This window comes from Rhodococcus sp. 1168, from assembly GCF_002091955.1.
In the GTDB taxonomy this organism is placed as follows: Bacteria; Actinomycetota; Actinomycetes; order Mycobacteriales; family Mycobacteriaceae; genus Rhodococcoides.
Genome location: NZ_MKKY01000090.1, coordinates 5,001 through 62,671 on the forward strand (window position 1 = coordinate 5,001; position 57,671 = coordinate 62,671).

The following is a 57,671-nucleotide window of genomic DNA, read 5'->3' on the forward strand; positions in this document are numbered from 1 at the left end:
GCCTTGGTAGGCCATTACCCCACCAACAAGCTGATAGGCCGCGGGCCCATCCTGCACCGATAAATCTTTCCACCCACCCCCATGCGAGAGCAGGTCATATCCGGTATTAGACCCAGTTTCCCAGGCTTATCCCAGAGTGCAGGGCAGATCACCCACGTGTTACTCACCCGTTCGCCGCTCGTGTACCCCGAAGGGCCTTACCGCTCGACTTGCATGTGTTAAGCACGCCGCCAGCGTTCGTCCTGAGCCAGGATCAAACTCTCCGTAAAAGACTCTAGATATCACAGCCGAAGCTGCTAATCAGTCAAAGACATAAGAGCCAAATCACTAGCAAAAAAACTCAACTAGCTATAAAACAACACCCAACCATAACCACCACAAGCGGATGATCATCGACATCGGATGCTTTCACCAAATATAAAATTCGGCACTGACATTCATCGACACACTGTTAAGTTCTCAAAGAACACGCACACACCACACACCACACGAAAACAATGTTCTCGCAGCGCCTGGGGCAACCGTTCCAGCCTATCCCAGCTTGGTCTCGGATGCAAAGATCCGACTCTTGGGGGATATTCTGTTTACTACAAGCCATTGAGACGAACTTTGTACAACCTCGTTTTCCCTGTCCGTGAAGACCGGGTCGGTGTCCGTGTCGCTCTGACTCGACAAAAGTTACGCGAGAGTGGACCCCTAAGCAAATCGCCTGCTCACGGGTGCTTGGCCTCGCATCGGCCCAGCTCAGAGGTCGGTAGAAACTGCCGCGCCCCCCAATTGAGCGACCTTCGCCGATTGTGACGCCCGACATAGTGTGCATCTGCGCCGTCGAGACGGATTGCGGACGTCCCTGGGCGCCTGGAATCAGGCATCGCGACAGCGGGTGAACTACTACTCCTGCATACGTACCCATCGGCACCTGAACTGCTTCGGCGACCATCTCGCCGTCGCTCGCTCTTCGGACCGCCGGCCGTAGTCACTCGCTAGCGGAGCACACACCTCTGCACCATCGCGTCTGTGACTGATGCACGTAAGGACCCACCCGCGGCCGATGATCAGCACAAAGCCCACTCGCTTCCTACGGTTCGATACCGAAGACAAGGTGGCGGGATGTCGGAACCATGAGCGAGCACCCCTTCAAGCGAGGAGTGCTGTAGTCGGCCCCTCGTCGAGCAAGGCTTGAAAACTCACAGTGGAGACAGTGGAATTTCCCAGCCCGGCGAAGAAGATATCTCCTGTACCGGATCCGCGCGCGGTCACCGGCCACACACCGCGGCCGCCCACTCCCGAACTGCTACAGCGCCTGGTGCGTGGACGTCGCCGCTCTTGTCGATCACACCAGGCGGACACCCCATGCAACTTCGAGCGAGGAGGGGCGCATCGCACAGTGCCAGAGTGCCCGAAACATCCTCTGGCACTGCCGAATCCAGCAGATTCAAACCCCACTGACCAATCGGCTGGCCGCGTTCGGCGCAGATACGCCGTACCTCGACCTCACCGGTGTTTCTTCGCCCCAAGCGGTCGACCCACACCTGGCTCCCGGACTACTTCACGGGATATCTGGCACCACGTGCCCCAGCGCTCTGATCGTCTGGGGCACCGATCTCGCCCTGAACCAGCGGCCTGGAGACCTCTACTGCAAAAGTTCCGTCACCGACGGCTCGGATTCTTCGCTCACACGCTCTATGTTCCCGCCGAGGTCGGTCAGGTTCTCGACGAACTTCGGATATCCACGGTCTATGTGGAAGACGTCGTGAACTTCGGTGACGCCATCGGCACACAAACCAGCCAGCACCAAGCCTGCTCCTGCCCTGATGTCCGAGGACCACACCGGGGCGCTGGACAGCTGAGGCACACCGCGAACGACCGCATGATGCCCATCTGTTCTTGCATCGGCCCCCAACCGGATCATCTCTTCGACAAAGCGGAAACGCGCCTCGAACACGTTCTCGGTGATCATCGACGTGCCGTTCGCTACAGCGGCCAATCCGATCGCCATGGGCTGCAGATCCGTCGGGAAACCGGGGAAGGGCAAGGTCGCAAAATTGACGGCTGTCGGACGCTCGTGTTGAACGACGCGGAATCCGTCGACCTCCAGGCTTATTTCGGATCCCGCGGAGCGCAGCTTGTCGAGGACAAGGGAGAGGTGCTTGGGGTTGACACCACGAACACGGACATCGCCGCGCGTCATGGCCGCAGCAATACCCCAGGTAGCCGCCACGATGCGATCGCCGATAACTCGATGAGTCGTCGGCTTCAAGGACTCGACACCCTTGATCGTCAAAGTGGAGGTGCCAGCGCCCGATACCTGAGCCCCCATGTTGTTGAGCATGTTGCACACATCGACGATGTCCGGTTCACGGGCGGCGTTGTCGATGACGGTTTCACCCTTGGCAAGTACAGCGGCCATCAAAATGTTCTCGGTAGCCCCGACCGAGGGAAAGGCCAGGCGAATGTTGGCCCCGCGTAGCTCGTCGGCCTCTGCCACTACACAACCGTGCTGGATTTCGCTGTGCGCGCCGAGCAAACGGAGACCGGATTGATGCATGTCGAGGGGGCGCGAACCGATCGCATCGCCACCGGGGAGAGCAACCACCGCACGCTTGCACCGAGCGACCAGCGGCCCCAACACGCAGACCGATGCCCTGAACTGTTTGACTGCTGGAAAATCTGCATGATATTTCGGCTCTGCCGGCGTGGTGACGTGTACGACCGAACCCTCGAGTACAACCTCGCAGCCCAGGCCTCGCAAAACCTCGCCCATCAGGGGAACATCGAGTATGTCGGGACAATTGGTGATGGTGCTCGTACCCTCGGCCAACAAGGTCGCCGCCATCAACTTGAGCACGCTGTTCTTCGCACCGCCGACAGACACCTCGCCGACGAGTCGGTTTCCTCCGGATACCAAAAAGCGTTCGCTCACGGTTCAACAGCGTAGCCGGGCCTGTCTCCCCCACTGGAGCGGTACCGTTGCTCCATGGCTGTGCACTTGACCCGTATCTACACTCGCACCGGTGACGACGGGACAACCGGACTGAGCGACTTCTCCCGTGTCACCAAGAACGACCCCCGCCTCGTTGCCTACGCCGACTGCGACGAAACCAACGCAAGCCTCGGAGTGGTTCTGGCACTTGGGAATCCGCCGGAGAACATCGTCAAGGTCATTCGAACGATTCAAAGCGATCTGTTCGACGCGGGCGCTGATCTATCCACACCTGTCGTCGCGGAACCCAAATACCCACCGTTGCGTATCGATCAGTCGTACATCGACAGATTGGAACAGTGGTGCGACGAGTTCAATGAAGAACTGGAGCCGTTGACGTCGTTCATACTCCCAGGTGGAACACCTCTCGGAGCGCTACTGCACACGGCTCGGACGGTCGCTCGACGCGCCGAACGGGCTGCATGGGCCGCTGTCGACGCGAGTCCCGAGGACACCAGCACGTTGCCGTCCAAATACTTGAACAGGCTTTCCGATCTACTGTTCATCCTCAGTAGGTATGCCAATCCCGGCGGCGATGTTCAGTGGGTTCCGGGAGCCTCGCGCTCTACCGGCGAGTGATCAGGGTCGAACGCCATCGGGGAATCACACTGCCGGCCGTCCGCGCTGTGATCTTCCTGAGGGACGCGACTCCAGCCACGACATGAAAGCGGTCCGCGCGCCGCGGTCCAGGGCGATCTCGAAGTGGCGGCCGGCGTCGGACAGCTCCAGCACAGCGATCTCGTCACTCATGATGTCGAATTCGTTCTCGCGGGGCTTACGCCGCTCGCCGACCTCGATGCCCTGACGGGTCAACTTGTGGTCCGGCCCCGGACGCAAGCTCGAGAGTTTGAAGAACACTACGGTGTTGTCGCCGTACCGGATGACGCCATGTCGCCATCCGCTTCCCCCCGAAGAGGGCTTCACGCGCATGATCGCGGCGGTTCCGCCTCCGCGAACGATGTACAGGCGATACAGGAAAGCCGCGACGATTGCTGCGAGCAGCGCAATCAGAATGATCAGAACAATCACTCCGATGCGCATTTCGCAGACTCCGTCGCGGCTTCTCGTTGATCTAGGCGCGCTCAGCAGCGCGAATTCGGCCCTTCGCGATTGCGAGGGCTTCCTTGTCGTCGCCGCCTGCGTCGAGCACCGAGCGAGCTGCATCTACGTCGATGTCCTGAGCGAAGTCCGCAGACTCCGCCAGCACGGTGACGGTTTTTCCAGTGACCGACAAGAATCCGCCGTGCACAGCAGCGACGATCTTCTCTCCGTCGGTCGTGGTGATGGACACGGTCCCGGCCTCGACCAGCTGGCCCAATACGGGCTCGTGCCCCACCATGATCCCGATCTCGCCTTCCGTGGTCTGAGCGCTCACCAGGGTCGCGTTACCGGACCACAGTTTCTGCTCGACCGCGACGAGTGAAACCTCCATGCCGTTCGTTTCCGAAGAAGTCACGTCGGGCTACTTTCCGGCCATCTTCTTGGCTGCTGCCTCGACGTCGTCGAGACCACCACAGCTGTTGAAGGCCTGCTCGGGAAGGTGGTCGTACTCGCCCTTGGTGACCTTGTCGAACGCCTCGATGGTGTCGGTCAACGACACGACCGATCCGGCCTCACCGGTGAACTTCTCGGCAACGATGAAGTTCTGACCGAGGAACTTCTGGATACGGCGCGCGCGGCCGACCAGAACCTTGTCCTCTTCCTGAAGCTCGTCCATACCGAGGATCGCGATAATGTCCTGCAGTTCCTTGTACTTCTGCAGGATCCGCTTGACCTCGTTGGCGACGCGGAAGTGCTCTGCGCCGACAATGCTGGGCTCGAGGATTCGCGACGTGGAGCTCAGCGGGTCCACAGCGGGGTAGATACCCATCTGGGAAATCGGACGCGAAAGCTCGGTCGTTGCGTCGAGGTGCGCGAACGTCGTGGCGGGAGCCGGGTCGGTGTAGTCGTCGGCGGGAACGTAGATCGCCTGCAGTGAGGTGATCGACCGTCCACGGGTCGAGGTGATGCGCTCCTGGAGCTCACCCATCTCGTCCGCCAGAGTCGGCTGGTAACCCACGGCGGAAGGCATACGGCCCAGGAGGGTCGACACCTCCGAACCTGCCTGTGTGAAACGGAAGATGTTGTCGATGAACAGGAGAACGTCCTGTCCCTGAACATCGCGGAAGTACTCCGCCATGGTCAGTGCCGACAGCGCGACGCGCATACGCGTGCCCGGCGGCTCGTCCATCTGGCCGAAGACAAGGGCGGTGTCCTGAAGGACGCCCATCTCTTCCATCTCGAGGTAGAGGTCGGTTCCCTCACGGGTGCGCTCACCGACGCCCGCGAACACTGATGTACCCGAGAATTCGCGAGCGATACGGGTAATCATCTCCTGAATGAGAACCGTCTTGCCCACGCCTGCTCCGCCGAACAGGCCGATCTTGCCGCCCTTGACGTACGGGGTGAGAAGGTCGATGACCTTGATACCGGTCTCGAGGATCTCGGTCTTGCCTTCGAGTTGATCGAAGGCTGGTGGCTTGCGGTGGATGCCCCACTGCTCGCCGTCGCGGCCGAGACCCGGTGTGTCGAGGCAGTCACCGAGTGCGTTGAAGACGTGGCCCTTGACGACGTCGCCGACAGGAACCGAGATCGGCTTGCCGGTGTCGGTGACCGAGGTTCCACGAACCAGGCCGTCGGTCGGCTGCATCGAGATGGTGCGGACCAGGTTGTCACCGAGGTGCTGAGCAACCTCGAGTGTCAGGGTCTTTGCCACCGTCGGCAGGGTGATCTCTGCGTGGAGAGCGTTGAACAGGGCGGGGATGGCGCCGCGCGGGAACTCGACGTCCACAACGGGGCCGATGACCCGAACGACACGGCCGGACTGCGTGTCCGCTCCGCTCGCGTTCTCTTGGGCTACTGCTGCGGTCATTGCTTAGTCACTTCCTGCGCTGTCAGCCAACGCGTTAGCGCCACCGACGATTTCGCTGATTTCCTGGGTGATCTGGGCCTGCCGAGCCTGGTTAGCCTGACGGCTGAGAGTCTCGACCAATTCGTTCGCGTTGTCCGTCGCGGCCTTCATAGCTGTGCGGCGCGCAGCCGACTCGGACGCAGCCGCATCGAGCAGCGAGGAGTAGATCCTCGTGCTGATGTACTTCGGCAGCAGAGCCGACAGAAGCGTTCCTGCCTCTGGCTCGAAGTCGTACTGGGCCTGGACATCGGACGCAGACGGAGAGTCGGTGAGTGCATCCGCACCCATTTCGATTTCTTCGTCCGTGTACGAGACCTCCAGCGGAGCCATCCGACGCACCTCGGGCTTTTGCGTCAGCATCGACACGAAACGTGTGTAGACAATGTGCAATTCGTCGACACCTTCGATGGTGCCTTCACCGTTCGGCGCATCGACTTCGTTGCCAGAACCTGCCATGAAGAGCTCGACCAGATGCTTACTGGCCTTGGCTGCGTCGGCGTAACCGGGCTCCTGTGAGAAGCCCGTCCATGCTGCCTTCACATCGCGCTCACGGAAGGTGTAGTAACCGAGCCCTTTCGCACCGAGCACGTAGATGACTGGATCCTTGCCCTCTTTGCGGAGAAGCTGGAAAAGCTCTTCCGCTTCCTTGAGGACGTTGGAGTTGTAGCCACCACACATTCCACGGTCGCTGGTAACAACCAGAACCGCAGCCCGCTTCGGCTCGGGACGCTCGTTCAGTAGCGGGTGGTCCAGCGAACCGGACGCACTCGCCAAAGCCGAGAGCACATTGGTGATCTCCTCCGCGTACGGCTTCGACGCCGCAACGCGGGCCTGCGCCTTGATGATTCGCGATGTCGCGATCAATTCTTGCGCTTTGGTGATCTTCTTGGTCGAGTTGACCGACTTGATCCGGGAACGCAGCTCGAGAATGCTTGCCATCTAGCTGTTCACGCTCCCTTCTCTACTCGTGAGAACACTGATCATGTCGCTGACCTACTTGCTGACTGTCTTGCGAGTGACGTTGACCTGTTCCTGGTTAACCTCGTCGGCGTTCAGCGTGTCCGCTTCTGCCTCGTTGACCACCCGGTTGCCCTCGGAATCCAGGAAGCCTGACTTGAACTTCTCGGTTGCCTCGGTCAGAGCCTTCTGCGCGTCATCGTCGAGAGCCTTACCGCCGGCAATGCTCTCGTAGACGCCACCGGCGTTGCGGTGCAGGTCTTCGAGCAGTTCGGTCTCGAACCGGCGTACGTCGGCGACCGGCACGGAGTCGAATGCACCCTGACCAGCGAGCCAGATCGAGACGATCTGATCTTCGACGGCGACCGGGGAGTACTGATCCTGCTTGAGCAGTTCGACCAGACGAGCGCCACGCTCGAGCTGCGCCTTGGAGGCGGAGTCGAGGTCGGAAGCGAAAGCCGAGAAGGCTTCGAGCTCACGGAACTGAGCGAGCTCGAGACGCAGCGAACCGGAGACCTTCTTCATGCCCTTGGTCTGCGCAGCGCCACCGACACGAGAGACGGAGATGCCGACGTTGATGGCCGGCCGAACACCCTTGTTGAACAGGTCGGACTCGAGGAAGACCTGACCGTCGGTGATCGAAATGACGTTGGTCGGGATGTATGCCGAGACGTCGTTGGCCTTGGTTTCGATGATCGGCAATGCCGTCAGCGAACCGCCACCCAGTTCGTCGGACAGCTTCGCCGAGCGTTCCAGCAAACGGGAGTGCAAGTAGAAGACGTCACCGGGGTATGCCTCACGGCCCGGCGGGCGACGCAGCAGCAGCGAGATGGCACGGTATGCCTCGGCCTGCTTGGTCAGGTCGTCGAACACGATCAGAACGTGCTTACCCTGGTACATCCAGTGCTGGCCGATGGCCGAGCCGGTGTACGGAGCAAGCCACTTGAAACCGGCAGAGTCGGATGCAGGAGCCGCGACGATTGTCGTGTACTCGAGCGCTCCGCGCTCCTCGAGAGCAGCCTTGACGCCTGCAATCGTGGAACCCTTCTGACCGATGGCGACATAGATGCAGCGAACCTGCTTGTTCTCGTCGCCGCTCTCCCAGTTGGCCTTCTGGTTCAGAATCGCGTCGATGCAGACCGCAGTTTTGCCGGTCTTGCGGTCACCGATGATGAGCTGGCGCTGTCCACGGCCGATCGGGGTCATCGCGTCGATGGCCTTGATTCCGGTCTGGAGCGGCTCTTCGACGGGCTGACGCTCGAGCACCGAGGCTGCCTGCAGCTCGAGAGCGCGAGTCTCGCTGGATTCGATGTCCCCGAGGCCGTCGATAGGCTGTCCGAGAGGGTTGACAACGCGACCGAGGTAGCCGTCGCCGACGGGGACGGAAAGAACGTCACCGGTCCGCTTGACTTCCTGGCCCTCTTCGATGTGCTCGTAGTCACCGAGGATGACGGCACCGATTTCGGTGGCGTCGAGGTTGAGCGCAACACCGAGCACTCCACCGGGGAATTCGAGCAGCTCGTTGGACATAGCCGACGGCAGTCCCGACACATGGGCGATTCCGTCGCTCGTGTCAGTAACCGTGCCGACCTCCTCGCGGGAGGACTCCGGTGAGTAGCTCGCGGTGAAGTTCTCGATCGCGCTACGGATCTCGTCGGAGGAGATCGTCAGCTCCGCCATATTTTTTCCTGCTCTTCCTTAAATGATCGCGGTGTCCAAGGCTTCGAATTTTCGAAGCTCTTCTTATCGGACTGTGGTGTCCGTAATCGGACTACTTGAGTGTCTTTCGCAATGCAGCGAGGCGGCCTGCCCCACTACCGTCGATGACCTCGTCGCCTATCCGGACCACGAGTCCGCTGAGCAGTTCGGTATCGACCTCGACATGAACGGTGACCGGCTTGCCGTAGGTCCGGGTCAGCGTCGCGGTCAGCTTTTCGAGCTGACTGTCATTGAGTGGAGCCGCACTGGAGACGTGCGCAACGATTTGGTTGCGCACCTGCGCGGCAAGTCCTGCCAGCTGATCGAAAGCGTCGGCGGGCGCCGCTTTGCGGAGTCGACCGACGGACTGGAGCGCCAACGCCTCGGTAACTGCTGTCACCTTGCCGTAGAGCAGGCGTCCGAGAAGTTCGCGTTTCGCGTGAACAGGCTTGCCGAGATCCGACAGGTTCTGTTCGAGCACGGGGTTGGCTGCCACGATCCGACCCAGCCGGAACAATTCGTCCTCGACCGTATCGAGCTGATCCTGATCTGCTGCGGCGCGAAGCAGAGCTTCACGTCCCAGTTCGACCAAAGAATTCAGCAGATCCGATGGCTTGGACCAGCTGTCCGAAACAGCACTCACGAGAATCTTCGTGGTGGTCTCGGACACCTTGCCTGCGAACAGTTGCTCAGCGAGCGCGCTGCGGCGATCGGCCGAAACCGACGCATCCGCAAGCGCGGTACGCAACGTGCGCTGCCCGTCGAGCGTCTCCACGACTGCGAAGAGCTCGGCACCCGTCTGCGCGGCAGCAGCAGTTGCAACTCCTGCCGACGCAGAACCCAGTGCATCGTTCGCAACCGAACGCGTGCGGGCAAGAGCCTCACGAGAAGTTGCGTACATGGTTATCTCACTTTCCGGCTGCAGAGTCAGCGGTGACGGAGTCGAGCTCGCTCAGGAAACGGTCGATCGAGCCTGCTCGCTTCGCCTCGTCGGACAACTGCTCTCCGATGACCTTCTCAGCGAGCTCTACTGCTGTGCGTCCGAGATCGCTTCGAAGTTCCGTGACGATCTGCTGACGCTGAGCAACGAGCTGATTGTGGCCTGCGGCCACGATCCGGTCGCTCTCTTCCTGCGCCTTCGTCTTCATTTCAGCGAGGATCGCCTGGCCCTGGGTGCGCGCTTCCTCACGGATTTGCGCAGCCTCGGAACGAGCCTCGGCGAGCTGTGCGTTGTAGTGCTCGAGTGCTGCCTTGGCCTCGGCCTGAGCCTCTTCGGCCTTCTTGATGCCGCCTTCGATCAGATCTCCGCGCTCGGTCAAGACCTTCTGGAAACTCGGAAGAATGTACTTCCAGAAGATGAAGCCGATGATGGCGATGCAGATCGCAGACCAAACAATGTCGTATGTCGCGGGGAGCAGAGGATTGATGTCCTCTTCGGCCTCCGCGGCCAAGATTGCGATGTTGGTTGCCATGTGGGGATTAACCGAACAGGAAGCCGGCGACGATACCGATCAGCGCGAGCGCTTCGGTGAATGCGATGCCGAGGAACATGTTGGTACGGATGGTGCCCTGCAGTTCGGGCTGGCGTGCGATGCCCTCGATGGCCTTACCGACCACGATGCCGATACCGATACCAGGTCCGATCGCGGCGAGACCGTAACCGATTGCACCGTATCCAGCGCCGGTCACCGTGCTGGTCGTTTCCTGTGCCAGGTACGCGAGGCTCATTAGAATTCCGTTCCCTTTCTGTTGCCCACTCGCCGGACGGCGCGTGGGTCAGGTCTAGCTAGTGGTGGATCAGTGTGAATCTGCGTGCAACGCAAGGTCGATGTACACGGCTGTCAGCAGCGCGAAAATGTACGCCTGCAAGCCGATGACCAAGAGTTCGAAGAGAGTGAAGCCGAAACCTGCGGTCAGCGAGAAAATACCGAAGATCTTCATTCCCGCTGCGGCCTGGAAGAAAAAGAACTGAGTCGCGCTGAAGAACAGCACGAGCATGAGGTGGCCGGCAAGCATATTGGCCATAAGACGAACAGTCAGCGTGAACGGCCGCAGGATGAAGGTGGAGATGAACTCGACCGGCACCAGAACGAAGTGCAGCGCGAGGGGCACATCCGGAACCACGATGCTGCTCTTGACGTACTTGAACAACCCGTACTTCTTGATACCGACGTAGTTGAACGCCACGTACGCGATCAAAGCCAGAACCAGTGGCATACCGATTCGAGCGTTGGGCGAGATGTTCAGGAACGGAATCACCGACGAGAGGTTCATGAACAGAACCGCAAAGAAGATGGTCATGATGATGGGCGCGAACCGTTTGCCCTGCTCTTTACCGAGAATCTCGTCGCAAATCTGCTCTTTGACGAAACTGAGACCGTACTCGACGACGTTCTGCAGCCCACGAGGAACGATTTTGGGGCTTCTCATGGCGACCGCGAACAACACTACGAGCACGAGGCTCATCAGGATGCGGATAAGCATCAGCCGGTCGAGTTCGAAGGGGGTCCCTTCGAACAACACGGCGGGAGGAAAGAAGTCGGATATAGACGGCGGATGGAACTCCGCAGCCAGGTTGGTGACGCTCAGCGGTCTCTCCCGTGTTCGGGCCGCAGACTGCTAAGACTGCGGTTCGATCGGACATTGACGATCTATCAAGTCGACGATATCGGCTCGAGGTCGTCAGCAGCTGAGGCCTTGTCTTCACCGGCCAGCGTCTGTCGGGTGTCGGCGACTCACGTCGACTCGGCAGCTTGTCGAGCGCGTCTTGAAACTGCTCACGCGCTTTCGGCTACCTGTAAAGATTGTCGTGCTTGCGAAATGCCCTCTTCGCAGCAGTTCAACCCTCACTTGGTCGGAACTTTATCAACCCAACTACGACGTTGTGTAGGTGGGGCTCTTCTTGACCGATTACGACACAGTGTCGTACTACGTTCAGTCGGACTCGTGCTCGTCGTGCTGTTCGTCCACGTACGGCGCTTTGGTACGGACGACACCGTAGACCTCCGCCCCCAAAACGAGTACCAACGCCGCCACCACGACGAGTGCCAGCGACTTCTCACTGTAGAAGTCCATGTCCTTGAGCACCCCGAGAACGACGATCGCCAGCAACATCTTTACCAGCCACCCGCCCAGGAGAACCGCGCCGACCATCGTCGGCGGGAACTTGGATGTCAAGGCAATGGACAGGGCCGTGGTCAGAATGAACCCGCCGCCGAGGGCCGCGCCGATGAGCGCACCCCACAATCCTGGCAGCCCTGCGAAGAGGGTAGCGACGATCGCGCCGAGAACAGTCAGCACAACCAAACCGATGACGCCGTAGCGGACGGCAGAACGCATCGCGTCGGATTGATCGGGCACGGGCGCAGGAGAGAAGCTCACAGACGCACAGACTACCCAGCACAATCGCTCGTCAGGACCGACGGCCTCGTCGACTGCTGTTCCTTGTACGTCTTCGCTCGCGTGCCATGTCGATTCGGACGGTCGGCACGACGGTCACCACCAGTGCGAATACCAGACCCGCCGCCACGAGCAACACGACGATTCTTCGATCGATCAGTGACGACCCGACTGCGCCGAAGGCCAGGACCCCGACCCACAGATAGATAACCAGCACCACGCGGCGATGGGAGTGACCGATCTGCAGCAAACGGTGATGCAGGTGCATCTTGTCCGGGCTGAAGGGGCTGCGTCCGGCGCGTGTTCTTCGCACGACGGCGAGAAGAAGGTCCAGCATCGGGATGAACATGATGGCGCCGACGAGGAGGAGTGGAGTAAGAAGTCCGACCAGGTCCCGCGGCCCGTAGGCGTTCAGCGGGATACGGCCGGAGGCACTGGTCGATACCGTGGCCAGCATCAGCCCGATCAGCATCGAGCCCGAGTCACCCATGAAGATCCGCGCCGGCTGAAAGTTGTGTGGCAGGAAACCGAGGCAGGCACCAGCCAATGCGGCAGCTATCACCGCCGGTGGGTAGACGCCGACATCTCCCCCTTGCTCGTTGAGCAGCCCTACGGAGAAGATACAAATTGCCACCGAGGCGATCAGCCCAAGGCCTGCAGCGAGGCCGTCGAGGCCGTCGACAAAGTTCATCGCGTTGACCATCACCACGGTGACGAGCACCGTGACCAGACCCGCCTGCAGTTGGTCGAGCACGACGGTGAAGCCGCCGTCCGACCAGGGCACATAGATGATGTACCAGCTCACGCCCATCACGACGAGCACACCGGCTGCGGTGACCTGGCCGACGAATTTGGTGAGTGCGTCCAGGCCCCAACGATCGTCGATGACTCCGACCCCGACGATCACGAAGCCGGCGACGAGCGCAGCGGGGATGTCCTGGGTGTACCCGAAACCGCGTGTAAGCGCCGGGAGTTGGGATGCGAACAGCAACGCGACCAGCATTCCGAGATACATGCCGGTCCCACCGAGTCTCGGTGTCGGAACGACATGGACGTCACGCTCACGTGGTGCCGCAACCGCGCCGAACTTGTTCGCCAGCACCCGGACGCCGCCGGTCGCAAGAAAAGTCACGACCGCAGCGGTCAGACACACCAACAGCAATTCACGGATGGGGACGCCGGCGCCCTGGTTTGCCTGGGCCAGCACGTCGTAGGGTGCACCCACGGCGACGACATTCATGCGCGAGAATAGGCCGGCTTGCGTGAGACGAGGTCGGCGACCTCGGCCTTCACAGCGGCAATCTCACGATCACCGACGACCGTCCCCTGTTCTGCGCGGACCGCGCGTGCGACGAGCTTTCCGACGACGGCCATCTCGGACGTGTCGAAACCCTGCGTCGTGACCGCGGCCGATCCGACCCGGATACCGGATGCCACCGCAGGCGGGGCAGGGTCGAAGGGAATCGTGTTTTTGTTGAGCGTTATCCCCGCTGCCTCACACCGCGATTCCGCGCTGCGGCCATCGATCCCGAGACCTTGCAGATCCAGGAGCGCGAGGTGGGTATCCGTTCCGCCGGACACCGTGCGCATTCCGGACTCGACGAGCGAGTTGGACAAGGCTTGGGCGTTGGCGACGACGTTCAGCGCATAGTTGCGGTAGCTCGGCGTCGCAGCCTCGGCGAACGCCACAGCCTTTGCCGCGATGGTGTGCATGAGCGGTCCGCCCTGGCTGAACGGGAAGACTGCTTTGTCGATGGCACGAGCATGCTCGGCACGGCACATCAGCATGCCGCCGCGAGGACCGCGCAGAACCTTGTGGGTAGTGGCGGACACGACATCGGCAAACGGAACCGGAGACGGAATGGCCTGGCCCGCAACGAGACCGATGAAGTGAGCCGCATCGACCCATAGGATGGCACCGACCTCGTCTGCGATCGAACGAAAAGTAGCGAAGTCGATGAGGCGTGAGTACGCCGTAGCTCCGGCAACGATGATCTTGGGACGATGCACCAACGCCAGATCTCGTACTTCGTCGTAATCGATCAGCTCGGTGTCTTTCCGAACGTGATAGGGAACGGGGCTGAACCACTTGCCCGAGAAGCTGACTTTCGAACCGTGCGTGAGGTGTCCGCCGTGAGGCAAGCTCATCGCCAGGACCGCGTCGCCCGGTTTCGCGAACGCCGCGTACACAGCAAGGTTCGCATTTGCACCCGAGTGTGGCTGAACGTTGACATGGTCGGCATCGAACAATGCCTTGGCCCGATCGACAGCGAGGTTCTCGGCGCGATCGACCATCTCGCAACCGCCGTAATACCGGTGTCCGGGATACCCCTCGGCGTACTTGTTGCTGAGAATGCTTCCCTGCGCAGCCATCACTGCCGGGCTCGTCAAATTTTCACTGGCGATGAGCTGCAGTCCACCGCGGACCCGCTCCAGTTCACCGAGCAGGACATCGGCGATCTCCGGGTCCTCCGCGTGCAATTCGGCGAAATCCGGGCCGTAGAAAGGCGTCTCACTCATGCATCGGCACTCCCCCGCAGCAGACTCTCGACAGGCACGCCGAGAACCTCCGCGACAGCCGCTGCAGAGATAGCGCCCTCCCTCAAGATCCTCGGTGTCTCGGAGGTCAAATCGACGATGGTGGAGGCGACAGCATGCTCGGCCGGACCACCGTCGAGGTAGACCGCAGCCGATCCACCGAGCTGATCACGTGCCTCGCCGACAGTGGTGGCCGGGGGTTGGCCGGAGATGTTCGCACTCGAGACAGCCAGCGGTCCCACCTCGCGCAGCAATTCGAGGGCGACAGGGTGCAGCGGCATCCTGAGCATGACCGTTCCCCGCGAATCTCCCAGATCCCACGCCAATGAAGGAGCTTGCTGGACGACGAGACTCAGCGCCCCGGGCCAAAAGGCCTTGATCAGGTCGCGCGTCCTTGGGCGTACACCGGTCACCAGTCCGTCGATGGTGCTCCAGGATCCGACGAGAACAGGAACTGGCATGTCGCGTCCTCGTCCCTTGGCGCGCAGCAAATCGGTGACAGCACTGCTGTCGAATGCATCGGCACCGAGTCCGTACAGGGTGTCGGTAGGCATCACGACCAGACGACCTGACTTGAGGGCGCCTCTGGCTGCGGTCAATCCGGCCGCGCGGGAGTCGGCTTGCTGGCAGTCGTAGACAGTGCTCACCCCTCTATCCTGTCACTGCGTTCCGGTCACAGTTTCCCGAGCCTCACCCTGCGCATCTCACACGTGAAGTTCAGGACTCCGGGCTGACAGCTCGAGACGCCACGACGAACCGTGGACGGCCGGTCAGGTCGGGGTGCGGAGCAACGTCGGTGAATACCCGCCTGCGCTCGAACAATTCTGCGACGCGTTCGCCGTGCGAGTCGTCGTGCTCGACGCCGACTCCCCCGCCGATCCGAAGCCATCGAGCAATGTTGTCGATCATCGGTCCGATCACCGACAGTCCGTCGACGCCACCGAACAGCGCGATGTGGGGGTCGTGATCGGCCACCTCGGGTTCGAGAACGGCATCCTCGGGGATGTACGGAGGGTTGGCGACGATGACATCTACCCGACCGTCCAACTCTGCCAGTAGTGACCGATCGGTGACGTCGCCGTGGTGAAGGGTGATGGGGGTGTCCCCGAGCCTCGCGCGCAAGTCGGCATTGCGTCTCGCCCAGGCGAGTGCCGAAGGGTCGAGTTCGACGGCGTGGACCTGAGCGTCGGGTCTGGCGTTCGCCACGGCAAGGGCGAGTGCTCCCGACCCGGTGCACAGGTCGAGGACCACGGGAGGGCGATGATCGACGCCTTCGAGGAAAGCGAGCGCCCACCCGAGAAGCAACTCGGTCTCCGGACGCGGAACAAACACACCAGGACCGACCTCGACGTCGATATTACCCAGAGCTGTTGTGCCGGTGATGTATTGAAGAGGAATACGCTTCGCCCGTTGAGCGATAGTTTTCTGATAGGCCTCGATGACCTCCGGCTCCACGAGCGGCACGAGGCCCAGCCGACCACGCTCGACACCGATGAGATGCGATGCGAGCAATTCGGCATCGACGCGGGGACTTGGAACCCCAGCAGCCTCGAGCGTCGACGTCGCTTCGAGAATTGCCAGGCGTAGTGGTTTACGGGTCACCGGTACAGCGTGCCATGGCGCCGTGAGGTGAAGAAAAACGCACGGTCAGAGTGCAAGAAGGCGAGGAAACGCCGAAATTATTCGGCCTGCATCCGCGCTTCACGGTCGGCCTTGCCGAGCGCATCGAGCAACGCGTCGAGTTCACCGTCGAGCACGGCATCCAAGTTGTGCGCCTTGAACCCGATGCGGTGATCGGTGATGCGGTTCTCTGGAAAGTTGTACGTGCGAATCCGCTCCGAACGGTCGACGGTACGAACCTGGCTCGCCCGCCCGGCCGCTGCCTCTTCGTCGGCAGCCTCCTCCGCAGCGGCTTGCATTCGCGCTGCGAGCACCTGCATAGCACGGGCCTTGTTCTGCAGCTGTGATCGCTCGTTCTGGCACGTAACAACGATTCCCGTGGGAAGGTGCGTGATTCGTACGGCGGAGTCGGTGGTGTTGACGCCCTGACCGCCCTTACCCGAGGAGCGATAGACGTCTATGCGGAGATCGGTCTCGTCGATTTGCACTGCCTCGACCTCGTCGGGCTCCGGATAGACCAGAATTCCTGCCGCGGAGGTGTGCACTCGACCCTGCGATTCGGTGACCGGCACACGCTGCACGCGATGCACCCCGCCTTCGAACTTCAGTCGTGCCCAAACGCCGTCGAGCGAGCCGGACTTTGCCTTGATCGACAATGTGGCGTCCTTGTATCCGCCCAGATCCGAAACGTTCGCGTCCAGTATCTCGACGCGCCATCCCCGACGTTCGGCGTACCGGAGATACATGCGCGCAAGATCGGCGGCGAACAGCGCGGATTCCTCTCCGCCTTCCCCTGACTTGACCTCCATGACGATGTCGTCGCCATCGTGCGGGTCACGCGGGGCCAGGAGGTCTGCGAGTGTGTGTTCCAAGCGAACTACCGTCGCTTCGAGGTCCGGAATCTCCGCGGCGAACGATGCATCGTCGGCCGCGAGTTCGCGGGCAGCTTCGAGATCGTCCTGGGCGGTGGTGAGCTTGCCGTGCACCGACATGATGGGCGCAAGTTCGGCGAAACGTTTGCCTGCTCGACGCGCCGCCGAGGGATCGTTGTGCAGCGCGGGATCGGCCAGCTGCTGCTCGAGGCCCGAATGCTCGGCGAGAATATCGTCGATTGCCGAAGGCTTTGTCGTCCTCGCCATGATATTTCTCCGTCTTCGATAGATCCACAGTCGCTACACAACACAGTCACCGCATGAAAAAACCGACGCCCGCCCTGCATACTTCGCAGGACGGGCGTCGGCGGAACAGCTATGCGTCGGCTTCGGTCTTCTTGCCAGCGCGCTTTCCGTAACGAGCCTCGAAACGAGCAACGCGACCACCGGTGTCGAGAATCTTCTGCTTGCCCGTGTAGAACGGGTGGCACTGCGAGCAGACCTCGACGTTGATGCGCTCTTTGTCGGTGGTGCTGTGGGTTTCGAAAGTATTGCCGCAACCGCACACAACAGTGGTGAGCGTGTAGTTGGGGTGGATTCCTGCCTTCATGGTGTCCCTTTCAATGGTCGCCGGGTCGCCCTCGCCAATCGAGGACGTGAACCGGAACCGGACTAAGCCGATCAGTATGCCAGACGAAATTCTTGACCCGATCACCGGATCTTTCGCCCGATGTTTCGATGTCGGCAGGTGCAACAACACTCGCACCTGCCGACTTGTTCCCTGCTAGTTGTCGTCGATTCCGCCGGGAGCGGTCTTGGACACCTGCATCAGAAATTCGAGGTTGCTCTTGCTCTTCTTCAGACGATCGACAAGCAGGTCGATTGCCTGGTGCGAGTCCAGCCCGGACAGCACACGCCGCAGCTTGTGCAGCACTGCTGCCTCGTCAGGATTGAGCAGCAACTCGTCCTTACGCGTGCCGGACGGGTTGACGTCGACCGCGGGGAACACACGTCGCTCGGCGATCTTGCGATCGAGCTTGAGCTCCGCGTTTCCGGTGCCCTTGAACTCCTCGAAGATGACGGTGTCGCCGGTGGAACCGGTCTCGACCATTGCCGTGGCGATGATCGTCAGCGATCCACCGTTCTCGATGTTTCGAGCCGCACCGAGAAAACGCTTGGGTGGATACAGTGCCGTCGAATCGACGCCGCCGGAGAGGATTCGGCCCGAGGCAGGTGAACTGTTGTTGTACGCGCGGCCGAGTCTAGTGATCGAGTCGAGGAGGACGACGACGTCCTGGCCCGCTTCTACCAATCGCTTCGCACGCTCGATCGCAAGTTCCGCCACCGCGGTGTGATCGCCCGGTGGGCGGTCGAAAGTCGAGGCGATGACCTCGCCTTTCACCGAACGCTGCATGTCGGTGACTTCCTCGGGACGCTCGTCCACCAGGACGACCATCAGGTAGCACTCGGGGTTGTTGACCGAGATCGCGTTGGCGATCGCCTGCAGAACGCTGGTCTTACCTGCCTTCGGCGGACTCACGATCAGCGCACGCTGACCCTTACCGATCGGCATCACCAAGTCGATGATTCGAGTGGTGAGAATGTTCGGCGTCGTTTCCAGGCGCAGACGCTGGTTGGGGTACAAAGGGGTCAACTTGCCGAACTCAGGGCGCTTGCGTGCTGCCTCGACGTCGCCACCGTTGACCGTGTCCAGACGAACCAACGGATTGAACTTCTGCCGCTGACCGGACTGCTCGCCTTCGCGTGCAACGCGAACCGCGCCTGTCACGGCGTCACCACGACGTAGACCGTTCTTACGCACGAGGTTCATCGAGACGTAGACGTCGTTGGGCCCGGCTAGATACCCGGAGGTACGAACGAACGCGTAGTTGTCGAGGACGTCGAGGATGCCGGCTACTGGTTGTAGGACATCGTCTTCGCGAATCTCGGGCTCACGCTCGCGGCTTTCGCCACCCTCGCCACGATCGCGTCCACGACGACGTTCACGGAACCGACGGCCTCTACGCCCCCGGCCGTCGCCCTCATCGTCCTGGTTGTTGTTGTCTCGGCCGTCGCGAGGACCGTTGTTGCCACCGTTGTTGCCGCTGTTGTTGCTATTGCGGTCTTCGCCACGACCGTCGCTCTGGTTGCGACTGCGGTTGCGGTTGTTCTCGTTACGACTACCCTCGCCACGGTTGTTCTCGCTGCGACTGTCGTTGCGGTTGTTCTCACCACGGTTGCTGTCGGTGCGGGTGTTGCCGTCTTCGTCCGATGAATCGCCGCGACTGCCACGGGAATCGTTGCTCCGCGAGTCGTTGCCCCGCGAGTCGTTGCCCCGGGATTCACTGCGCGAGTCGTTGCCGCGCTCGGAACGCGTCCTTCGTGGTCGCTCGTTGGACGAGGACTCAGACTGATCCGAGTTGTTCGGTGCTCCGTTCGCCGCGGACTGCTCGGTAGCGGTCTCGACTGATTCGGTGGCACCGGACGGCGTTGTGACTTCAGCCTGCGTAGCGGAGTCGTCGAGCGGCAACTGGTCCGGCGCGCCTGCGCGGCGACCTGCAGCTCTACGGCCTCTGGTACGGCGTGGGGCGTCGGTCGCGTCTTCGGCAGGAGCCTGTTCGGCCGACTGCGCGGCAGTTCGGTCGGGCGCAGTTTCGACACGTGCGGGACTGTCGACAACGGGCACCGCGCTCGGAGCGACGGTGGCCGTACTGGGACTCGACAGGGCCTTGTCGGTGTCGGGCTCAGCACCGCCGGACTTGGATGCGCCAGACTTGGAGCCGTCCGACTTTTGTGCACCACTACCAGACTGACGTGCGGAAATGGCGGCGATCAGGTCACCTTTGCGCATGCCGGAGACACTCTTGATTCCGAGTTCGCCAGCAAGGCTGCGTAGCTCGGTGAGCACCATTCCGGACAGGCCAGCTCCGCGGCGCGTCTTGTCAGGGGCGGAGATCAGTTCCGTATCGGTCACGGAGGTCCTTTCCTTCCCTCGCTCGCAGTGTGCGCAGCAGAGGGTTCGTTCCGGAGCACGAAGGTCGTATCGAACCCGGATATTTCCGTTCATGATCGACGCGATTCGGACAGACGACCGACCCGAGACCGTATGCAAACTACGGGAGGGGCCGAGCCAGGTGCATCACGAAACCCGGACGTTGATTCCCCCGAATACTGTGACTTGATTGCCCTGGTGATAACCGGCGTCTGAAGCGCACGATGTACGGACTTTCCTCAGGATAGCCTCCGAGGGCGCAGTCGGCAACAACCGGTTATCAGCGAGTTTCAAGAAATGCAGACACCGTCCGCTACGGCGAGCTCGAGGACCCTTACACCTTCACTCTCGGCCAGCACTTTGAGGTCCTCGGGGAAGGGCACGGTACACAGTGCCAGCACCGTCGGTCCAGCACCGGACAGCACCGCTGCGATACCCCTCGAGCGCAGTGCCGCTATCCACTTCGCAGACTCCGGTAGAGCGACCGACCGTTGCCCCTGATGCAGCAGATCTTCGGTAGCGGGCATCAGAAGATCCGGACGTCGAGTGAGCGCGACGACGGTCAGGGCACCGCGGCTGACATTGAAGGCAGCGTCGCGGTGCGGAACCAGTTCGGGCAGGAGCCCGCGAGTGTGCGACGTCGAGGACCGTTCGGCGGGAACCAACGCTACGACGTGGATGTCCGGATGAACCGCCAATCGGACGGCCGAATACTTTCGTTGTGTGATGCTCGCGCTCGCGTGCTCGCTCCATGACACCACCGCGCCGCCGAGGACGCTGGCGGATGCATTGTCAGGATGGCCCTCGAACTCCGACGCCAGTTGCACGAGCTGATCGAGGCTCAAAGTCAGAGCAGGATCGAGCTTGGCAGCGAGCCCGTTTGCCGCGGCCAAACCCCCGACGACGGCCGACGCCGAAGACCCCAACCCTCGCGAGTGCGGGATTACATTGGTGCACACCACATCCAGGCCATCTGCCCACACCCCCGCGGCTTCGAGTCCCCTCTCGATTGCCCGCACCACCAGATGAGTGGGACCCCAAGGCACGTCGTCCGCACCTTCACCTTGAACACGAATACTCAGCCCGGACGCAGTCGTCGTCACCGAAATCTCGTCGTAGAGGCCCAGCGCTATCCCCAGGGTGTCGAAGCCGGGCCCGAGGTTCGCGCTGGACGCGGGAACCCGGGCCGTCACCGTCAAACCCTGCGGGAGTGTTGTCGTCATGGGCTGAGTCTTCGCCACTAGGCCAGCTCGAGGGCCGACGCGACAGCTACCGGATCGACCGGAATCGGCTCGACCACAGGCATTCCAGCCAGAGCCGTGTCAGGATCCTTGAGTCCGTTGCCGGTGACCGTGCAGACGACGGTCAGGCCACTGTCGAGCCAACCTTCCTTACGCGCCGCAATCAGGCCCGCGATGCTCGCCGCGGACGCAGGCTCTACGAAGATGCCTTCGGTCTTGGCCACAAGGCGGTAGGCCTCGAGGATTTCCTCGTCGGTGGCGGCACGGAAGGCACCGCCCGACTCCTCTTTGGCCGCGACTGCACCGTTCCACGACGCCGGGGACCCGATGCGAATGGCGGTGGCGATCGTTTCGGGTTCGGCGACGGGCGCTCCGTGTACGAGCGGTGCCGCACCCGCGGCCTGCACTCCGAGCATCCGCGGCTTGACCGTGGTGAGGCCGTCCCGGAAGTACTCCGAGTAACCGCGCCAATAAGCAGTGATGTTGCCTGCGTTGCCTACCGGCAGTACATGGACGTCGGGAGCATTTCCCATCGCGTCGCAGATTTCGAATGCCGCTGTCTTCTGGCCTTCGATGCGAACGGGGTTCACCGAGTTGACGAGTCCGATCGTCGGAAACTCTGCGGTGGTCTTGCGTGCGAGTTCAAGGCAATCGTCGAAGTTGCCCTGCACCTGAATGATCTTCGCGCCGTGCATGACTGCCTGGGCAAGCTTGCCCATGGCGATCTTCCCCTGGGGAACGAGGACCGCGCAGCCCATGCCTGCCTTGGCCGCGTAGGCCGCAGCGGAGGCAGAGGTGTTGCCGGTCGAGGCGCACAGAACAGCTTCCTGCCCGCGCGCAAGCGCGTCGGTGACTGCCATCGTCATACCGCGGTCCTTGAACGAGCCGGTGGGATTCAATCCCTCGACCTTCAGATGGACCTCGCAGCCGGTGAGCTCGGACAGTCGCTCTGCATGGATGAGCGGAGTTGCGCCCTCGAGCAGCGTCACTGTCTTCCAGTCGGGACCGATCGCGAGGCGAGAACGATACGCCTCGATCAGGCCTGGCCAAGGGGTGTGGACGCTCATACGGTGGTGCCTTCCAATCGGAGAACGCTTGAAACGGAGGTGACGACGTCCATCTTTTCCAACGCCGACACGGTTTTGGACAACGCGGAATCCGACGCCAGATGAGTGACGACGACCAGGCAGGCACCGTCGCCCGAACCCTGCTGACGCACGGTCGAGATGCTCACGTCGTGGTTGGCGAATTCAGCAGCGACAGTGGCCAGCACGCCTGGGCGGTCGGCTACCTGCATGTTGACGTAATACCTGGTTGTTATATCGCCCATGGGCGCAATCTTGAGCTTTGCGTACTTGGATTCCAGCGGGCCACGGCCACCGTAGAACTTGTTTCGGGCAGCCATGACGAGGTCACCGAGAACGGCAGACGCGGTGGGAGCGCCGCCGGCACCTTGCCCGTAGAACATGAGGCGTCCGGCAGCCTCGGCCTCGACGACGATCGCGTTGAAAGCGCCGTTCACTGTGGCCAGCGGGTGGTCCAGCGGAACCAATGCTGGATACACACGCGCCGAGATTCGGTCCTGGCCATTGGGTGTGGTGATGCGCTCGCAGAGAGCGAGCAGCTTGATGGTGCAGTCGAGCGAGCGCGCCATCTCGAGGTCGGCCGAGGTGATCTTGCTGATGCCTTCACGGTAGACGTCACCTGCCGTCACGCGAGTGTGGAATGCGATCGACGCAAGGATGGCTGCCTTCGATGCCGCGTCGTAGCCTTCGACGTCGGCTGTGGGATCCGCCTCGGCGTAGCCCAATCGCCCTGCCTCGGCCAATGTCTCGGCGTAGTCCGCACCTGTCTCGTCCATCGCGGAAAGGATGAAGTTGGTGGTGCCGTTGACGATTCCGGCCACTTTGTTGACACGGTCGCCTGCGAGGGACTGCATGAGCGGACGGACGACGGGAATGGCACCGGCGACCGCAGCCTCGAAGTACAGGTCGGCGCGCGACTTCTCGGCAGCGTCTGCCAGCTCTCCGGTGTATTCCGCCAGCAGCGCCTTGTTGGCGGTCACCACCGACTTGCCCTTCTCCAGCGCCGCGAGAATCAGCTTGCGCGGTACCTCGATCCCGCCGAGGACCTCGACCACGATGTCGACGTCGTCACGATCCACCAGCGCGGCCGGGTCATCGGTGAGCAAAGCCGGGTCGACTCCGCGATCTCCGTCGATTCGGCGTACGGCAATACCCCGGATCTCTACGGGAACACCGACTCTCGCCTCGAAATCCGACGCGTTCTCGGTCAGTATGCGTACTACTTCGCTGCCGACGTTCCCGAGTCCGAGTACCGCGATGCCTATGGTCTTCTTCGATGTCATGGTTGCACCTCCAAGCTGAGCAGATCTTGCAATGTCTCCCGGCGCAGAACGAGGCGGGACTTTCCGTCTTTCACTGCCACCACGGCAGGTCGAGTAAGCAGGTTGTAGCGGCTGGACATCGAGTAGCAGTAGGCACCCGTCGCAGCTACCGCCAGCAGATCACCCGGGCCGACATCACTCGGCATCCAGGTGTTCTTGATCACCACATCGCCGCTCTCGCAATGCTTTCCGACAACACGCGCCAGAACCCCTTCGGCCGCACTGTCTCGCGAGACAAGCCGGCAGTCGTACTCCGCCTGATACAGCGAGGTACGGATGTTGTCACTCATTCCGCCGTCGACGCTGATGTAGCGTCTGCGCAACGCGGCATCGACGGTGACGTCCTTGATCGTTCCGACCTCGTAGAGCGTCACCGTTCCAGGACCTGCAATGGCGCGGCCGGGCTCGACATCGACCTTCGGAACAGGCAGTCCGACGCGAGCGGATTCGGTCGCGACGATCGACTTCAACTTGGCGGCAAGCTCATCGATCGGTGGCGGATCGTCGCTCGGCACGTACGAAATACCCATGCCGCCGCCGAGGTCGATCGTCGAAATCTGGGCGGTCTTGTCCACGCCGAATTCGGAGACCACCTCGGCCAGCATCCCGATCAGCTTGTGCGCCGCCAGTTCGAATCCGTCGACTTCGAAGATTTGCGACCCGATATGGCTGTGCAATCCCACGAGCCTGAGGTTGCCTGCCCCGAACACTCGGCGGACGGCTTCGAGTGCCGATCCGTCAGCGAGCGAGAAGCCGAACTTCTGATCCTCGTGCGCAGTTGCGATGAATTCATGGGTATGCGCTTCGACTCCGACGGTCACGCGCACCAGGACGTCCTGTACGACGTCCATACCACCGGCGACCGCGTCGAGCCGATCGATCTCGATCATCGAATCGAGCACCACGTGCTCGACACCGGCGGTGACGCCGGCTGTAAGTTCTGCGACGGACTTATTGTTGCCGTGCATGGCAATTCGGTCGGCCGGGAACCCGGCGGCAAGCGCGACACTCAGCTCGCCGCCGGAACACACGTCGAGCGAGAGCCCCTCGTCGGCGACCCAGCGCGCAATTTCCCCGCACAAGAACGCTTTGGACGCATAGTGAACGCGTGCGGGATTACCGAAAGCAACAGCCATTTCCCTTGCACGCGAACGGAAATCGTCTTCGTCGATGACGAACAAGGGGGTTCCGTATTCGGCTGCCAACTCCGTGACCGGTACTCCGGCCAGGGAGACAACGCCGTCGGCGGCGCGTTCGGCGTTGCGCGGATAGACATGCGCGGGAAGCATTGTCATGTCCGACGCAGTTGCCGGCTTCTCGGTCACAGTGTCTCCTATCGGGGTTTCGGCATGCTTCGGTCCGGCGGGATGCGCGCTCACATTCGCTCCGGTGCACTGACCCCGAGCAGAGCAAGGCCATTGGCCAGCACCTGTCTGGTTGCACTACCCAACGTCAAACGTGCGGTATTCACTGGGCCCGGCTCCTCGTCTCCTTGGGGAAGTACCCGACATGCTCCATAGAAACGGTGATAGGCGCCAGCCAATTCTTCCAGGTAGCGGGCAATGCGATGCGGCTCACGCAAGTCTGCGGCACTGGCGACGACTCTCGGGTACTCGCCGATGGTCCGGATCAATTCGCCTTCCTGCTCGTGCGTGAGCAGGCTCAGGTCCGGGTTTTCAGCGGTGACTCCCAGTTCGACGGCGCCGCGAGCGAGCGATGCGAGCCTGGCGTGCGCGTACTGCACGTAATAGACCGGGTTCTCGCTGCTCTCACTGGCCCACAGTTCCAAGTCGATGTCGATGCTCGAGTCGACGGAGGACCGGACCAGGGCGTACCGAGCCGCGTCGACGCCGATGGCATCGACAAGATCGTCCAACGTGATGACCGTGCCCGCGCGCTTGCTCATCTTCACCGCGACACCGTCGCGCACCAGGTTGACCATTTGGCCGATCAGAACCTCGACCGTGTTCGGATCGTCACCGAACGCAGCTGCAGCGGCCTTTAGCCGACCGATGTAGCCGTGGTGATCGGCCCCGAGCATGTAGATGCACAGATCGAACCCCCGGCGGCGCTTGTCCTGGAAGTACGCGATGTCGCCGGCGATGTACGCGGCGTTGCCGTCACTCTTGATGACGACGCGATCTTTGTCGTCGCCGTAGTCGGTGCTCTTGAGCCACCATGCCCCGTCGGCCTCGTACAGGCTGCCGGAATTCTTCAGAAACTCGACGCTGCGCTCGACGGCACCGGATTCGAACAGCGAGTTCTCGTGGAAGTAGACGTCGAAGTCGACGCCGAACTCGTGCAGGTTCTTCTTGATCTGATCGAACATCAGCTCGACGCCGATAGATCGGAACGTCTCGGCCGCGGCGTCCGGGGACAGTGCGAGCGCTTGCGGGTTCTCGGCCAGAACCGCTGCTGCGATCTCACTGATATAGGCACCCGCGTACCCGTCTTCGGGTGCGGGTTCGGCCTTTGCTGCCGCAATGAGCGAGCGGCTGAAGCGGTCGATCTGCGCGCCGTGGTCGTTGAAGTAGTACTCACGCACCACCTCGGCTCCCTGTGCCGAAAGAATGCGGCCGAGGGCGTCACCGACGGCGGCCCACCTGGTACCACCGAGGTGGATCGGACCTGTCGGGTTGGCGGAGACGAATTCGAGGTTGACCTTGACGTTGTCGAGCAACGTTCCGTTGCCGAAGGATGCGCCCTCTGCCAGAGCCTGCGCAACGATCGCGCCCTGCGCATCGGCGGCAAGGCGGATATTGAGGAACCCGGGCCCGGCGACCTCAGCGCTGGCGATCGCGGGCTCGGCGGCAAGTGCTTCCGCAAGCCACCCGGCGAAGTCCCGCGGGTTCGCGCCCGCCTTCTTGGCGACCTGGAGGGCAACATTGGTGGCGTAATCACCGTGCTCAGGGTTGCGCGGACGCTCGACCGTCAACGTCGGGGGAAGCACGGAGACGTCGAGGCCGCGTTGGGCAAGCACCTTCGCGGCGGTCGCGCGTAGCAGTTCGGCAAGGTCGGCGGGAGTCACAGGTAACCATCTTATGGGCTGGAGCATGGCCGGTTCGCAGCCAGTACCTACACCAGACCCACTCGAGACCACTGTCACCGCTGCGGCTCCCTCGAAGGGTCCGCTCGGAGCGGAGAACGTACAGTAGTGGCGCTCTGCGACAACTGTTGCCATCTTGTCGCGGAGCCTGCAGCTTTGTGTGCTCCGGCACACGCCCCACAACGGAAAGAGCGACGACAGCGATGCCCACGGGTGAAGAGAGCGGCGGTCAGGGCAAGAAGTCGGCCGCTAAAGCCAACAAGGCCATCAGAGGCGCAAAGAAGAAGAACAGAGGCATACCAGCCGTCAAGGGCGGATTGGCCAAGAGTGGACCGCAGGTTCCTTGGCTGACCATCGGTGCCGTGGTGGTCATAGTCGGCCTGGTCGCGATCCTGGCCGTCAATCTCTTTCCGAAGTATCAGGACCAGGCCGAGGCGCAGAAGTTCGCGCCCAGCGAGAGCAACCAGGACCCCTCGTCGTCGATCGCCGATGTAGTGAAGATGGACTACCCCGCTGCGCTGCACGTCACTCCCGAGCAACGCGTCGCGTACGACCAGTCGCCGCCATTCGGTGGCCCGCACGATGCTGTCTGGGCTACCTGCACCGGCGTCGTCTATCCGGAAGCCATCCGCACGGAAAACGCAGTGCATGGCCTCGAGCACGGTGCCATCTGGGTCACCTACAACCCCGATGAACTCAGCGAGGACGAAATTTCGCAGCTGGCCGACAAGGTCGACGGCGAGTCGTACATGATGATGTCGCCGTACCCAGGGATGGATACGCCGGTCTCTTTGCAGTCGTGGGGTCACCAGCTCAAGTTGGACAGTGTCGACGACGAGCGAATCGGCCAGTTCATCGCAGCGCTGCGGCTGAACCGTTTCGCATACCCGGAGATCGGCGCGAGTTGCGCGACCATCCCAGGTTCGTTCGATCCGGACGACCCACCGCCGTTCGATCCGTCGGCACCCGGCGCCGACGCTGTGCCGATGGATGGTGCAGGGATCACACCCGACGCGAGTGAGATGTCGGGTGCAGGCACCGCGGGTCTACCGGCCGATCTGCAGCTTCCGAGCGATCTGCAGTTGCCCCCCGAACTGCAGCAGCAGGCTCCGACACCGTGACGTCGGTAGAGGAGCGGCCTCGGGCCGTACGGAGCCAGAAGACGGCGCTGCTGATTCTCGGTATCGTCGCCGCGATTGCGGTCGGTTTCGCACTCGGCTTCCTCGCCCGCACTACGTTTCTCGGCGGGGATGACTCGGTTCCTGCCGCGGACTCGGTCGATGTCGGTTTCGCGCAGGACATGTCGGTCCATCACAACCAGGCGATAGACATGTCCGCTATCGCGTTGACCAATGCCGAGGATCAGCGTGTGAGGACTCTGGCGTTCGACATGCTGACTTCCCAGCAGAACCAGGTCGGTCAGATGCAGGGCTGGCTCGCGGTCTGGGACCGATCCCCCGTGGGCCCAGACGGATACATGGGCTGGATGTCCGGTGACGAGCACGGCCATTCGATGACACCGATGACGCCGGCCGAATCAAGCTCGTTGGCAGCCATGCCCGGCATGGCAACCAACAAGGAGCTGGCCGCATTGCGAAAGGCAACCGGCCCGGCCGTCGACGTGATGTTTCTGCAGTTGATGCTGCGGCATCATCAGGGCGGGCTTGCGATGATGGAATACGCCGCGGATCACGCGGAAACGCCTGCGCTGGTTCGGCTCGCGCAGTCGATGATCTCGACGCAGGAAGGTGAAGCCACGCTCATGAAGCAGATGCTCGCCGAGCGTGGCTCCGAACCACTTCCTTTCAATTAGGTCGACCTTTCGGCTCGCGTCAGCGCGCGGAATACGTCCAGTCGGTCACCTCGGGCATGTCCTCGAGGTGCTCGACGATGTAGCTCGCGTGCCGAATCAACTGCGATGTGCAGAATTTTTCGAGCTCACTGCCATTTTCTGGCACTCGACGCGATCGCCGTAGCGCCTCGAGCACGAGGTGGTACCGGCTCATCTTGTTGAGCACGACCATGTCGAACGGCGTTGTGGTGGTGCCCTGCTCGTTGAACCCGCGGACGTGGAAGCGACCCGCTCCGGTGCGGCCGTGCAGTAACTCGTGGACCGCGCGTGGGTAGCCATGGAATGCGAATACGACATCGGTGTCTGCGGTGAACAGACCCACGAACTTGTCCTCCGGGAAGCCGTGCGGATGCGCATCCGGAGTCATCAACGCCATCAGATCGACGACGTTGACCATTCGAACACGCAGGTACGGAACCCATTCCCGCAAGATCTCCGCCGCCGCAAGTACCTCCTGCGTCGGAACGTCCCCTGCCGCGGCAAGGACGATGTCGGGCTCGTTCGGGGCGCCGTCGGAGTCGGTTTCGGTTCCCGCCCATTCCCAGATCGACGCACCTGCCGCGCAATGTTCGTTGGCCTGCTCGAGCGTCAGATACTGAAGATGGGGCTGTTTGTCGACGACGATCAGGTTGACGTGATCGCGACTGCGCAGGCAGTGATCGGAGATCGACAGTAGCGTGTTGGAGTCCGGCGGCAGCCAGATCCGAACGACCGCGGGTGAGAGCGGGATGACGGCGTCGATCATTCCTGGGCCCTGGTGGGAAAACCCGTTGTGGTCATTTCGCCAGCACGTACTGGTCAACAGGACGTTCAACGACGCGACGGGTTCACGCCACGGCAGATCGGCGGCATGTTGTAGCCATTTCACGTGCTGAATCATCATCGACACGCTGACCATCGCGAACGCCTCGTAGCTGGCGAAAACGCCGTGCCCGCCTGCGAGAACGTATGCCTCCAACCATCCCTCGCACAGGTGCTCACTGAGCACCTCCATGACGCGACCGTCTGCCGAAAGATGATCGTCCCATTCCTCGGTCGGCAACTGCCAGCATCGATCGGTCTCCTCGAACACCGCTGCCAGCCGATTGCTCGACGTCTCGTCCGGGCAGAACAGTCGGAAGTTGCCACCGCCGTCGGGACGCTTGTTGTCGGCGTAGATGTCGCGCATGAGTTCGCCGAGGACCCGCGTCGTCTCGTGGAAGCCGGTGCCGGGCGACTCGATCGCGATCTCGTACTTCTCGAGCGGCGGAATCCGCAGGGGCTGAAGGAGTCTGCCGCCGTTGGCGTACGGCGTCGATCCCATTCTCTTGTCCCCCGAGGGTGCCAATGCAGCGAGTTCGGGAACAAGAGCGCCGTCGGCGTCGAACAGTGCCTCCGGCTCGTAGGAGCGCATCCAAGATTCGAGCTGCGCCAGATGTGCGGGGTTGCTCCGCACCCCGGACAGCGGCACCTGGTGGGCGCGGAAGGTCCCTTCTACCAGGACCCCGTCGACGGTGTGCGGCCCTGTCCACCCCTTCGGGGTGCGCAGGATGATGGCCGGCCATCGCACCTGAGCGGGGGCACCGCCTGATCGTGCCGCATCTTGAATGGCGCGAATCTTGCTGTGCGAGTTTCGTATTGCCTCTTCGAGGGCTGGAAACACGAGGCGGGGATCATCACCGGAAACGACGACCGGGTCCCAACCCTGCCCGTGCAGGAAGTCGACGATGTCCGCGTCTTCGCTGCGTCCGAATACCGTGGGCCCTGCAATTTTTGCTCCGTTGAGATTGAGAATCGGCAGCACCGCACCGTCGCGGCGCGGGTTGAGAAACGCCGGCAACTTCCACGAGCCTGCGAGTGGGCCGGTCTCGGCCTCACCGTCGCCGATCACACACGCCACCGTCAGATCCGGCCGGTCGAACGCTGCACCACCGGCATGTACGAGCGCGTACCCGAGCTCGCCGCCCTCGTGGATACTGCCCGGCGTCTGCACACTCACATGACTGGGAATGCCACCGGGCGAGGAGAACTGACGACACAGACGGTGCACACCCTCGGTGTCCCGCGAGATATGCGGATAGATCTCCGAGTACGTCCCCTCGAGATAGGTCGACGCGACGAGTGCCGGCCCACCGTGGCCGGGGCCCGTCACATACAGCCAGTCCGCGCCGGTGTCCTTGATGTTTCGGTTGAGCAAGGTGTAGATCATCGACAGGCACGGGCTGGTCCCCCAATGCCCCAGCAAACGCGGCTTGATGTGCGCCGCGGTGAGAGGCTCACGCAGCAACGTGTTGTCCTTCAGATAGATCTGGGCCACGGTCAGGTAGTTGGCAGCAGCCCACCACCTTAGATCGAGGTCCAGATCTTCGCTCGAATAGTCGTGATCGGTCACGTGGGTCCTTTCGTCTACGTGCATGCCACAGACTGTCCTCCTACTAGGTCAACACGAGGGTGATTTCAGGTGACGGACAGGATGCGCTAGTCTTGGACCCGCCCACAGGCACGCCGGATTTTCAGCACACACATGTCCGGCGCGCCCCCGTAGCTCAGGGGATAGAGCGTTCGCCTCCGGAGCGAAAGGTCGCAGGTTCGAATCCTGCCGGGGGCACACCTGCGTCACACGCTTTCCTATTGCCACCCTTGATGCAAACATGGGTCGTGGCCGATACCGAACTCGACGATGCTGCATCCGGGCTTTATGCCGTCGATCCACAAGACTTCGTCGCCGCGCGCACAACCGCGGTTGCAGCGGCCAAGGAGTCCGGCAACCGAAAACTCGCAGCCTCGATCGGTAAGCTCCGCAAACCCACGACCGTCGCTTGGATGGTCAATCTCCTCGTTCGCGAAGACCCCGAAGACATCGCCGAGCTGTTCGACATCGGCAACAGCTTGCGCGACGCGCAGCGAAGATCATCGGCCGAAAAACTCAAGGAACTCTCCGCCGCCCGTGCGCAGTCGATTCGTGCGCTGACGCGTCGGGCCGTGGAAATTGCATGCGAACGTGGGCATCCGAGCACGGAGAATGCGGCCCGAGAAGTCGGACAGACATTGGGTGCTGCGCTCGCGGACCCCGAGATCGGCGCACGGGTGCAGGCAGGCCGCGTCTTGGTTGCAGAGTCCTACAGCGGTTTCGGGCCGGCAGTGCTCACCTTGGCACGCGAACCCGAGAACACCGCCGAGGAGCCACAGGCGGGACCGAAAGCCGAAGCGCGTGACGACGCGGCCGACAAGCGCCTCGAGGAAACTCGAGAACAGCTCACCGAGGCCCAGGAGGACGAAGAGTCGGCTCGCGCGGCCGTCGTCTCAGCCGATTCAGTGGCCGAAGCCGCGTCCACGGACCTTTCCGAAAGCAAGGAACGATTGGCCCGCCTCCGTGCCGAACTCCACGACGTCGAGGTCGAGGAGGCGGCGGCCCGCACGGCCGAGAAGTCGGCAGATCGCGAAGCACGACGCCTGCGACGTGTCCTCAACGATGCCGAGGCGAGAACTGCCGAATTGCGCAGCGAGGTTGAGGATCTCGGCCGCTAACCTACCGGTTCGATGATCGTCGTGATGGCGGCGATATCGCCTGCCGGAATGTCGAAATGCTCGGTCACTGCCACCGACATACCGCCGTCGAATTCGAGGGAGAATCGTGTCACAACGCTGGTTCCCCATTCGCGGATCTCTACCTCGCCGATGCCGATGATCGGCGTGTACTGGGCGCCGTTCTCGAGTTCGTCCCTGATGAACGCTCCGGTGTCACCGGTCTGCTGTCCGTTCTCCACACGGCGACACCCGTCGGCGAGACGAACCTTGGTGGCATCGTGACTGAGCAGAGCCTTGATGTATTCACGTGCCATCGCGACGCGACCGGAATCCACCTCGCGCGTGGCATAGGTGGCAATTCCCGCCAGGAGCTGTTGCGCAAGTTCCTGCCTGCAGATCAGCAAGTCCGGAAGGTACGGATGGGACTGGTTGTACCGCAACGGCGTTCCATCGATGCGCGAGCAATGCAGACCCGCGGCGAGTGCGACGCCGACGGGCGCTGCCGAGTCCCATTCCCACTGGCCACCGGAATGCACGTAGGCGTCTACCTCCCCTCGTACGACTGCCATTGCTTTTGCACCTGCCGAACCCATGGTCACGACGTCGGCATCGACCGCGCGCGCGAGATCGTCCATGTAGTAGGGCGGCCGAGAGTCACTGACCACAAGTGTGGGCCTACCGGACTGCGGCGGCGGGCCGGTGACGTCGGCCGTCGAGTAGACGACACCGAGCGCAGGCTGGGCGACTGCCGACGCCGTCATCCCCTGGTCTTTTTCCCACAGGCCCACGTGCACTGCCCAGTCGGTTCGCCCGTCGATGCCGTATTCACGGGAGCCGTCGAGGGGGTCGATGATCCAGACACGGGCTGCATCCAGCCTGCGTAGATCATCGGCCGACTCTTCTGAGAGCACTGCGTCGCCGGGGCGTTCACCTGCCAATCGGCCCAGGATCAGGGCGTCGGCTTCGGTGTCGCCGAGCCTGCCGAGTCCCCGTCCCTGGGTAGTTCGTCCTTCGCGCTCACGAATCTCGAGTAGCAATCGGCCCGCGGACTCGGCGAGGTCGGCGGCGAATCGGGCATCGTCTTCGGCCGAGTGGAGGGCGCTCACGATCCCAACAATTCCACGATCCGAGCGGCCTGTGTTGCCGGATCACCGTCGGAGGCCGCCAGCACCAATTCGGCGTGCTCGGGCGCTTCGTAGGGGTCGTCCACCCCGGTGAAGCCGGTAATCTCACCAGCAATAGCTTTGGCGTACATGCCTTTCGGGTCGCGCGCTGCACAGACGTCGAACGGAGTGTCTACGAAGACCTCGAAGAAGGGCAGTCCGGCCTTCTCGTGCACCTTCCGCACCTCGTCGCGGTCTTCGCGGTACGGGCTGATGAGACAGGCGATCGCGACCACTCCGGCGTCGGCGATCAGTTGGGCGACGGCCCCCACCCGCCGTACGTTCTCGGTACGGTCGGCTGCATCGAACCCTAAATCGGAATTGAGCCCGTGGCGCAGGTTGTCACCGTCCAACCGATATGCCGGCCGGCCCGACGCCACCAGCAGTAGTTCCAGTTCCGCTGCCACGGTGGACTTTCCCGAAGCCGACAAGCCGGTCAACCAGATAGTGGCGCCGAGCGTTGCACGTTCCTCGCGGGCGACACGGGACGAATGCCAGACCACCTTGGCTGCCGACAACGTGGGGCCGGTGATCATCCCGGCGGCGACGGTGGCTCCGGACGACTCGTCGACGAGCAGGAAGCTGCCGGTGACTCGGTTACGTCGGTACGGATCGAACAGGATTGGATTGTGCGTGCGGATCTGCACTCGGCCGATGTCGTTGATACCCAACGATTGTGCAGCTTCGTCACGATGCAGAGTATTGACGTCGAGCCGGTAGTCCAGCTTTTCCACCCGCGCCGGTGTCGACGCCGTGGTGTGCATCAGCACGTACCGGTCGTCACTGCGCAATTGTGCGCCCTCTGCGAGCCAACAGACCATGGCATCGAGCTCTGTTCCGACGAGCGGACGATTGTTGGGACGGCACAGCATGTCCCCACGTCCGACGTCGACCTTGTCCTCGAGTTCGATACATACCGCCGACGGCGCGAACCCCTCTTCGACCGGCGTTCCACCCGGCCCCCACACCGCTGCGATCCTGGTGACGAATCCAGAGGGGAGCGCAACGACTTCGTCCCCGGGTTTGAGAACTCCGCTGGCCACGGTGCCTGCGTACCCCCGGAAGTCGGCATGCTCGCCGGAGCTGTGTTTAGGCCGAACTACATATTGGACCGGGAATCGGGCGTCTATGAGGTTGCGGTCGGAAGCAACGTGGACGTCCTCGAGGTGGTGCAGAAGCGAGCTCCCCTCGTACCAGGGCATCTGCGCGGTGCGATGGACGACGTTGTCCCCGTCGATGGCCGACATCGGTACGAACGTGAGATCGGGTACTTCGAGTTTCATCGCGAATTCGCGGAACTCCGCTTTGATCTCTTCGTACCGAGCGCACGAATAGTCGACGAGATCCATCTTGTTGATGCACAACACGAGATGTCGGATACCGAGCAACGACGAGAGAAACGCATGTCGCTTCGTCTGTTCGAGGATCCCGTGACGCGCATCGACGAGTATCAGCGCAAGATCGGCGGTCGAAGCGCCGGTGACCATGTTTCTGGTGTACTGCTGGTGCCCCGGTGTATCGGCGATGATGAATTTTCTTCTCGGCGTGGAGAAGTAGCGATACGCGACGTCGATCGTGATGCCCTGTTCCCGCTCGGCGCGCAGTCCGTCGGTGAGCAGTGCGAGATCGACTGTGTCGCCGCCACGTTCACGACTGGTCTTCTCCACGGCCTCCAACTGATCCTCGAAGATCGCCTTCGAGTCGTAGAGGAGCCGACCGATGAGTGTCGATTTGCCGTCGTCGACGCTTCCCGCCGTAGCTACTCGAAGCAGTTGCGACATCAGAAGTAACCTTCCTTCTTGCGGTCTTCCATTCCGGCCTCCGATATGCGGTCGTCGGCCCGTGTCGCGCCACGCTCGGTCATTCTGCTGGCCGCGACTTCCAGTACGACGTCGTGCGCATCGGCGGCCGAGGACTGCACACACCCGGTGCAGGTCGCGTCGCCGACGGTACGAAAGCGGACCGTCTCCTCGAAGGGTTCTTCGCCGGGCAGCACCGGGACGAATCTCGAGACTGCCAGGAGCATTCCGGCTCGCGGCACGACCGTTCTATTGTGCGCGTAATAGATGTGTGGGAGTTCGATCTGCTCCGCCTCGATGTACTGCCAGATGTCGAGTTCGGTCCAGTTCGACAGCGGGAACACGCGAAAGTGTTCGCCCCGCCGATGACGACCGTTGTACAACTGCCACAGTTCCGGGCGCTGACGGCGCGGATCCCATTGGCCGTGTTCATCGCGAAAGCTGAAGACACGCTCTTTGGCACGCGCCTTTTCCTCGTCCCGACGGGCACCACCGAACACGGCGTCGAACGAGTTCTCGGCGATCGCGCGTAGCAGTGTCGCGGTCTGGAGTCGGTTACGACTGGCCCCCGGCCCGATCTCCTCGATCGAGCGTCCCGAGTCGATGTCGTCCTGCACGCTGGCCACGGTCAGGTTGACGCCGAAATGCTCGACCGCACGGTCGCGGAAGGACAGGACCTCGTCGAAATTGTGGCCGGTGTCGATGTGCATGACGGCGAACGGGAGCCGGGCGGGCCAGAAGGCTTTGGCTGCCACATGAAGCATCACCACCGAGTCCTTGCCGCCGGAGAACAGCAGCACCGGACGTTCGGCGGTAGCGGCGACTTCACGGAAGATATGGACAGCTTCCGCTTCGAGCGCAGCAAGGTGTGTGAGTTCGTACGAGATCGACATCGGTGAAGCCCTCCGATCACAACGCATCGGTCCATATTTGGACCGGTGCGGTTCAAATCCGTGATCGAAGAATAGAACGTGTTTCAGTATTGGTCAACGGGTCGGCGCACGACCGCCTACTTCTGTCGTGATCGCACCGGCGGCCGCAGCGAGCGCTTGCCCACGCTCGGCAATACCCTCGCCTGAGATCGACGCTCCGACATGCAGAGTCAGCACCAGCGACTGATGACCATGCGCGTCGTACGTCGGGGCCGCGATGACGCTGACCTCGTGCGTAGCGTCGGCACCAGCCTCCTCCGCGCCCAGGTACACCCGCTCACCGAGGCCGGACACCATCTCACCGAGGAGTTCGCGAACCTCCTCCGGAAGATCGTGTGCGGCAACCCCCGCCATGACGGTGTGCAGCCTCTGCCCCACAGCCGTCAGCGTCTCGACGAGATACCCGGTTCTGCGGCACTCGTCGACCACGCGGCGAAGATGAGCGACGTCCATCCGGACGGGCAGTGTCGGTTCACGACCCAGCCACGAATCGAGCCGGTCGTCGGTATCCCACAGCACGTACATGAGCCCTACCGGCGGCGCGAACGGATAGACCTGCCCCACCTTCACGGCAGCCTGCCGCCCGTCGGGACAGGTCAACTCGAGGATGGTGATGCGATCACCGACCACGCCCGAAGCCGTGCACGTCGTGTCGTATCGCGCACTGAGAGCTTCGAGGTGCGTGCGCGCGAGCGGGCCGACCGCGAACCCCCGCTGCGCCGCACGCCCGGCGGCGATCAGCGCGGGACCGAGGCCGTAGGTAACCGAAACAGGGTCGCGAACCAGGTATCCAGCGCCGACCAGCGAGGTCAGGATGCCCAGACAGGTGGGCTTGCTCAGACCCAGTTCACGTGCCAGCGCCGAGAGTCCGAAACGTCGGTCACTCCTGGCAACCATGAAGTCCAGGACCGCGACGACGCGGTCCGTCGGTGGCGAGTTGCGACTACTCATTGACCCTTCCTGGAACACGTTCTATTGTCGACACAGACTTTGTTCTACCACATCGGTACATATTTGTACCACTAAGCACGAGGAGATGGGTGTGCTCACCGATTCACTCGCAGAAGCAATCACAGCGGCCGAAAAGATCATCGAAGACGCTCCGCACATACGAACAGAACAGGACCTGCTCGAGGGATACGACTACCTCGCCGGCAGCATCCGCGCATCCATCCAAATGGCCTGGGCATACGACAAGGACTTCCCGTTCTTCGCGAGCTCGACCGGCCCGTACACGAAGATGGGCCTCGACAACCCCGACACGCTCTACTTTCACGCCAACATTCGAGACGATGCAGAATACATCGTGCGCGGAACACGAGGCACCACAACCGATCTCAGCTTCCAGATACTCAAGGGTGACTACTCCCCCGTCGATGTCCCGGACAGCTTGACCGCCTTCGACGATCGCTCGATCGACATCGCCGACGACGGCTCGTTCGAAGTACACTTCGGTCGCCCTTCCGACCTGCCCAACCACTTCACCCTCGGCGAGGGTTCCTCGATGCTGGTTGTCCGCGAGGTCTACAACGACTGGTCTGCGGCCCGGGGCACGCTCACCATCCATCGAGCAGGCACCTCAGCGGAATCCCCCGCGCCGCCCTCGAAAGAATCTGTGGCGAAACGCTATTCCACCGCCGGCAAGATGCTCCTCGGCCGTATACACACCTTTTTGCAGTTCCCGCAGTGGTTCTACCTCAATCTCGACGTCAACACCCTCACCGAACCGCGGCTCACGCCAGGAGGATTGAGCACCCAGTATTCTTCGGCCGGCCACTACGAACTGCGCGAGGACCAGGCCATGATCATCACGGTGCCCGTGTCCGACGCACCGTATCAAGGGTTCCAGCTGGGCAGCATGTGGTACATCTCCCTCGACTACATCAACCACCAAACTTCGTTGACTGCAGAGCAGGCGCAGACCGATCCGGACGGTTACATCAGGCTGGTGGTCAGCGAACGAAACCCGCAGGTGACCAACTGGATCGAAACGACAGGTCATGCCCGCGGCTACGCACAGTTCCGATGGCAGCGAGTCTCCCGCGAGATGAGTGCGGAAGATGGACCTACCGTGGAAGTAGTCGACTTCGACGACATTTCCTCGCATCTACCGCACTACGACGCGAACAAAATTTCACCGGAGGACTTTGCCCTGCGCATCGCAGCCCGTCGCGACGCTGTCGGACGAAGGATGCTCGGATGACGGGACAACTCGACGGCAAGGTTGTCGTCGTCTCCGGCGTCGGACCATCCCTCGGCCGGTCCATCGCACTGCGCAGCGCCGCCGCGGGTGCCGATCTGGTGCTCGCCGCACGCACCGAAAGCTACCTTCTCGAGGTCGGCAAAGAAGTTGCCGAACTCGGCCGAACGGCCGTCACCGTCGCGACCGACATCACCGACGAAGCTTCTTCCCAGGCGCTGGTCACCCGTGCAGTCGAGGAGTTCGGCCACGTCGACGTACTGGTCAACAATGCGTTCGCGATACCGTCGATGAAGGATCTCGCCCACACCGACCCGGCCGTCATCAGGCAGGGATTGGAACTCTCACTGTTCGGAACGCTGCGCCTCTCACAGTTGTTCACCCCGGCGTTGGCAGAGTCGACCGGTTCGATCGTCATGATCAACTCGGCCGTAATAAGGCACTCGCAGCCCAAGTACGGCGGCTACAAGATCGCCAAAGCAGCATTGCTCGCCATGTCGCAAACCCTGGCCAGCGAGCTGGGCCCGCAGGGAATTCGGGTCAATACTGTTGCGCCCGGCTATATCTGGGGCGAGTCGCTGAAAGGCTACTTCGACCACATGGCGAAGAAATACGGCACCACCAGCGAACAGATCTACGAGCAAACTGCCGCGACGATGGACCTACGACGGCTACCCGAACCCGACGAGATCGCCGACGCCGTCGTATTCCTCGCTTCCCCATCGGCTCGGGCGATCACCGGCCAATGTCTCGACGTCAACTGCGGCGAATACCACCACTAGGAGCGCACATGACCAGCACCGAACGCACCGATGTCGGTACCGTCGAGGATTTACACGCGTCTGCCACCAAGTTCACCGGCCTCGAAGATTTCGGATCCGACGACTATGTCGAAGCCCTCGGTGTCCTGCTCGACTCGTACAACCGTGATGCCCAATTGACAGCACTCGGATCGAAGATGAGCCGGTACTTCCTTCGCGGAGCGCTGGTCGCGCGTTCACTCAGCGAGCTCGCGTGGAAGCAGAATCCGACGCACGCCGACATCACGATCGAGCGGCCGATCTTCGTGACCGGTCTTCCTCGCACCGGCACGACGGCGCTGCACCGGCTGCTGACCGCCGACCCGTCGCACCAGGGTTTGGAGATGTGGCTGACCGAGATGCCGCAACCCAGGCCGCCGCGTGAGACCTGGGAATCCAATCCCCTGTTCGCGCAGATCGAAAAAGGGTTTGCGCAACACCATGTCGAACACCCCGAGTTCATGGGGGTGCACTACATGTCCGCCGCCGAAGTCGAGGAATGCTGGCAGCTACTGCGGCAATCGGTGCAGTCCATAGCCTACGAATGCCTCGCCTACCTACCGACCTATTCGGCGTGGCTTGCCGGACAGAGCTGGCTTTCGACCTACCAGCGCCACCGGAAGAACCTCCAGCTCATCGGAATGAACGACACCGATCGGCGTTGGGTTCTGAAGAATCCGAGCCACCTGTTCGCACTCGACGAGCTGCTACAGGTCTACCCGGACGCGCTGGTCATCCAATGCCACCGTGAACCCCGCACGATCATGCCGTCGATGTGCAGCCTCGCCGAGCACGCCACCGAAGGCTGGTCGGACCTGTTCCGCGGCGACGTCATCGGGCGCACCCAGGTCGATCTGTGGGAGCGTGGGCTCAACAGTTTCTCCGCCGCACGGTCCGGTGCGAACTCGGCGCAGTTCTACGACGTCGACTACCACGACTTCGTCGCCGACCCCCTCCGCACAGTGGAACAGGTGTACGAGAACTTCGGACTCGATCTCACCGAGAATGCACGCTCCGCCATGGACGCCATGCACACCGAAAGCAGAAGTGGGCAACGGCGGCCGGCACACAAGTACACGCTCGAAGACTTCGGCCTCGACGGCGAAGACATCGACCGCCGGTTCGGGACGAGGTAACTCCGCAGGTCGGTGATGCCCGACTCCGGTGAACACTAGGGTGACGGGATGGCTCCGACACGCTGGCAGATCGACAACACCGAGGACCAGTCCAGGAAGTACGTCGAACGCTTCGCGCGACTTCAAGCGCGAGGCGTCGACCTACACGGCGAGGCGCGGATGGTCGACGCGCTCTTGGCGCCGGGGAGTTCGGTCCTCGACGCGGGCTGTGGCACAGCCCGTCTCGGTGCCGAACTCGCCCGGCGCGGACACCGAGTCACCGCGGTGGATCTCGATCCGGTCTTCGTCGAAGCCGCACGAGAGCACACCGACCTGACGGTTCATCAAGCCGATCTGACCGAACTCGACCTCGGCGAGACATTCGATGCCGTCGTGGTCGCCGGCAACGTGATGGTCTTCATGACACCGGGCACCGAACGATCGGCTCTCGAGCGGATGACGGCGCACTTGAAGCCCGGAGGAGTCTTCGTCGCCGGATTCGCCACGGACAGGGAGTACACCGTGGAGAAGTTCGACGCCGACCTCAAGTCGGCCGGCTTACTCCACGAGCATCGCTTCTCGACGTGGGATCTGCGACCGTGGCACGAGAGTGCGGACTGGGCAGTGACGGTAGCCAGGGCACCTGCGCTGCTTACCTGATTCCGACGGGTAGAGACGGCATCGCCGCCGCCGCCCATGGGAGGATGGAGGAATGCCAGCGCCATCGCCACTTCCCCTCGATCCCATTGCAGAGGCCCACCGTCAGTGGACCGCACATGGATGGGGTGACGTCGCCGACGGAATGGCCGCTGTCACTTCGTTGATGCGGGCACAGCAGATCATGCTCGCGCGAGTCGAAGAGACGCTCAAGCCCACTGGATTGACGTTCTCCCGCTACGAACTTCTGACCCTGCTGACGTTCACCAAGAACGGTGCGCTGCCGATGGCGAAGGCCAGTGCGCGACTGCAGGTGCACCCCACGAGCGTCACCAACGCTGTCGACCGCCTCGAAGCGGCGGGGTACGTGCGCCGAACACCGCACCCGAGCGATCGTCGAACAACGTTGGTGGAGATCACCGAAGCGGGTCGCACACTGGCCGTCGATGCCACCGAAAAACTCAACGAACAGGTATTCAGCAAGCCTGGTTTGTCGAAGGAACGACTGACGTCGCTGGTGCGTATTCTTGCCGAACTGAGGCGCACAGCCGGTGACTTCGAGGACATCGGGTCGTCACCGGCCTGGTGAACGGAGCGTGCCCAGCTTCGCTGTATCCACGCACGAAGCAGCCCTGCTGTCACTGTCGGACAACAGGGCTGAACGCATCGGTCACCGATTGACGAATGTCGCCTTACGCTTGTCGATGAAGGCAGACATGCCTTCCTTCTGATCCTCGGTCGCGAAGGTCGAATGAAACAGCCGACGCTCGAACCGAATGCCCTCGGCCAAGGAGGATTCGAACGAACGGTTGACCGCGTCCTTGGCCATCATCGCAATCGGAAGCGACATCTCTGCGATGGTCGTCGCGGTGGCGATAGCGTCGACGAGCAGGTCTGCGGCGGGTACGATTCGCGAGACGAGCCCCGCTCGCTCGGCCTCGTCGACCTTCATGTTTCGCCCGGTCAGGACCATCTCCATCGCCTTGGCCTTACCGACTGCGCGAGTAAGGCGCTGCGACCCACCGATTCCGGGGATGACCCCCAGCTTGATCTCCGGCTGACCGAATACCGCTGTGTCGGAAGCGATCAGAACATCGCACAGCATCGCCAGCTCGCAGCCGCCACCGAGCGCATATCCCGATACAGCCGCAATGATCGGTGTGCGCGCTGCCGACAGTCGATCCCAGGCACTGAACAGGTCCTCGGCATAGACGTCCATGTACGACTTCGGCTGCATTTCCTTGATATCGGCACCCGCAGCGAATGCCTTCTCCGAGCCGGTGATCAGGATAGCTCCGATACCGTGGTCTCCGTCGAGGTCTTCGACCGCGGACACCACCTCGTGCATCAGCTGAGAGTTCAACGCGTTGAGCGCCTTCGGCCGATTCAGCGTGATGATCCCGACGCGACCTCGCCGCTCCAGAAGAATTGTTTCGTAGTCGCTCATTTACTCTCCCCTGTCGAACGTTCGCGAATGTCGTTGATGATGCCGGAGAAGTCTACGTCCGTTCCACCACCGGATGTTTCCTTGAACTCGGAGTAGAGCTCAGCGGCCTTGAGCCCGAGGACGCCGTGAACACCGTTGTTGCGCAGCGCATTGGCAGCAAGACCGAGATCTTTGTCCATCAAGGCTGCCGCGAACCCTGGTGTGTAGTCGTTGTTGGCCGGGCTGGTCGGAACCGGTCCTGGCACAGGACAGTTGGTGGTCAGCGCCCAGCACTGGCCGGACGCGGTGGACGCGACGTCGAACAACGCTTGATTACTGAGCCCAAGTTTCTCACCGAGCACGAAGGCCTCGCTGATCGCAATCATAGACACCCCGAGGATCATGTTGTTGCAGATCTTGGCGGCTTGGCCGTTGCCCGCGGCGCCACAATGCACCACTTTGCGACCCATGACGTCGAGAACAGCTGCAGCCGAGGCGAAGTCCTCTTCGGACCCGCCGACCATGAATGTCAGCGTCCCCGCAGTCGCACCGCCGACACCACCCGATACCGGAGCGTCGAGACCGCGGTGGCCCGCGTCGTCGACGAGCTTGTGCGCAGCATGCGCGTCGGCGACATCGATGGTCGAGGAGTCGATGAACAGGGTGCCAGGAGCGGCAACGGGAAGTAGATCCTTGTACAGATCGAGCACGAGCCTGCCGTTGGGCAGCATCGTGATCACGACGTCGGCGTTCGACACTGCAGCCACGGCCGATTCGACGACGGTCACGCCGTCCTTCGTTGCCTGCTCCAGCGCTGCAGGGACGAGATCGAAGCCCTGAACCGTGTATCCGGCTTTCACCAGGTTCGCTGCCATCGGTCCGCCCATATGGCCGAGACCGACGAAACCGATCGTGTTCTCACTCATCGCTGCCCTCCAAGTTCGTTGCTCAATCCCAGTTCAGCGGCACCCAAGGGGGCAAAATAGCGATCGACGTCCTCGCTGGTGACGTCGGTTAGCGTCGGCGGAGACCACTTCGGGTTTCTGTCCTTCTCCACCACCTGTGCTCGGATTCCCTCGACGAGGTCATGTGAATGCAGACTTGCCGAGGACACCCGATATTCGTCGTCGAGCACCTCCTCGAGCGAAGCCGCATCGGCTGCCCGTCGCAGCGACTTCAGCGTGACCTTCAGCGCGACCGGTGACTTCGATTCGATATCGTCGGCAGCCTTGTGTGCGTCAGGTACCTCACTGCGCCGCAAGCGGTCCACGATCTCTTCGACGGTAGCGGCGCTGTACGCAGCGTCGATCCAGCTGCGTGCCGCGACCAGGCTCGACGTGGGTGCTGGTTCGGTGAACGAAGCCAACGCGTTCTCGAGTGTTCCGCTCTCGAGTACAGCGTAGAAGTCCGGCAACTTGTCGGAGGGGATGTAGTGATCGGCGAGCCCTGCCGCGATGGCGTCACCTGCACCCATGCGGGCGGTGGTGAGGCCGAGGTGTGTTCCCAATTCTCCGGGGGCACGGGAGAGCAGAAACGTCCCGCCGACGTCGGGGATGAAACCGATACCGACCTCGGGCATCGCGATCTTCGAGCGGTCGGTCACGATGCGGGTGTTGGCGTGGGCGGACAGGCCGACACCGCCGCCCATCACCACCCCGTCCATGATTGCCACGTACGGCTTGGGGAATCGAGCGATAGCCGCATTGAGGATGTACTCGTCGCGCCAGAAGACCTTCGACCCGCTACCGCCCTCTTTGGCGTCGTGGTAGATCGAGACGATGTCACCACCGGCGCACAAGCCACGTTCGCCTGCGCCGGTGAGGAGCACCAACTCGACCTTGTCGTCGACGGCCCACTTCTCGAGCTGTGTCGCGATGTCGAGCACCATCGCGTGATTCAACGCGTTGATAGCTTTCGGACGGTTGAGCGTGATTCGGCCGACGCCACCGCGCAGGTCGAACAACACCTCGGGTTCGCTCATGCTGCTCCCACAATCGAGCGAGCCACGACGACTCGCATAATCTCGTTGGTCCCCTCGAGGATCTGATGGACACGAAGGTCTCGGACGATCTTCTCCACACCGTACTCCGCTAGGTAGCCGTAGCCACCGAGCAACTGCAACGCTGCGTTGGCGACGCCGAATCCGGTGTCGGTTCCGAATCTCTTTGCCATAGCGCAGAGTTCGACCTTGTCCTCGGCACCGGTCTGCAACGCCTCCGCAGCTCGCCACAGCAGAGTTCGGGCGGCTTCGAGCTCGGTCTTCATATCTGCCAGTCGGAACTGCAGGGCCTGCGCGTCGAGCAACCGATTGCCGAAGGCCTTGCGCTCGGCCAGGTAGGACACCGCTTTGTCGAAAGCGCTCTGTGCGCCACCGATCGAGCAGGCGGCAATGTTCAGGCGGCCGCCGTTGAGCCCGTTCATCGCGATGCGGAAACCGTCGCCCTCGTTTCCGAGGACGTTGGCGGCCGGGACACGGACGTCCTCGAAGACGACCTGCCGGGTCGGCTGAGCATTCCAACCCATCTTCTTCTCGTTCGCCCCGAACGACAGGCCCGCGGAGTCCTTCGGTACGACGATTGCCGAAATACCCTTGGGGCCGGCTTCACCCGTTCGCGCCATCACGACGTAGACCTCGGATACCCCTGCCCCGGAGATGAACTGCTTCACTCCGTTGAGGATGTAGTCGTCACCGTCGCGCACAGCCTTGGTCGTCAGTGCCGCAGCGTCGGATCCGGCACCTGGTTCGGTGAGGCAGTAACTTCCGAGCTGGTCCATCGCGCAGAGCCCCGGCACCCACTGACGACGTTGCTCGTCGTTGCCATAGGTGTCGATCATCCACGTCACCATGTTGTGGATGGAGATGTAGGCCGCGATCGACGGATCACCGGTGGCGAGTTGTTCGAAGATGCGCACGGCGTCGACGCGCGTCAGGCCCGACCCACCGACATCCTCACCGATATAGATTCCGCCCATACCCAGGCCGGCAGCTTTGCGCAGTACGTCGACGGGAAAGTGCTTGTTCTGATCCCATTCGACGGCCTTCGGAGCCAGGAACTCGTCGGCGAAGTCGCGTACTGTTTCGTTGATCGCCCGTTCGTCCTCGGTCAATGTGAACACCGGCGGTCAGTCCATGTTCGGGATGACGAAGTGGTTCGCAGTCTCTTCTTTTTTGCCCGAAGGCCAACGCTGCGTGACCGTCTTGGTCTTGGTGTAGAAGCGAATCGAATCGGGTCCGTGCTGGTTCAGATCGCCGAATCCCGAACGCTTCCAACCACCGAAGGTGTGGTACGCGATCGGCACCGGAATCGGGACGTTTACGCCGACCATGCCGACCTGAACGCGTGAGCAGAAATCACGCGCGGTGTCGCCGTCGCGAGTGAAGATCGAGACACCGTTGCCGTACTCGTGTTCGGACGGCAGACGCAGTGCATCCTCGTAATTCTTGGCGCGGACGACGATCAGGACGGGTCCGAAGATCTCTTCCTTGTAGATGCGCATGTCCGTCGTCACCTTGTCGAACAGTGTTGCGCCGGCGAAGAATCCGTTCTCGTGACCCGCGAGCTCGAAGCCGCGCCCGTCGACGACGAGTTCGGCACCCTCGTCGACGCCGATTTGGGTGTAGTCGTTGACTCGCTTCAGTGCATCGCTACCGACGAGTGGACCGAAGTCCGCGTTCTCGTCGTCGCTGCGGCCGATCTTCAGGTTCTTGACCCGCTCGGTCAGCTTGGCCACCAGTGCGTCGGCCGTCTCTTCACCGACCGGAACAGCAACCGATATCGCCATGCAGCGCTCACCCGCCGAGCCGTACGCGGCACCGAGAAGTGCGTCGGCGACCTGGTCGAGATCGGCGTCGGGCATGATCAGGGCGTGGTTCTTGGCGCCGCCGAAGCACTGCGCACGCTTGCCGTTCTTGGCGGCGGTCTCGTAGATGTACTGCGCGATCGGCGTGGAGCCGACGAAACCGATGGCCTTGACGCGATCGTCGTTCAGTAGGACGTCGACGGCGTTCTTTCCACCGTTGACGACGTTGAAGACGCCCGGCGGCAGACCTGCTTCGAGGAACAGTTCGGCCAGCTTGAGCGGCACCGAGGGGTCGCGCTCGGAAGGCTTGAGAATGAATGCGTTGCCGGTAGCGATGGCTGGGCCGGCCTTCCACAGCGGGATCATGGCGGGGAAGTTGAACGGGGTGATACCTGCAACAACGCCGAGCGGCTGACGCATGGAGTAGACGTCGATGCCCCCACCGGCACCCTCGGTGTATTCGCCCTTGAGCAGGTGCGGAACACCGATCGCGAACTCGATCACCTCGAGCCCACGCTGGACGTCACCCTTGGCGTCTGCGACAGTTTTGCCGTGCTCGCTCGAGAGCAACCGGGCCAGCTCGTCCATGTCCCGGTTGATGAGCTCGACGAACTTCATCAGGATGCGGGCGCGACGCTGCGGATTCCACTTGGCCCATTCGACCTGGGCTTTCTCTGCGTCCGCGATCACAGCCTCGACCTCGGCATCACTGGCCAGCGGCACGAGTGCCTGCACCTCGCCGGTGTTCGGATCGAAAACGTCACCGAAGTTGCCCGAGGTGCCGGAGACGTGCTTGCCGCCGATGAAGTGCGAGAGCTCGCGTGTCATGAGATCCGTCCTAACCGATACGAGAAGATGATGTGTTGTCATCCTATAGTCGGACATCCATGTATGTCTAGAGGCTTACTCGCCCAACCTCCGATAGAAGCCCACGAGATCGGCGACAGCGGAGCTGACCTCGAACTCCTCGTAGCCACCCGAGCGGAAGGCACGACGCAGGATCAACGGGTCGAGATCGTCGATCGCCGGAGAAAACTCGACACGCGGCAAGGACGGAAACGGCATCTCGTTGCCGAACCAGTCCTCACGATCGAACTCGACCTCGGATTCCCCGACATCCTCGATCAACATTTCCAGATCGACGCCACGCAACGTCAGAATCGTCGCCGCCGAAGCGTCGATGTGCTCGGCCGCGATATACATCAGCGCGGCCGCATGCTTGCACGGCCACCCGTCGTCCGGGCATGTGCAATCGAAATCGAGCTGCCCCTTGTCGTGCGGCAGAAGCGTCGAGGCAAGCTCCTGTGGGATCGCATTGGACGCAAGTTCCGCGAGCATCCCCGGATTGGAGCGCACCCTGCCCACCAGAGCCGAAACCTCGCCCTGTGACAGCGGATCCACGGTCACCGATGCCGAGAACGGTTCGAGCTGACTTCCCTGAACCTCGCCGTAGATCTGACCGCGTTCGACCCCGAGCGTCAGCACCTGACCACCTCTGGCATACGTACGCCCCCGCGCAATCCGACCCGGATCTGCCAGCTCTTCCATGACGGTGACGAAGTGGCGGCCCCACCAGGTCTGCCCGAAAGCTCCACGCTTGTTCTGTGATTCTATGCCGCCCTTGACTTTACGACGTCTACCGTACTGACCGAAGTCCGCCATCACTCCCCCACCGCATCTTCGCTGAGGCGGAACAACTCACGCAATTCGCCGGTGTTCATCTCGGTCACCCAGTTCTCACCCGTCCCGACGGCGAGGTCCGCAAGATCCTGTTTCGACTCCAGCATCCCATCGATTCGTTCTTCGACGGTGCCCACGCACAACAACTTTCGCACGTGAACGTTCTTGCGTTGGCCGATTCGGAACGCACGATCGGTAGCCTGATTCTCCACCGCCGGGTTCCACCACCGATCCAGATGCACAACATGATTGGCCGCAGTCAAGTTCAGACCGGTGCCGCCTGCCTTGAGAGAGAGCATCATGATCGGCGGCCCGCCGTCCTCCTGAAACTTCTCGACCATCGCATCACGGTTGGTCTTGCTGACGCCACCGTGCAGGAACGGCACTTCGGTACCGAACCGCTCGGCGAAATACGGTGCGACGAGTTCCCCGAACTCGCGAAACTGCGTGAACAGCAGCACCTTTTCGTTGTCCCCGAGAACCGAATCGAGAATGTCGTCCACCAATCCGACCTTGCCGGACCGATGCTGACCCCGCTTGAGTACCGGCGAACCGTCGGACAGGAAATGCGCGGGATGATTGCAGACCTGCTTCAAGCGAGTGAGGGCAGAGAGCACTGCCCCCTTACGCTTCATGCCCTTCGCGTCCGCGATCTGAGCCATCATCTCGTCCACGACTGCCTTGTAGAGCCCCGCCTGCTCGGCCGTCAGATTCGCGCGAACCGTCATCTCGACCTTGTCCGGCAGGTCGGCAATGACCGTCGGATCGGTCTTGACGCGACGAAGAATGAACGGCGAGGTGATCGCACGCAAGCGTGTGACCGCACTCTCGTCCTGCTCTCGCTCGATCGGCACCGAGAACCGCTTACGGAAATCGGCAGGCGCACCGAGCATTCCAGGGTTCGCGAAATCGAGAATCGATCGAAGCTCGTCCAGCCTGTTCTCGACGGGCGTGCCGGTCAACGCCAGTTTCAGATCGGCGGGAATCGCGCGAGCGGCCTTGGCTTGAACCGTCCCGGCGTTCTTGATGTGCTGGGCCTCATCGAGAACCACTCGGCGCCACGTCCGTGCCGCGAACTGTGCGCGGTCCTTGGCCATCAGTGCGTAGGTCGTGACAATGAGGTCGTGCTCGGTGATCGCCTGCTCGAGGGCGTCGTCCCGCAACCGCGCCGGACCGTGATGAACCAGGACCCGCAAGTCAGGAGTGAACTTCGCGGCTTCTCGCTGCCAGTTGCCGACGACCGACATGGGTGCAACCAACAGCGTCGGCGTCGGGCTCTTCTCGTGTGCAAGCAGCGCCAACACCTGCAGCGTCTTCCCCAGTCCCATGTCGTCGGCCAGGATTGCGCCCAACCCAAGCCGAGACATGAATGCCAACCAGTCCAAACCGCGTTCCTGGTAGGGCCGCAGAACAGCATTCACCCCAGCGGGCAACGGAATCCGCTCCGGAGTGGCGTCGGGCTGCAGTAGCGTCTTCGCCCACCCGGTGGCGGTGATCTCCTCGACGGGTGCGGGCGGCGGCGAGGAGATCGTCATTTCGCGCATCAACTTGCCAAGTGCGGTTCCGTCACCATGATGCTGCGCAACATATTTGGCGGCGGCGGCGAGCTGACTTCCGTCGGCCAGCACCCACACCCCACGAAGACGGACCAGATCGCCCTTGGACACAGCCAGCCGATTCAACTCGGACTCGGTCAGCACCATATCGCCGAGTTGCAGTTGCCAGTCGTACGAAACCAGCTCATCCATCCCGACTGCGCGGTTCTCGGCCGCCTTCGTCACGGCAGGCGAATCGACCCGCAGTCGCATCGACGGGTCCAGTCGACTCCACGCCCTGGGCAGCAGAACGGTCGTCCCCGACTCCGAAAGTGCTTTCGCGCCGTGTTCGACGAGATCGATCACCACAGAGGTGGGCAGCAGAAGATCGAGGGTCCCAGGGTGGGACGGAAGGTCACGCAACCGCGGGTACGCCGCGACAGCCTCGCCGAGCTTGCGGACCGCCGTGCTCAACAGGCTCGCGTCGACCTTTCGGCTCATGGGCACCGGAATCGGAGCTTCCCCATCGGCCCGCAGGCACACCTGAAGCTTCCACAGCGCCCCTTCGCTCTCGTCCGCCTCCGCGGCCTCGTCGTCCGGCTCCAGCAAACGCAACACGAGCGCGGGTTCGTCGACGGTGAGACTTGCCCGCCACTTGTCCAACAACGTCGCGGTCTGCGTCGTACCGTCTTCGACGGAATCGTCGCGAACAAGCGCAGCCAACAAAGGATGATCCGAATCAGGCTTTCCCAGTATCGATCTCACGATCGGATCGGTGATCTCTTCGAGGAAGTCCTCCAGCAACTTCTTAGGCCTGTTGCCGTGACACTGGACCGAAGGCATCGTCACAGCCAGTTCGCTGAGCCACGCGCGTTGACGTTCCCCACCGACGAGACGCCATCTGGGCCACCAATGCCCCTCGATGAGGATCAGCGCGGGCACGACGCGTCCGGCCCGCACCCATCGCTCGACTCCCCGCGCAACATGCCCGAGATACCGAAGGTCCCCGGACATCGCGGCGTGCGAGGCCGGGGTGCGCAATAGAAGCTCGGCAGCATCGACCGGCGCGAGAGCAAGGGCGGGCACTCGTACCACTCGTGGGTCGCCCGCACCTGCAGGCGGGAACGCGACCTCGACCTTGTGACGGAAGGTCCGGGCCGCCGCCCGGGCGTGCGTGGCCGGAAGATCCGGCTCACTGCCGGACGCCTCTTCCTGCCACAGCATCAGCCCCGAACCTGGAGACCAGAGACCATGCAGCATTGGTCCATCCAAGCAGGGAGCTATCGGCGCAGTTGGGTGTGGTGTTCCAGTTGCAGCCATTTCCGGCGGAATCCCGTCCGCTCAGTGTTCAATCGGAACGCCATGCCCTTGCGGCGAGCGATAAATCGGCGAATCGAGGCGACTTCGGTAACGGAAGAACCGGACATTAAGGCACAGTATGTAGATGATCGCTTACGGATTCAGTGAGTACGGTGGCCCCGAAACCGAGTACTTCCTCGACACTCCCATCGCCGATCCTGGGCCGGGACAACTACTCGTCGCTGTACATGCCGCTGGAGTCAATCCGGCTGATTGGAAGGTAAGGGCGGGCAACCGCAAGGACACTGTTCGGACACCTCTGCCTGCGGTTCTAGGACGAGAGGTGGCGGGGACCGTCGTTCAGATCGGCCCACACGTCGACGGATTCTCGGTCGGCGATCACGTCTTCGGTGCAACGGCGTCCGGCCACGGTGGTTATGCGCAGTACACCGTGTTGAACGCAGCGAATGCAGCGCACAAGCCGGAGAGCGTTCCGTTCACCTCCGCCGCCACACTTGCAGTCGCAGCCGGCACGGCATACGACGCGCTCGATCAGTTGGGGCTGCACAAGAAGGACACTCTGCTGGTGCTCGGCGCAGGCGGCGGCGTCGGATCCTCGGCGCTGCAGTTGGCTCATGCCGACGGAATCGCTGCTATCGGAGTAGCGAGCTCGACGAAGCGTGAGTGGGTGGAGAGCATGCGCGCGAAGTTCGTCGAGTCCGGGGACAGTTTCTCCGACGAGATTCTGGTTGTTGTGCCGGAGGGAGTGGACGGCATTTTCGACCTGGTCGGGGGAGATACGTTGAGAGCCGCGGCAAAGCTGGCTAAACCTGGCGCCCCGATCATCAGCGTGGCCGACCCGACACTCGCGGGTTCGTTGGGCGGCACTTCGGTGGTCCGGGATCGCACTGCGGTCGCCTTCACACGTCTGGCGGAACTCGTTGCCTCGGGAGTTCTGTGTCCGCGTATAGATCATGTTTTTCCTCTGGAGCAAGCAGGCACGGCACTGGCGCTCGTAGAAGATGGGCACGTTGCGGGCAAAGTCGTCCTGGAAGTCGGCTGATTGCACCTTTGTCGGTGCCATACGGCACACTCTCGAGAGTCAACTGTGGTTCGAGGATTGGGTGTGTGTGAAGAAGCTGCGTATCGCGCTGCTGTTGGTAGCGGCCACTTTTGCGATGGCGGCGTTCGGTTCCTGCGATAGCGGGATACCCGGTTTTGCACCTCCCCCTCCCGCTCCGGGTAGCCCGACCCGCGTACAGATCGAGGAACTTCTCGCCCAGGTGCCGGTCGTTGCCGCGAGGCCGGACGCCCTCGGTTACGAGCGCGGGTGCAAAAAGGGTGAAGGTTGCGTCTTCGGTCCAGCATGGACCGACGATTACGACGGCCCCGGCGGTCACGACGGCTGTGACACCCGCAACAACGTTCTCGCTCGCAGTATGAGCGCGTTGGTGTTCCGGGAGGGCACCCATGACTGTGTAGTCCTCGAAGGCTCTCTTGCCGACCCGTACTCGGGTGAGGTCGTGAAGTTCAGCAAATCGGATGCCAGCGCGGTTCAGATCGACCACGTATACGCGTTGTCCGCAGCCTGGGACATGGGCGCCAACGGGTGGCTACCGGACAAGCGAGTGCGATTCGCCAACGACCTCGATTTCAATCTGCTCGCTGTCAACGGCCGCGACAACCAATCGAAGAGCGACGACACACCCTCGCACTGGCTGCCCCCGAACAAGGCGTATCACTGCTTCTACGCGGGGAAATATCTCTCCGTGGCGGCGCAATACGGGCTCCCCATCACACAGGCAGACCAGCGCGCTCTGGCCGCGGTCGCCGAGAAGTGCTGATACCGCTTCGGCCGGCTGGAATAGACTTGGGGTCATGACTCGCTCGTTGACCAAAGACACCACACTCTGCATGTCACTGTCCGGACGTCCCAGCAACATCGGCACCAGATTCCACAACTACCTCTACGACGAGTTGGATCTGGATTACCTGTACAAGGCTTTCACCACCACCGACCTGCCCGCGGCCATCGGGGGGGTCCGTGCGCTCGGCATCCGTGGTTGCGCCGTCTCCATGCCGTTCAAGGAAGCTGTCGTAGAACTGGTCGACGTGGTGCACGATTCGGCGCGCGCCATCGAGTCGGTGAACACCATCGTCAACGAAGACGGCGTCCTGCACGCTTACAACACCGACTACCAGGCTGTCGCGGATCTCCTTGTCGCTTCGGGCTTTTCATCAGAGTTCACGGTCGCAGTCACCGGCAGCGGTGGGATGGCGAAAGCTGTCGTCGCGGCACTTCGCGATTCCGGTTTCACCAAAGGAACCGTCGTCGCGCGAAACTCCAAGACCGGAAATGCACTCGCAGAGGCCTACGGTTACGACTGGGCGCCGGAGCCCGTGGCTGCAGAACTTCTGGTGAACGTCACTCCCATCGGCATGGAAGGCGGATCCGATGCCGACGCTACACCGTTCACCGGCGCCCAAATCCATTCGGCGCAAGCAGTATTCGATGTCGTGGCAATGCCGTCGGAGACGCCGTTCATTGCCGCAGCGCGTGCCGCAGGCAAGCCGGTAGTAACGGGCGCACAGGTCATTGCACTGCAGGCGGCAGAGCAATTCTTCCTCTACACCGGTGTTCGGCCTACGAGCGATCTCATCGCCCGTGCATCCGAGTTCTCACGACGCTGACGCTTTCTACACCTCCGCGGCCATTGCGGCCGCTCCAGCAGCGATCGGGTGCAGCGGGACACGCTGGTCGAACATATCGACGAACGTCGGTCGCCATCGCATTTCACAGGGCATCATCTACATTCGTGCCCGATCATCCAGACACCACTACTGCGGCCGACGCGGGTCGATTGCAGCCGATACTCGCCGGTATCGTCGCTGCGCTCGTAGGATTCACCAGTTCGTTCGCCGTCGTCCTCACCGGACTTCGTGCCGTCGGGGCAACGCCGACCGAAGCGGCCTCAGATGTGGCTTCTCATTCGATGTGGCGGAGGCCCGTCGGGTGACCTGCAGTTCGCCACACCCTTCGGTTGCCCCGATGATAGATCCTTGTCATCGAATCTGACGGATTTCTCGCCCGACCGATTTGCCGACTAAGGCGACACCGCCAGGATGCCGCCACATTCATTGGGAACTCGCCACATCCGGCAGGAACTGTGTGTTCTCGACTGATGTGGCGAGGCCACACTTGACTGACCCGCGGTTCGCTACGTGCTTCGGTTGCAAACGCTGGCGATTCTTCTCATCGCATCTGGTGAATACTGGTGACGCAGCTACCTGTTGTCAGCTGCCCGACCGGGCGATGTCCTTGTTGGTCACCGTCGAGTGCCGGCGGCGCGCGAGGTGTGTTCAGTTCAACCGGAGAGACCTGCGGTCACGATCTCGACCTGCCGACGCCTCACAAAGCCCCGCCCTTCGGCCTACGACCCGTAATGCAACTCAGCTCAATAGTCGGCAAGCAACTGGTACTCGTGCCACCCGTGGCCGATCGGCCTGGCCGTAAGGTCACCCTGCCATTCAGCGGGTGCGTAATCAGGTGAAAAAACCCATCCGGATTCATTTCCGAATCGAGACTCCCTCGCATCGACGAACTAAGCCTTCCCAGTTGGGTGTTGTACACACGGCTCGCCTCTAGACGCCCGATCTTGATAATCTCCAACGTCACAGGCTCCGGATGGGCGACCGGCAACGCCAACGCCAACCAAAGGATTGCGGTCAGGGGCCAAGCCGGGGTCACTGGTGGCCGTCCGGCGGAGATTGGTATTTCACCGCAGCCGCCGCAATCGTACTCATGCTGACAACCGGCATCTTCTGGGCCGCGGACTGTCGTCGGCGGATGGCCCGCAGCCGTCGGAGCCTTCGTCGTGGTGGGTGTCCTGATCGTCGCGACGGGGCTGTGGCCCCGATTGGGCAAGTTGATCCAATCGATTCCGACATCACTCGCCCAGGCGATGCTCGCCGGGGTACTGCTGCCGTTGTGCCTGCAACCGGTCACAGCATTTGATGCTTCCCCGGCGGTGATCGCTCCAGTAATTCTGGTATGGCTTGTCCTGCAACGATTCTCCCAGCACTGGGCGGTTCCTGCGCGCTGCCGTTGTACGTCGTGACCATGGCGTCGCAGAACATCCCGGGAGTGGCAGTGCTGAACTCGTTCGGTTACGACGTCCCGTGGCGACCGGTCTCGAGCATCACCAGAATCGGCACCGCCCTCGGTGACCCATTCGGCGGTCACGCAATCAACTCGGGTGCCATCAGCGCTGCGCTGGCAGCTGGACCCAGTGCTCATCCAGACACGAAACGACGCTGGATCGCAGCCTTTTCGGCAGGGTGGTTCTACCTTTTCCTCGCACTGTGCTCGGCAGCCGTGGCCACCCTGGTCGCGGTTGCTCCACCCGGCGTCGTCGAAACGGTTGCCGGTCTTGCACTTTCGGAACGCTCGGTGCATCGCTCGCCGGCGCACTGGAAGCAGAGACCGGCCGTGAGGCTGCAATCCTCACCTTCCTCATCGCCGCTTCGGGCGTGGTGAACTTCGGTATCGGATCGGCATTCTGGGCTCTGGTCGTCGGCCTGGTCCTACGCTGTGCTCTAGCGCGGAAGCCGATAGAGTAAGCATGTATGACTGCCTCTGCCGATCAGCGCGCCGCGCACAACCCGGCATCCGAATACCCCGCGCTGTGGCCCGTAGGGACGCGGTGGGACGACAACGACCACTATGGCCACGTCAACAATGTCACGTACTACTCGTATTTCGACACTGCAGTGAACGGCTGGCTGATGGCCACCACCGGCCTCGACATTCGGCTTCTGCCGGCGATCGGCGTCGTTGCAGAAACGTCGTGCAATTACCACCGCGAACTGTCGTTCCCCGACCGACTCCAGGTCGGACTGTCGGTCGAAAAACTTGGAACGCGCAGCATCGTCTACAAGCTCGCCCTCTTCCGTGACGCAGTAGGCGACGGGTTGCAGCTTGCTGCAACCAGCCGCTTCGTACACGTCTACGTCGACGCCCAGACCCGTCGACCTGTACCGATTCCCACCGAAGTCGAAGCAGCAGCACGCACTTTAGTGATACCGAGCTAGATACCGATAGCGTCCGCAGTCGACACGGCCCGCCCCACGATGTCATCGATCAACGAAGTCGTAGGCGATCCGGCGTCGGCGCGGTTACGGACATCGGCCTCGCCCCGACGCATGACACCCTCGGCGATGATCGAAAGCTTCCACAGCGCCAGCACCTGCCAAAATCCTGCCGACGTGACATCACGGCCCGTCTTGGCCGCATATTCGGCAGTCAGTTCATCGCGCGTCGGGAATCCTGCCGCAGTGGATGCCATGAAGGGGCCTGCCACGGCATCTCCAGCTTCTGGCCAGTAGGCCAAAAGTCCGCCGAGGTCTGCGAGTGGATCACCGAGCGTACTGAGCTCCCAGTCGACCACGGCGAGGATCGAACCCCTGGTCGGTGACACGATCACGTTGTTGAGATGAAAATCGCCATGTACCAGCGAAAGTTCGTGTTGCTCTGGAATGTTTGCCGCCAATCGCTCGGCGAGAGAATCGATCGCGGGCACCTCACGAGACTTGGACTGCTCCCATTGCTTTGTCCAGCGCTTGAGCTGACGGGCCGCGTACGAGCCGTGGCTTGCAAGGTCGAGCAGGCCGACGCTCTCGAGATCCACGCGATGGATGGTGCCCAGGGCCCCCACCATGTTGAGGCCGACTGCTCTCCGGACCTCCGCCGGTAACCGTTCTGCGGTGTTCACCGAGTCGAGGACCACGCCGTCCACGAAGCTCATCAGTACGAGAGGTACTTCCGATATCCGAGGATCATCCGACGCAGCCAGCATCTTGGGCACCGGAACAGGTGTGTTCTGCAACGCGGACATTATTCGGTGCTCACGCACGACGTCGTGGGCCGACGCCAGCAGGTGACCGAGCGGTGGCCGACGCAAGATCCATCGACTTCCGCCCGCATCACTGACGGAGTAGGTCAAGTTCGATTGCCCGTTGCCGACGCGCTCGAAATTCAACGGCGACACCGCACCGATTCCCAGACTTCCGATCCACTCGGCGACTGCGGGTTCGTCCACACCTGCTGTGGTCATTGGCTTCCTTCCCTCCAGCACTTACTCGGTTGGGAGGATGGTAGCCAAGACCCCGGCAGCGGGGGTGGGATCAGCTGGCGCGCATCAAACCTGTATCGGCACCACTGGAGATCACGCCTTCCACCGTCGCGCCCACCTCGCGCCGGGCGGCGATCTCGTCGACATCGCCGACCAGAAGAGCCAGAAGCGATTCGGGCTCACGGAGCCAGGCTTCTGCCATTGTCAGCAGTTCTGCTGGAGCGAACAACCCACTCATCCCGAGGGCACCGACCCACTCGGCAACAACCTCGGGAGTGGCCTCGGGTAAAGAGGTGCGTTCGAGTCGAGAAACCTCGAATTCATAGCAAAAGAATGCACGCATCATGTCGAGCTGACTTCGAGAGAGGGTCCGCGCCTCGCCACTGGCAGTAGCAACAGCATCCGAATAGCGAGCGTCTGCGAGCGTCATGATTTCTCCTTCGAGCGGCTCCGCCTCGTGATGCCGGTGAGACCCACGAGACATTGACCTGGTCGAGACCGTTTCAGGATCGTTACGCTTGAATCTGTAACGATTACCGCTCACGGCCGATGGAAAGAAACTACGCTCTCGGCCACCGATGCCGCCAGACGAAATCGAGCGTTGTGATCAGCGTCACAGCCGCTGCCCAATCCGCCGCTGACTCAGCAACGAATGCTTGCTCCGAACCCGGATTGCAGTACACCACGACCCGACTCGACCGACAATCGCCAGGTAGTATTGGGCTTCGTGGTCGATGTCCCCGTTCGCGTATCTCCGCGCATTAAACGGGCACGGGGCGCAACTTTCACGATATTCGCCGTCAACGGCATTCTCTTCGCCGTCTGGGTCGTGCACATTCCGATGGTCGAACGCCGCACCGGCACCTCGCACGCCACGCTGGGATCGCTGCTGCTGCTTCTTGCGGTCGGCGCGATCTTCGGAATGCAGGCTTCCGGACGCCTCTCCGACCGCTTCGGCAGTAACCGACTCGTTATGCTTTCGGCTTCGATGTCGGCCGTTGCATTGATGGGGCCGGCGCTGTCGACCGGCGTCGTCACTCTCGGCGCGTCACTGTTCGTGTTGGGAATGTG

51 protein-coding genes, 1 tRNA gene, 1 rRNA gene and 2 pseudogenes (2 of these 55 cut by a window edge) are annotated in these 57,671 nt (G+C 62.2%); 17 read left to right on the forward strand and 38 right to left on the reverse strand.

Going from position 1 to position 57,671, the window contains the following annotated elements:
- Together BJI47_RS20375 and murA are read right to left on the reverse strand one after the other, a co-directional pair.
- A 16S ribosomal RNA gene (locus BJI47_RS20375) occupies positions 1-269 on the reverse strand; it reaches 1,249 nt to the left of the window's first position.
- A 1,364-nt stretch (positions 270-1,633) separates the two neighbouring features.
- Positions 1,634-2,923, reverse strand: a complete 1,290-nt coding sequence (gene murA, locus BJI47_RS20380; RefSeq protein WP_088945454.1) for a UDP-N-acetylglucosamine 1-carboxyvinyltransferase — start codon at positions 2,921-2,923, stop codon at positions 1,634-1,636.
- A 54-nt stretch (positions 2,924-2,977) separates the two neighbouring features.
- On the opposite strand from murA, the gene BJI47_RS20385 reads away from it, so the two are divergent.
- A complete protein-coding gene (locus BJI47_RS20385; protein WP_088945455.1) occupies positions 2,978-3,562 on the forward strand; it encodes a cob(I)yrinic acid a,c-diamide adenosyltransferase in 585 nt (194 codons plus the stop codon).
- A gap of 24 nt (positions 3,563-3,586) precedes the next feature.
- Here BJI47_RS20385 and BJI47_RS20390 read toward each other — a convergent pair whose 3' ends face one another.
- The 22 genes from BJI47_RS20390 to argS all read right to left on the reverse strand — a co-directional run bounded on the left by BJI47_RS20390 (position 3,587) and on the right by argS (position 26,685).
- On the reverse strand, positions 3,587-4,024 hold the full coding sequence (locus tag BJI47_RS20390) for a DUF2550 domain-containing protein (RefSeq protein WP_088945456.1): 438 nt from the start codon (positions 4,022-4,024) through the stop codon (positions 3,587-3,589).
- 31 nt (positions 4,025-4,055) lie between these two features.
- Positions 4,056-4,415 (reverse strand): F0F1 ATP synthase subunit epsilon, encoded by a 360-nt coding sequence (locus BJI47_RS20395; protein ID WP_088945457.1) that lies wholly within the window; start codon positions 4,413-4,415, stop codon positions 4,056-4,058.
- A 30-nt stretch (positions 4,416-4,445) separates the two neighbouring features.
- Positions 4,446-5,894 carry a F0F1 ATP synthase subunit beta gene (gene atpD, locus BJI47_RS20400; protein ID WP_084346425.1) on the reverse strand — a complete coding sequence of 483 codons (1,449 nt, stop codon included), beginning with the start codon at positions 5,892-5,894 and terminating at the stop codon, positions 4,446-4,448.
- A gap of 3 nt (positions 5,895-5,897) precedes the next feature.
- Positions 5,898-6,872, reverse strand: coding sequence for a F0F1 ATP synthase subunit gamma (locus tag BJI47_RS20405; RefSeq protein ID WP_088945458.1), 975 nt, complete (start codon positions 6,870-6,872; stop codon positions 5,898-5,900).
- Between the two features lie 54 nt (positions 6,873-6,926).
- Complete coding sequence (atpA, locus tag BJI47_RS20410) at positions 6,927-8,570, reverse strand: F0F1 ATP synthase subunit alpha (RefSeq protein ID WP_088945459.1); 1,644 nt, start codon at positions 8,568-8,570, stop codon at positions 6,927-6,929.
- 91 nt (positions 8,571-8,661) lie between these two features.
- A complete protein-coding gene (locus tag BJI47_RS20415; RefSeq protein ID WP_088945460.1) occupies positions 8,662-9,489 on the reverse strand; it encodes a F0F1 ATP synthase subunit delta in 828 nt (275 codons plus the stop codon).
- A gap of 7 nt (positions 9,490-9,496) precedes the next feature.
- On the reverse strand, positions 9,497-10,060 hold the full coding sequence (locus BJI47_RS20420; RefSeq protein WP_084346429.1) for a F0F1 ATP synthase subunit B: 564 nt from the start codon (positions 10,058-10,060) through the stop codon (positions 9,497-9,499).
- A 7-nt stretch (positions 10,061-10,067) separates the two neighbouring features.
- The gene (locus BJI47_RS20425; protein ID WP_084346430.1) at positions 10,068-10,316 is read right to left on the reverse strand and encodes an ATP synthase F0 subunit C; all 249 of its coding nucleotides are present in this window, start codon (positions 10,314-10,316) and stop codon (positions 10,068-10,070) included.
- Positions 10,317-10,385: 69 nt separating this feature from the next.
- Positions 10,386-11,162, reverse strand: a complete 777-nt coding sequence (atpB, locus tag BJI47_RS20430; protein ID WP_176224990.1) for a F0F1 ATP synthase subunit A — start codon at positions 11,160-11,162, stop codon at positions 10,386-10,388.
- A 360-nt stretch (positions 11,163-11,522) separates the two neighbouring features.
- Positions 11,523-11,927 (reverse strand): hypothetical protein, encoded by a 405-nt coding sequence (locus BJI47_RS20440; RefSeq protein WP_254900722.1) that lies wholly within the window; start codon positions 11,925-11,927, stop codon positions 11,523-11,525.
- A gap of 73 nt (positions 11,928-12,000) precedes the next feature.
- Positions 12,001-13,227 (reverse strand): glycosyltransferase family 4 protein, encoded by a 1,227-nt coding sequence (locus tag BJI47_RS20445; protein WP_088945462.1) that lies wholly within the window; start codon positions 13,225-13,227, stop codon positions 12,001-12,003.
- Positions 13,224-14,507: a serine hydroxymethyltransferase gene (glyA, locus tag BJI47_RS20450; RefSeq protein ID WP_088945463.1), complete on the reverse strand. Its 1,284-nt coding sequence runs from the start codon at positions 14,505-14,507 to the stop codon at positions 13,224-13,226. The genes BJI47_RS20445 and glyA overlap by 4 nt, the downstream gene beginning before the upstream one ends.
- On the reverse strand, positions 14,504-15,172 hold the full coding sequence (locus BJI47_RS20455; protein ID WP_088945464.1) for an L-threonylcarbamoyladenylate synthase: 669 nt from the start codon (positions 15,170-15,172) through the stop codon (positions 14,504-14,506). The genes glyA and BJI47_RS20455 overlap by 4 nt, the downstream gene beginning before the upstream one ends.
- 70 nt (positions 15,173-15,242) lie before the next feature.
- Entirely contained in the window at positions 15,243-16,127 is an 885-nt protein-coding gene (gene prmC / locus BJI47_RS20460; protein WP_088945465.1) for a peptide chain release factor N(5)-glutamine methyltransferase, read from the reverse strand.
- A 77-nt stretch (positions 16,128-16,204) separates the two neighbouring features.
- Positions 16,205-17,284 (reverse strand): peptide chain release factor 1, encoded by a 1,080-nt coding sequence (gene prfA, locus BJI47_RS20465; RefSeq protein ID WP_088945466.1) that lies wholly within the window; start codon positions 17,282-17,284, stop codon positions 16,205-16,207.
- A gap of 109 nt (positions 17,285-17,393) precedes the next feature.
- Positions 17,394-17,627 carry a 50S ribosomal protein L31 gene (gene rpmE / locus BJI47_RS20470; RefSeq protein WP_088945512.1) on the reverse strand — a complete coding sequence of 78 codons (234 nt, stop codon included), beginning with the start codon at positions 17,625-17,627 and terminating at the stop codon, positions 17,394-17,396.
- Between the two features lie 174 nt (positions 17,628-17,801).
- The gene (gene rho, locus BJI47_RS20475) at positions 17,802-19,991 is read right to left on the reverse strand and encodes a transcription termination factor Rho (RefSeq protein ID WP_254900715.1); all 2,190 of its coding nucleotides are present in this window, start codon (positions 19,989-19,991) and stop codon (positions 17,802-17,804) included.
- A gap of 308 nt (positions 19,992-20,299) precedes the next feature.
- Entirely contained in the window at positions 20,300-21,232 is a 933-nt protein-coding gene (gene thrB / locus BJI47_RS20480) for a homoserine kinase (RefSeq protein WP_088945513.1), read from the reverse strand.
- Positions 21,233-21,249: 17 nt separating this feature from the next.
- On the reverse strand, positions 21,250-22,317 hold the full coding sequence (gene thrC, locus BJI47_RS20485) for a threonine synthase (protein ID WP_088945468.1): 1,068 nt from the start codon (positions 22,315-22,317) through the stop codon (positions 21,250-21,252).
- Positions 22,314-23,618: a homoserine dehydrogenase gene (locus tag BJI47_RS20490; RefSeq protein WP_088945469.1), complete on the reverse strand. Its 1,305-nt coding sequence runs from the start codon at positions 23,616-23,618 to the stop codon at positions 22,314-22,316. The genes thrC and BJI47_RS20490 overlap by 4 nt, the downstream gene beginning before the upstream one ends.
- On the reverse strand, positions 23,615-25,036 hold the full coding sequence (lysA, locus tag BJI47_RS20495) for a diaminopimelate decarboxylase (protein WP_088945470.1): 1,422 nt from the start codon (positions 25,034-25,036) through the stop codon (positions 23,615-23,617). The genes BJI47_RS20490 and lysA overlap by 4 nt, the downstream gene beginning before the upstream one ends.
- Positions 25,033-26,685 (reverse strand): arginine--tRNA ligase, encoded by a 1,653-nt coding sequence (gene argS / locus BJI47_RS20500; protein WP_088945471.1) that lies wholly within the window; start codon positions 26,683-26,685, stop codon positions 25,033-25,035. The genes lysA and argS overlap by 4 nt, the downstream gene beginning before the upstream one ends.
- 221 nt (positions 26,686-26,906) lie before the next feature.
- On the opposite strand from argS, the gene BJI47_RS20505 reads away from it, so the two are divergent.
- Together BJI47_RS20505 and BJI47_RS20510 are read left to right on the forward strand one after the other, a co-directional pair.
- Positions 26,907-27,824 carry a DUF3105 domain-containing protein gene (locus BJI47_RS20505; RefSeq protein WP_088945472.1) on the forward strand — a complete coding sequence of 306 codons (918 nt, stop codon included), beginning with the start codon at positions 26,907-26,909 and terminating at the stop codon, positions 27,822-27,824.
- On the forward strand, positions 27,821-28,516 hold the full coding sequence (locus BJI47_RS20510; protein WP_088945473.1) for a DUF305 domain-containing protein: 696 nt from the start codon (positions 27,821-27,823) through the stop codon (positions 28,514-28,516). Before BJI47_RS20505 ends, BJI47_RS20510 begins: the two co-directional genes overlap by 4 nt.
- Positions 28,517-28,535: 19 nt before the next feature.
- Here the strand turns inward: BJI47_RS20510 and BJI47_RS20515 are convergent, their stop codons facing one another.
- The gene (locus tag BJI47_RS20515; protein ID WP_088945514.1) at positions 28,536-30,926 is read right to left on the reverse strand and encodes a phosphoketolase family protein; all 2,391 of its coding nucleotides are present in this window, start codon (positions 30,924-30,926) and stop codon (positions 28,536-28,538) included.
- A gap of 143 nt (positions 30,927-31,069) precedes the next feature.
- Between BJI47_RS20515 and BJI47_RS20520 the strand changes: the two genes are divergently transcribed.
- Positions 31,070-31,142 (forward strand) — tRNA-Arg (locus BJI47_RS20520).
- Between the two features lie 50 nt (positions 31,143-31,192).
- The gene (locus BJI47_RS20525; protein ID WP_088945474.1) at positions 31,193-32,062 is read left to right on the forward strand and encodes a hypothetical protein; all 870 of its coding nucleotides are present in this window, start codon (positions 31,193-31,195) and stop codon (positions 32,060-32,062) included.
- On the opposite strand, the gene BJI47_RS20530 is transcribed toward BJI47_RS20525, so the two are convergent.
- From BJI47_RS20530 to BJI47_RS20545, 4 genes are all read right to left on the reverse strand, one after another.
- The gene (locus BJI47_RS20530; RefSeq protein ID WP_088945475.1) at positions 32,059-33,168 is read right to left on the reverse strand and encodes a 3'(2'),5'-bisphosphate nucleotidase CysQ; all 1,110 of its coding nucleotides are present in this window, start codon (positions 33,166-33,168) and stop codon (positions 32,059-32,061) included. The genes BJI47_RS20525 and BJI47_RS20530 overlap by 4 nt on opposite strands.
- Entirely contained in the window at positions 33,165-35,006 is a 1,842-nt protein-coding gene (gene cysC, locus BJI47_RS20535; RefSeq protein WP_088945476.1) for an adenylyl-sulfate kinase, read from the reverse strand. The genes BJI47_RS20530 and cysC overlap by 4 nt, the downstream gene beginning before the upstream one ends.
- Entirely contained in the window at positions 35,006-35,917 is a 912-nt protein-coding gene (gene cysD, locus BJI47_RS20540) for a sulfate adenylyltransferase subunit CysD (RefSeq protein WP_176224988.1), read from the reverse strand. Before cysD ends, cysC begins: the two co-directional genes overlap by 1 nt.
- Positions 35,918-36,010: 93 nt before the next feature.
- A complete protein-coding gene (locus BJI47_RS20545) occupies positions 36,011-36,907 on the reverse strand; it encodes an IclR family transcriptional regulator (protein WP_088945478.1) in 897 nt (298 codons plus the stop codon).
- A 91-nt stretch (positions 36,908-36,998) separates the two neighbouring features.
- Between BJI47_RS20545 and BJI47_RS20550 the strand changes: the two genes are divergently transcribed.
- The 5 genes from BJI47_RS20550 to BJI47_RS20570 are packed head-to-tail and all read left to right on the forward strand — an operon-like array spanning position 36,999 to position 41,317.
- Complete coding sequence (locus BJI47_RS20550; protein WP_088945515.1) at positions 36,999-38,159, forward strand: hypothetical protein; 1,161 nt, start codon at positions 36,999-37,001, stop codon at positions 38,157-38,159.
- Positions 38,156-38,938 (forward strand): SDR family oxidoreductase, encoded by a 783-nt coding sequence (locus BJI47_RS20555; protein ID WP_088945479.1) that lies wholly within the window; start codon positions 38,156-38,158, stop codon positions 38,936-38,938. The genes BJI47_RS20550 and BJI47_RS20555 overlap by 4 nt, the downstream gene beginning before the upstream one ends.
- A gap of 8 nt (positions 38,939-38,946) precedes the next feature.
- Positions 38,947-40,092: a sulfotransferase gene (locus BJI47_RS20560; RefSeq protein WP_088945480.1), complete on the forward strand. Its 1,146-nt coding sequence runs from the start codon at positions 38,947-38,949 to the stop codon at positions 40,090-40,092.
- A 48-nt stretch (positions 40,093-40,140) separates the two neighbouring features.
- Positions 40,141-40,731: a bifunctional 2-polyprenyl-6-hydroxyphenol methylase/3-demethylubiquinol 3-O-methyltransferase UbiG gene (locus tag BJI47_RS20565; protein ID WP_088945481.1), complete on the forward strand. Its 591-nt coding sequence runs from the start codon at positions 40,141-40,143 to the stop codon at positions 40,729-40,731.
- A 52-nt stretch (positions 40,732-40,783) separates the two neighbouring features.
- Entirely contained in the window at positions 40,784-41,317 is a 534-nt protein-coding gene (locus BJI47_RS20570) for a MarR family winged helix-turn-helix transcriptional regulator (protein ID WP_088945482.1), read from the forward strand.
- An 81-nt stretch (positions 41,318-41,398) separates the two neighbouring features.
- On the opposite strand, the gene BJI47_RS20575 is transcribed toward BJI47_RS20570, so the two are convergent.
- The 7 genes from BJI47_RS20575 to BJI47_RS20605 all read right to left on the reverse strand — a co-directional run bounded on the left by BJI47_RS20575 (position 41,399) and on the right by BJI47_RS20605 (position 50,430).
- Positions 41,399-42,175, reverse strand: coding sequence for an enoyl-CoA hydratase (locus BJI47_RS20575; protein ID WP_088945483.1), 777 nt, complete (start codon positions 42,173-42,175; stop codon positions 41,399-41,401).
- Positions 42,172-43,080: a 3-hydroxyisobutyrate dehydrogenase gene (mmsB, locus tag BJI47_RS20580; RefSeq protein WP_088945484.1), complete on the reverse strand. Its 909-nt coding sequence runs from the start codon at positions 43,078-43,080 to the stop codon at positions 42,172-42,174. Before mmsB ends, BJI47_RS20575 begins: the two co-directional genes overlap by 4 nt.
- Positions 43,077-44,135 (reverse strand): enoyl-CoA hydratase/isomerase family protein, encoded by a 1,059-nt coding sequence (locus BJI47_RS20585; RefSeq protein WP_088945485.1) that lies wholly within the window; start codon positions 44,133-44,135, stop codon positions 43,077-43,079. Before BJI47_RS20585 ends, mmsB begins: the two co-directional genes overlap by 4 nt.
- Positions 44,132-45,271, reverse strand: a complete 1,140-nt coding sequence (locus BJI47_RS20590) for an isobutyryl-CoA dehydrogenase (protein WP_088945486.1) — start codon at positions 45,269-45,271, stop codon at positions 44,132-44,134. The genes BJI47_RS20585 and BJI47_RS20590 overlap by 4 nt, the downstream gene beginning before the upstream one ends.
- 6 nt (positions 45,272-45,277) lie before the next feature.
- Positions 45,278-46,783, reverse strand: a complete 1,506-nt coding sequence (locus tag BJI47_RS20595) for a CoA-acylating methylmalonate-semialdehyde dehydrogenase (protein WP_088945487.1) — start codon at positions 46,781-46,783, stop codon at positions 45,278-45,280.
- 75 nt (positions 46,784-46,858) lie between these two features.
- Positions 46,859-47,617 (reverse strand): SWIM zinc finger family protein, encoded by a 759-nt coding sequence (locus tag BJI47_RS20600; protein ID WP_088945488.1) that lies wholly within the window; start codon positions 47,615-47,617, stop codon positions 46,859-46,861.
- Positions 47,617-50,430: a DEAD/DEAH box helicase gene (locus BJI47_RS20605; RefSeq protein WP_088945489.1), complete on the reverse strand. Its 2,814-nt coding sequence runs from the start codon at positions 50,428-50,430 to the stop codon at positions 47,617-47,619. Before BJI47_RS20605 ends, BJI47_RS20600 begins: the two co-directional genes overlap by 1 nt.
- Positions 50,431-50,614: 184 nt before the next feature.
- Here BJI47_RS20605 and BJI47_RS20610 point away from each other — a divergent pair, with 184 nt between their 5' ends.
- The 6 genes and pseudogenes from BJI47_RS20610 to BJI47_RS20635 all read left to right on the forward strand — a co-directional run bounded on the left by BJI47_RS20610 (position 50,615) and on the right by BJI47_RS20635 (position 55,560).
- Positions 50,615-51,532, forward strand: coding sequence for an NADP-dependent oxidoreductase (locus BJI47_RS20610; protein WP_088945490.1), 918 nt, complete (start codon positions 50,615-50,617; stop codon positions 51,530-51,532).
- A 115-nt stretch (positions 51,533-51,647) separates the two neighbouring features.
- Positions 51,648-52,313 carry an HNH endonuclease family protein gene (locus BJI47_RS20615; RefSeq protein ID WP_088945516.1) on the forward strand — a complete coding sequence of 222 codons (666 nt, stop codon included), beginning with the start codon at positions 51,648-51,650 and terminating at the stop codon, positions 52,311-52,313.
- Positions 52,314-52,347: 34 nt separating this feature from the next.
- The gene (locus BJI47_RS20620) at positions 52,348-53,160 is read left to right on the forward strand and encodes a shikimate 5-dehydrogenase (RefSeq protein ID WP_088945491.1); all 813 of its coding nucleotides are present in this window, start codon (positions 52,348-52,350) and stop codon (positions 53,158-53,160) included.
- A 125-nt stretch (positions 53,161-53,285) separates the two neighbouring features.
- A pseudogene (locus BJI47_RS20625) lies at positions 53,286-53,450 on the forward strand (benzoate transporter); the annotation flags it as partial.
- Between the two features lie 855 nt (positions 53,451-54,305).
- Positions 54,306-55,089: pseudogene (locus BJI47_RS20630) on the forward strand (benzoate/H(+) symporter BenE family transporter); the annotation flags it as partial.
- Between the two features lie 6 nt (positions 55,090-55,095).
- Entirely contained in the window at positions 55,096-55,560 is a 465-nt protein-coding gene (locus BJI47_RS20635) for a thioesterase family protein (RefSeq protein WP_088945492.1), read from the forward strand.
- On the opposite strand, the gene BJI47_RS20640 is transcribed toward BJI47_RS20635, so the two are convergent.
- Positions 55,557-56,582, reverse strand: coding sequence for a phosphotransferase family protein (locus tag BJI47_RS20640; RefSeq protein ID WP_088945493.1), 1,026 nt, complete (start codon positions 56,580-56,582; stop codon positions 55,557-55,559). The two genes, BJI47_RS20635 and BJI47_RS20640, sit on opposite strands and share 4 nt — an antisense overlap.
- Positions 56,583-56,652: 70 nt before the next feature.
- Positions 56,653-57,030, reverse strand: coding sequence for a hypothetical protein (locus BJI47_RS20645; protein WP_088945517.1), 378 nt, complete (start codon positions 57,028-57,030; stop codon positions 56,653-56,655).
- A gap of 297 nt (positions 57,031-57,327) precedes the next feature.
- Between BJI47_RS20645 and BJI47_RS20650 the strand changes: the two genes are divergently transcribed.
- Positions 57,328-57,671, forward strand: partial view of an MFS transporter gene (locus BJI47_RS20650; protein ID WP_254900716.1) — the start only. 847 nt of this gene lie beyond the right edge of the window; only the first 344 of its 1,191 coding nucleotides appear in the window; the start codon lies at positions 57,328-57,330; the stop codon falls past the right edge of the window.

What these genes read in the sequence shown, in the direction of transcription:
- BJI47_RS20385 (WP_088945455.1), top strand. Translation starts at nt 2,978, where the DNA reads ATGGCTGTGCACTTGACCCGTATCTACACTCGCACCGGTGACGACGGG.
- BJI47_RS20390 (WP_088945456.1), bottom strand. Translation starts at nt 4,024, where the DNA reads ATGCGCATCGGAGTGATTGTTCTGATCATTCTGATTGCGCTGCTCGCA.
- BJI47_RS20395 (WP_088945457.1), bottom strand. Translation starts at nt 4,415, where the DNA reads ATGGAGGTTTCACTCGTCGCGGTCGAGCAGAAACTGTGGTCCGGTAAC.
- atpD (WP_084346425.1), bottom strand. Translation starts at nt 5,894, where the DNA reads ATGACCGCAGCAGTAGCCCAAGAGAACGCGAGCGGAGCGGACACGCAG.
- BJI47_RS20405 (WP_088945458.1), bottom strand. Translation starts at nt 6,872, where the DNA reads ATGGCAAGCATTCTCGAGCTGCGTTCCCGGATCAAGTCGGTCAACTCG.
- atpA (WP_088945459.1), bottom strand. Translation starts at nt 8,570, where the DNA reads ATGGCGGAGCTGACGATCTCCTCCGACGAGATCCGTAGCGCGATCGAG.
- BJI47_RS20415 (WP_088945460.1), bottom strand. Translation starts at nt 9,489, where the DNA reads ATGTACGCAACTTCTCGTGAGGCTCTTGCCCGCACGCGTTCGGTTGCG.
- BJI47_RS20420 (WP_084346429.1), bottom strand. Translation starts at nt 10,060, where the DNA reads ATGGCAACCAACATCGCAATCTTGGCCGCGGAGGCCGAAGAGGACATC.
- BJI47_RS20425 (WP_084346430.1), bottom strand. Translation starts at nt 10,316, where the DNA reads ATGAGCCTCGCGTACCTGGCACAGGAAACGACCAGCACGGTGACCGGC.
- BJI47_RS20440 (WP_254900722.1), bottom strand. Translation starts at nt 11,927, where the DNA reads ATGCGTTCTGCCGTCCGCTACGGCGTCATCGGTTTGGTTGTGCTGACT.
- BJI47_RS20445 (WP_088945462.1), bottom strand. Translation starts at nt 13,227, where the DNA reads ATGAATGTCGTCGCCGTGGGTGCACCCTACGACGTGCTGGCCCAGGCA.
- glyA (WP_088945463.1), bottom strand. Translation starts at nt 14,507, where the DNA reads ATGAGTGAGACGCCTTTCTACGGCCCGGATTTCGCCGAATTGCACGCG.
- prfA (WP_088945466.1), bottom strand. Translation starts at nt 17,284, where the DNA reads ATGGCGAGGACGACAAAGCCTTCGGCAATCGACGATATTCTCGCCGAG.
- rpmE (WP_088945512.1), bottom strand. Translation starts at nt 17,627, where the DNA reads ATGAAGGCAGGAATCCACCCCAACTACACGCTCACCACTGTTGTGTGC.
- thrB (WP_088945513.1), bottom strand. Translation starts at nt 21,232, where the DNA reads ATGACGACAACACTCCCGCAGGGTTTGACGGTGACGGCCCGGGTTCCC.
- thrC (WP_088945468.1), bottom strand. Translation starts at nt 22,317, where the DNA reads ATGAGCGTCCACACCCCTTGGCCAGGCCTGATCGAGGCGTATCGTTCT.
- BJI47_RS20490 (WP_088945469.1), bottom strand. Translation starts at nt 23,618, where the DNA reads ATGACATCGAAGAAGACCATAGGCATCGCGGTACTCGGACTCGGGAAC.
- BJI47_RS20505 (WP_088945472.1), top strand. Translation starts at nt 26,907, where the DNA reads ATGCCCACGGGTGAAGAGAGCGGCGGTCAGGGCAAGAAGTCGGCCGCT.
- cysC (WP_088945476.1), bottom strand. Translation starts at nt 35,006, where the DNA reads ATGTCGCAACTGCTTCGAGTAGCTACGGCGGGAAGCGTCGACGACGGC.
- cysD (WP_176224988.1), bottom strand. Translation starts at nt 35,917, where the DNA reads ATGTCGATCTCGTACGAACTCACACACCTTGCTGCGCTCGAAGCGGAA.
- BJI47_RS20545 (WP_088945478.1), bottom strand. Translation starts at nt 36,907, where the DNA reads ATGAGTAGTCGCAACTCGCCACCGACGGACCGCGTCGTCGCGGTCCTG.
- BJI47_RS20555 (WP_088945479.1), top strand. Translation starts at nt 38,156, where the DNA reads ATGACGGGACAACTCGACGGCAAGGTTGTCGTCGTCTCCGGCGTCGGA.
- BJI47_RS20560 (WP_088945480.1), top strand. Translation starts at nt 38,947, where the DNA reads ATGACCAGCACCGAACGCACCGATGTCGGTACCGTCGAGGATTTACAC.
- BJI47_RS20565 (WP_088945481.1), top strand. Translation starts at nt 40,141, where the DNA reads ATGGCTCCGACACGCTGGCAGATCGACAACACCGAGGACCAGTCCAGG.
- BJI47_RS20570 (WP_088945482.1), top strand. Translation starts at nt 40,784, where the DNA reads ATGCCAGCGCCATCGCCACTTCCCCTCGATCCCATTGCAGAGGCCCAC.
- BJI47_RS20575 (WP_088945483.1), bottom strand. Translation starts at nt 42,175, where the DNA reads ATGAGCGACTACGAAACAATTCTTCTGGAGCGGCGAGGTCGCGTCGGG.
- mmsB (WP_088945484.1), bottom strand. Translation starts at nt 43,080, where the DNA reads ATGAGTGAGAACACGATCGGTTTCGTCGGTCTCGGCCATATGGGCGGA.
- BJI47_RS20585 (WP_088945485.1), bottom strand. Translation starts at nt 44,135, where the DNA reads ATGAGCGAACCCGAGGTGTTGTTCGACCTGCGCGGTGGCGTCGGCCGA.
- BJI47_RS20595 (WP_088945487.1), bottom strand. Translation starts at nt 46,783, where the DNA reads ATGACACGCGAGCTCTCGCACTTCATCGGCGGCAAGCACGTCTCCGGC.
- BJI47_RS20600 (WP_088945488.1), bottom strand. Translation starts at nt 47,617, where the DNA reads ATGGCGGACTTCGGTCAGTACGGTAGACGTCGTAAAGTCAAGGGCGGC.
- BJI47_RS20605 (WP_088945489.1), bottom strand. Translation starts at nt 50,430, where the DNA reads ATGCTGCATGGTCTCTGGTCTCCAGGTTCGGGGCTGATGCTGTGGCAG.
- BJI47_RS20610 (WP_088945490.1), top strand. Translation starts at nt 50,615, where the DNA reads ATGATCGCTTACGGATTCAGTGAGTACGGTGGCCCCGAAACCGAGTAC.
- BJI47_RS20615 (WP_088945516.1), top strand. Translation starts at nt 51,648, where the DNA reads ATGGCGGCGTTCGGTTCCTGCGATAGCGGGATACCCGGTTTTGCACCT.
- BJI47_RS20620 (WP_088945491.1), top strand. Translation starts at nt 52,348, where the DNA reads ATGACTCGCTCGTTGACCAAAGACACCACACTCTGCATGTCACTGTCC.
- BJI47_RS20635 (WP_088945492.1), top strand. Translation starts at nt 55,096, where the DNA reads ATGACTGCCTCTGCCGATCAGCGCGCCGCGCACAACCCGGCATCCGAA.
- BJI47_RS20640 (WP_088945493.1), bottom strand. Translation starts at nt 56,582, where the DNA reads ATGACCACAGCAGGTGTGGACGAACCCGCAGTCGCCGAGTGGATCGGA.
- BJI47_RS20645 (WP_088945517.1), bottom strand. Translation starts at nt 57,030, where the DNA reads ATGACGCTCGCAGACGCTCGCTATTCGGATGCTGTTGCTACTGCCAGT.